58 protein-coding genes, 1 pseudogene, 1 riboswitch and 1 other annotated feature (2 of these 61 running past the window's edge) are annotated in these 57,671 nt (G+C 48.6%); of the genes and pseudogenes, 46 read left to right on the top strand and 13 right to left on the bottom strand.

The features are described 5' to 3' along the window. The 3 genes from KIK04_RS06070 to KIK04_RS06060 all read left to right on the top strand — a co-directional run. Positions 1–875: the 3' portion of a M3 family oligoendopeptidase gene (locus KIK04_RS06070; protein ID WP_232277401.1), read on the top strand. The gene continues 916 nt to the left of window position 1, outside the view; the window shows 875 of its 1,791 coding nt (coding positions 917–1,791); its start codon lies off the left edge, out of view; the stop codon is at positions 873–875. Positions 876–932: 57 nt separating this feature from the next. Beyond that, the gene (locus KIK04_RS06065) at positions 933–2,117 is read left to right on the top strand and encodes an MFS transporter (RefSeq protein WP_232277400.1); all 1,185 of its coding nucleotides are present in this window, start codon (positions 933–935) and stop codon (positions 2,115–2,117) included. Positions 2,118–2,378: 261 nt separating this feature from the next. After that, positions 2,379–2,783 carry an O-methyltransferase gene (locus tag KIK04_RS06060; protein WP_232277399.1) on the top strand — a complete coding sequence of 135 codons (405 nt, stop codon included), beginning with the start codon at positions 2,379–2,381 and terminating at the stop codon, positions 2,781–2,783. A gap of 130 nt (positions 2,784–2,913) precedes the next feature. Here the strand turns inward: KIK04_RS06060 and KIK04_RS06055 are convergent, their stop codons facing one another. Beyond that, complete coding sequence (locus KIK04_RS06055) at positions 2,914–3,147, bottom strand: alpha/beta-type small acid-soluble spore protein (protein ID WP_232277398.1); 234 nt, start codon at positions 3,145–3,147, stop codon at positions 2,914–2,916. A 166-nt stretch (positions 3,148–3,313) separates the two neighbouring features. Continuing rightward, positions 3,314–4,288, bottom strand: coding sequence for an aldose 1-epimerase (locus KIK04_RS06050; RefSeq protein WP_232277397.1), 975 nt, complete (start codon positions 4,286–4,288; stop codon positions 3,314–3,316). A gap of 122 nt (positions 4,289–4,410) precedes the next feature. Beyond that, positions 4,411–4,737, top strand: a binding site (T-box leader). A gap of 21 nt (positions 4,738–4,758) precedes the next feature. Here KIK04_RS06050 and KIK04_RS06045 point away from each other — a divergent pair. Both KIK04_RS06045 and trpS read left to right on the top strand, forming a co-directional pair. Next, complete coding sequence (locus KIK04_RS06045) at positions 4,759–5,094, top strand: hypothetical protein (RefSeq protein ID WP_232277396.1); 336 nt, start codon at positions 4,759–4,761, stop codon at positions 5,092–5,094. Further along, entirely contained in the window at positions 5,042–6,028 is a 987-nt protein-coding gene (gene trpS / locus KIK04_RS06040) for a tryptophan--tRNA ligase (RefSeq protein ID WP_232277395.1), read from the top strand. The genes KIK04_RS06045 and trpS overlap by 53 nt, the downstream gene beginning before the upstream one ends. 160 nt (positions 6,029–6,188) lie before the next feature. On the opposite strand, the gene KIK04_RS06035 is transcribed toward trpS, so the two are convergent. Continuing rightward, the gene (locus KIK04_RS06035; protein WP_332330002.1) at positions 6,189–6,392 is read right to left on the bottom strand and encodes a hypothetical protein; all 204 of its coding nucleotides are present in this window, start codon (positions 6,390–6,392) and stop codon (positions 6,189–6,191) included. Positions 6,393–6,540: 148 nt separating this feature from the next. Between KIK04_RS06035 and KIK04_RS06030 the strand changes: the two genes are divergently transcribed. Together KIK04_RS06030 and KIK04_RS06025 are read left to right on the top strand one after the other, a co-directional pair. Then, positions 6,541–6,762, top strand: coding sequence for an alpha/beta-type small acid-soluble spore protein (locus tag KIK04_RS06030; RefSeq protein ID WP_232277394.1), 222 nt, complete (start codon positions 6,541–6,543; stop codon positions 6,760–6,762). Positions 6,763–6,936: 174 nt separating this feature from the next. After that, entirely contained in the window at positions 6,937–7,440 is a 504-nt protein-coding gene (locus KIK04_RS06025) for a VanZ family protein (RefSeq protein WP_232277393.1), read from the top strand. A gap of 88 nt (positions 7,441–7,528) precedes the next feature. On the opposite strand, the gene KIK04_RS06020 is transcribed toward KIK04_RS06025, so the two are convergent. Beyond that, positions 7,529–8,512, bottom strand: coding sequence for a metal-dependent hydrolase (locus KIK04_RS06020; RefSeq protein ID WP_232277392.1), 984 nt, complete (start codon positions 8,510–8,512; stop codon positions 7,529–7,531). 91 nt (positions 8,513–8,603) lie between these two features. Here KIK04_RS06020 and KIK04_RS06015 point away from each other — a divergent pair, with 91 nt between their 5' ends. The 3 genes from KIK04_RS06015 to KIK04_RS06005 all read left to right on the top strand — a co-directional run bounded on the left by KIK04_RS06015 (position 8,604) and on the right by KIK04_RS06005 (position 10,687). After that, on the top strand, positions 8,604–8,894 hold the full coding sequence (locus KIK04_RS06015; protein WP_232277391.1) for a hypothetical protein: 291 nt from the start codon (positions 8,604–8,606) through the stop codon (positions 8,892–8,894). A 201-nt stretch (positions 8,895–9,095) separates the two neighbouring features. Then, complete coding sequence (gene cyoE / locus KIK04_RS06010) at positions 9,096–10,025, top strand: heme o synthase (RefSeq protein ID WP_232277390.1); 930 nt, start codon at positions 9,096–9,098, stop codon at positions 10,023–10,025. 41 nt (positions 10,026–10,066) lie between these two features. Continuing rightward, a complete protein-coding gene (locus tag KIK04_RS06005; protein WP_232277389.1) occupies positions 10,067–10,687 on the top strand; it encodes an SCO family protein in 621 nt (206 codons plus the stop codon). Between the two features lie 22 nt (positions 10,688–10,709). On the opposite strand, the gene KIK04_RS06000 is transcribed toward KIK04_RS06005, so the two are convergent. The 3 genes from KIK04_RS06000 to KIK04_RS05990 form a co-directional block, all read right to left on the bottom strand. Beyond that, positions 10,710–11,063: a toprim domain-containing protein gene (locus KIK04_RS06000; RefSeq protein ID WP_232277388.1), complete on the bottom strand. Its 354-nt coding sequence runs from the start codon at positions 11,061–11,063 to the stop codon at positions 10,710–10,712. 151 nt (positions 11,064–11,214) lie between these two features. Continuing rightward, positions 11,215–11,376: a sporulation protein YjcZ gene (locus KIK04_RS24390; protein WP_442951160.1), complete on the bottom strand. Its 162-nt coding sequence runs from the start codon at positions 11,374–11,376 to the stop codon at positions 11,215–11,217. Positions 11,377–11,506: 130 nt separating this feature from the next. Continuing rightward, entirely contained in the window at positions 11,507–12,676 is a 1,170-nt protein-coding gene (locus KIK04_RS05990; protein ID WP_232277387.1) for an MFS transporter, read from the bottom strand. Positions 12,677–12,835: 159 nt separating this feature from the next. On the opposite strand from KIK04_RS05990, the gene KIK04_RS05985 reads away from it, so the two are divergent. From KIK04_RS05985 to KIK04_RS05870, 24 genes are all read left to right on the top strand, one after another. Continuing rightward, the gene (locus KIK04_RS05985) at positions 12,836–13,267 is read left to right on the top strand and encodes an ATPase (protein WP_232277386.1); all 432 of its coding nucleotides are present in this window, start codon (positions 12,836–12,838) and stop codon (positions 13,265–13,267) included. Further along, positions 13,264–14,532: a transglutaminase-like domain-containing protein gene (locus KIK04_RS05980; protein ID WP_232277385.1), complete on the top strand. Its 1,269-nt coding sequence runs from the start codon at positions 13,264–13,266 to the stop codon at positions 14,530–14,532. The genes KIK04_RS05985 and KIK04_RS05980 overlap by 4 nt, the downstream gene beginning before the upstream one ends. Positions 14,533–14,635: 103 nt before the next feature. Continuing rightward, positions 14,636–16,861, top strand: coding sequence for a peptidoglycan D,D-transpeptidase FtsI family protein (locus KIK04_RS05975; protein WP_232277384.1), 2,226 nt, complete (start codon positions 14,636–14,638; stop codon positions 16,859–16,861). Positions 16,862–17,102: 241 nt separating this feature from the next. Beyond that, positions 17,103–18,071, top strand: coding sequence for a metal ABC transporter solute-binding protein, Zn/Mn family (locus KIK04_RS05970; RefSeq protein WP_232277383.1), 969 nt, complete (start codon positions 17,103–17,105; stop codon positions 18,069–18,071). A 96-nt stretch (positions 18,072–18,167) separates the two neighbouring features. Further along, on the top strand, positions 18,168–18,953 hold the full coding sequence (locus KIK04_RS05965; protein ID WP_232277382.1) for a metal ABC transporter ATP-binding protein: 786 nt from the start codon (positions 18,168–18,170) through the stop codon (positions 18,951–18,953). 6 nt (positions 18,954–18,959) lie between these two features. Continuing rightward, on the top strand, positions 18,960–19,916 hold the full coding sequence (locus KIK04_RS05960) for a metal ABC transporter permease (protein WP_232277381.1): 957 nt from the start codon (positions 18,960–18,962) through the stop codon (positions 19,914–19,916). After that, positions 19,913–20,794, top strand: coding sequence for a metal ABC transporter permease (locus tag KIK04_RS05955; RefSeq protein WP_232277380.1), 882 nt, complete (start codon positions 19,913–19,915; stop codon positions 20,792–20,794). The genes KIK04_RS05960 and KIK04_RS05955 overlap by 4 nt, the downstream gene beginning before the upstream one ends. 171 nt (positions 20,795–20,965) lie before the next feature. Continuing rightward, positions 20,966–21,703 (top strand): Cof-type HAD-IIB family hydrolase, encoded by a 738-nt coding sequence (locus KIK04_RS05950; RefSeq protein ID WP_232277379.1) that lies wholly within the window; start codon positions 20,966–20,968, stop codon positions 21,701–21,703. 25 nt (positions 21,704–21,728) lie between these two features. Further along, positions 21,729–22,214 carry a DUF456 domain-containing protein gene (locus KIK04_RS05945; RefSeq protein WP_232277378.1) on the top strand — a complete coding sequence of 162 codons (486 nt, stop codon included), beginning with the start codon at positions 21,729–21,731 and terminating at the stop codon, positions 22,212–22,214. Between the two features lie 17 nt (positions 22,215–22,231). Further along, the gene (locus KIK04_RS05940; RefSeq protein ID WP_232277377.1) at positions 22,232–23,890 is read left to right on the top strand and encodes a putative polysaccharide biosynthesis protein; all 1,659 of its coding nucleotides are present in this window, start codon (positions 22,232–22,234) and stop codon (positions 23,888–23,890) included. Between the two features lie 353 nt (positions 23,891–24,243). Beyond that, a complete protein-coding gene (locus tag KIK04_RS05935) occupies positions 24,244–24,414 on the top strand; it encodes a hypothetical protein (RefSeq protein ID WP_232277376.1) in 171 nt (56 codons plus the stop codon). A gap of 77 nt (positions 24,415–24,491) precedes the next feature. After that, on the top strand, positions 24,492–25,676 hold the full coding sequence (locus KIK04_RS05930; protein WP_232277375.1) for an acetyl-CoA C-acetyltransferase: 1,185 nt from the start codon (positions 24,492–24,494) through the stop codon (positions 25,674–25,676). Continuing rightward, positions 25,645–27,525, top strand: a complete 1,881-nt coding sequence (locus tag KIK04_RS05925; RefSeq protein WP_232277374.1) for an AMP-binding protein — start codon at positions 25,645–25,647, stop codon at positions 27,523–27,525. Before KIK04_RS05930 ends, KIK04_RS05925 begins: the two co-directional genes overlap by 32 nt. A gap of 117 nt (positions 27,526–27,642) precedes the next feature. Further along, positions 27,643–30,981, top strand: coding sequence for an ATP-binding protein (locus KIK04_RS05920; protein WP_232277373.1), 3,339 nt, complete (start codon positions 27,643–27,645; stop codon positions 30,979–30,981). A gap of 89 nt (positions 30,982–31,070) precedes the next feature. After that, on the top strand, positions 31,071–32,351 hold the full coding sequence (locus KIK04_RS05915) for a substrate-binding domain-containing protein (RefSeq protein WP_232277372.1): 1,281 nt from the start codon (positions 31,071–31,073) through the stop codon (positions 32,349–32,351). Between the two features lie 14 nt (positions 32,352–32,365). Beyond that, the gene (locus KIK04_RS05910; RefSeq protein WP_232277371.1) at positions 32,366–33,181 is read left to right on the top strand and encodes an ABC transporter ATP-binding protein; all 816 of its coding nucleotides are present in this window, start codon (positions 32,366–32,368) and stop codon (positions 33,179–33,181) included. Continuing rightward, positions 33,150–33,857 (top strand): ABC transporter ATP-binding protein, encoded by a 708-nt coding sequence (locus KIK04_RS05905; protein ID WP_232277370.1) that lies wholly within the window; start codon positions 33,150–33,152, stop codon positions 33,855–33,857. The genes KIK04_RS05910 and KIK04_RS05905 overlap by 32 nt, the downstream gene beginning before the upstream one ends. Before the next feature lie 59 nt (positions 33,858–33,916). Beyond that, positions 33,917–34,777, top strand: coding sequence for a branched-chain amino acid ABC transporter permease (locus tag KIK04_RS05900; protein WP_232277369.1), 861 nt, complete (start codon positions 33,917–33,919; stop codon positions 34,775–34,777). A 129-nt stretch (positions 34,778–34,906) separates the two neighbouring features. Then, positions 34,907–35,881, top strand: a complete 975-nt coding sequence (locus KIK04_RS05895) for a branched-chain amino acid ABC transporter permease (protein WP_232278615.1) — start codon at positions 34,907–34,909, stop codon at positions 35,879–35,881. Beyond that, complete coding sequence (locus tag KIK04_RS05890; protein WP_232277368.1) at positions 35,871–36,119, top strand: hypothetical protein; 249 nt, start codon at positions 35,871–35,873, stop codon at positions 36,117–36,119. The genes KIK04_RS05895 and KIK04_RS05890 overlap by 11 nt, the downstream gene beginning before the upstream one ends. Continuing rightward, positions 36,085–37,251, top strand: coding sequence for a 3-oxoacyl-ACP synthase (locus tag KIK04_RS05885; RefSeq protein ID WP_269670999.1), 1,167 nt, complete (start codon positions 36,085–36,087; stop codon positions 37,249–37,251). Before KIK04_RS05890 ends, KIK04_RS05885 begins: the two co-directional genes overlap by 35 nt. Before the next feature lie 40 nt (positions 37,252–37,291). Next, complete coding sequence (gene phaZ / locus KIK04_RS05880) at positions 37,292–38,200, top strand: intracellular short-chain-length polyhydroxyalkanoate depolymerase (protein ID WP_232277367.1); 909 nt, start codon at positions 37,292–37,294, stop codon at positions 38,198–38,200. Positions 38,201–38,255: 55 nt separating this feature from the next. Beyond that, entirely contained in the window at positions 38,256–39,044 is a 789-nt protein-coding gene (fabG, locus tag KIK04_RS05875; protein ID WP_232277366.1) for a 3-oxoacyl-ACP reductase FabG, read from the top strand. Next, positions 39,041–40,585 (top strand): acyl CoA:acetate/3-ketoacid CoA transferase, encoded by a 1,545-nt coding sequence (locus tag KIK04_RS05870; protein ID WP_232277365.1) that lies wholly within the window; start codon positions 39,041–39,043, stop codon positions 40,583–40,585. Before fabG ends, KIK04_RS05870 begins: the two co-directional genes overlap by 4 nt. Before the next feature lie 189 nt (positions 40,586–40,774). On the opposite strand, the gene KIK04_RS05865 is transcribed toward KIK04_RS05870, so the two are convergent. Continuing rightward, positions 40,775–42,031, bottom strand: coding sequence for a DUF2515 family protein (locus tag KIK04_RS05865; RefSeq protein WP_232277364.1), 1,257 nt, complete (start codon positions 42,029–42,031; stop codon positions 40,775–40,777). A 203-nt stretch (positions 42,032–42,234) separates the two neighbouring features. Between KIK04_RS05865 and KIK04_RS05860 the strand changes: the two genes are divergently transcribed. Further along, the gene (locus tag KIK04_RS05860) at positions 42,235–42,573 is read left to right on the top strand and encodes a thioredoxin family protein (RefSeq protein ID WP_232277363.1); all 339 of its coding nucleotides are present in this window, start codon (positions 42,235–42,237) and stop codon (positions 42,571–42,573) included. Positions 42,574–42,783: 210 nt separating this feature from the next. After that, positions 42,784–43,725 (top strand): COX15/CtaA family protein, encoded by a 942-nt coding sequence (locus tag KIK04_RS05855; RefSeq protein ID WP_332330001.1) that lies wholly within the window; start codon positions 42,784–42,786, stop codon positions 43,723–43,725. Positions 43,726–43,841: 116 nt separating this feature from the next. Here KIK04_RS05855 and KIK04_RS05850 read toward each other — a convergent pair whose 3' ends face one another. Further along, the gene (locus KIK04_RS05850) at positions 43,842–44,030 is read right to left on the bottom strand and encodes a hypothetical protein (RefSeq protein WP_232277362.1); all 189 of its coding nucleotides are present in this window, start codon (positions 44,028–44,030) and stop codon (positions 43,842–43,844) included. Between the two features lie 225 nt (positions 44,031–44,255). On the opposite strand from KIK04_RS05850, the gene KIK04_RS05845 reads away from it, so the two are divergent. Both KIK04_RS05845 and KIK04_RS05840 read left to right on the top strand, forming a co-directional pair. Then, entirely contained in the window at positions 44,256–46,049 is a 1,794-nt protein-coding gene (locus KIK04_RS05845; RefSeq protein WP_232277361.1) for a UbiD family decarboxylase, read from the top strand. 4 nt (positions 46,050–46,053) lie between these two features. Continuing rightward, positions 46,054–46,767 (top strand): Cthe_2314 family HEPN domain-containing protein, encoded by a 714-nt coding sequence (locus KIK04_RS05840; RefSeq protein WP_232277360.1) that lies wholly within the window; start codon positions 46,054–46,056, stop codon positions 46,765–46,767. Between the two features lie 76 nt (positions 46,768–46,843). Further along, positions 46,844–46,997: riboswitch (SAM riboswitch) on the top strand. Here the strand turns inward: KIK04_RS05840 and KIK04_RS05835 are convergent. Beyond that, on the bottom strand, positions 46,959–47,207 hold the full coding sequence (locus tag KIK04_RS05835) for a hypothetical protein (protein ID WP_232277359.1): 249 nt from the start codon (positions 47,205–47,207) through the stop codon (positions 46,959–46,961). Its footprint overlaps the riboswitch before it by 39 nt. A gap of 82 nt (positions 47,208–47,289) precedes the next feature. Here KIK04_RS05835 and KIK04_RS05830 point away from each other — a divergent pair, with 82 nt between their 5' ends. The 7 genes and pseudogenes from KIK04_RS05830 to KIK04_RS05800 all read left to right on the top strand — a co-directional run bounded on the left by KIK04_RS05830 (position 47,290) and on the right by KIK04_RS05800 (position 55,047). Then, positions 47,290–48,321 (top strand): methionine ABC transporter ATP-binding protein, encoded by a 1,032-nt coding sequence (locus KIK04_RS05830; protein WP_232278612.1) that lies wholly within the window; start codon positions 47,290–47,292, stop codon positions 48,319–48,321. Then, entirely contained in the window at positions 48,321–48,992 is a 672-nt protein-coding gene (locus KIK04_RS05825) for a methionine ABC transporter permease (protein ID WP_232277358.1), read from the top strand. The genes KIK04_RS05830 and KIK04_RS05825 overlap by 1 nt, the downstream gene beginning before the upstream one ends. 171 nt (positions 48,993–49,163) lie before the next feature. Beyond that, positions 49,164–50,006, top strand: coding sequence for a MetQ/NlpA family ABC transporter substrate-binding protein (locus KIK04_RS05820; protein WP_232277357.1), 843 nt, complete (start codon positions 49,164–49,166; stop codon positions 50,004–50,006). 153 nt (positions 50,007–50,159) lie between these two features. Then, positions 50,160–50,939 carry an SDR family oxidoreductase gene (locus tag KIK04_RS05815; protein ID WP_232277356.1) on the top strand — a complete coding sequence of 260 codons (780 nt, stop codon included), beginning with the start codon at positions 50,160–50,162 and terminating at the stop codon, positions 50,937–50,939. A gap of 109 nt (positions 50,940–51,048) precedes the next feature. Then, complete coding sequence (locus KIK04_RS05810) at positions 51,049–52,215, top strand: sugar diacid recognition domain-containing protein (protein WP_232277355.1); 1,167 nt, start codon at positions 51,049–51,051, stop codon at positions 52,213–52,215. Positions 52,216–52,402: 187 nt separating this feature from the next. Beyond that, positions 52,403–53,671 (top strand): annotated as a pseudogene (locus tag KIK04_RS05805) (GntP family permease). Positions 53,672–53,847: 176 nt separating this feature from the next. Then, positions 53,848–55,047 carry a glycerate kinase gene (locus KIK04_RS05800; protein ID WP_232278611.1) on the top strand — a complete coding sequence of 400 codons (1,200 nt, stop codon included), beginning with the start codon at positions 53,848–53,850 and terminating at the stop codon, positions 55,045–55,047. 95 nt (positions 55,048–55,142) lie between these two features. Here the strand turns inward: KIK04_RS05800 and KIK04_RS05795 are convergent, their stop codons facing one another. Further along, the gene (locus tag KIK04_RS05795) at positions 55,143–55,388 is read right to left on the bottom strand and encodes a NifU family protein (RefSeq protein WP_232277354.1); all 246 of its coding nucleotides are present in this window, start codon (positions 55,386–55,388) and stop codon (positions 55,143–55,145) included. A 91-nt stretch (positions 55,389–55,479) separates the two neighbouring features. Here KIK04_RS05795 and KIK04_RS05790 point away from each other — a divergent pair, with 91 nt between their 5' ends. Further along, entirely contained in the window at positions 55,480–55,734 is a 255-nt protein-coding gene (locus KIK04_RS05790) for a YuzB family protein (protein ID WP_232277353.1), read from the top strand. A gap of 19 nt (positions 55,735–55,753) precedes the next feature. On the opposite strand, the gene KIK04_RS05785 is transcribed toward KIK04_RS05790, so the two are convergent. Continuing rightward, positions 55,754–56,827, bottom strand: a complete 1,074-nt coding sequence (locus tag KIK04_RS05785; protein ID WP_232277352.1) for an NAD(P)/FAD-dependent oxidoreductase — start codon at positions 56,825–56,827, stop codon at positions 55,754–55,756. A 236-nt stretch (positions 56,828–57,063) separates the two neighbouring features. After that, positions 57,064–57,671 carry the 3' portion of an aminofutalosine synthase MqnE gene (mqnE, locus tag KIK04_RS05780; RefSeq protein ID WP_232277351.1) on the bottom strand. 499 nt of this gene lie beyond the right edge of the window, so only the last 608 of its 1,107 coding nucleotides appear in the window; its start codon lies off the right edge, out of view; the stop codon is at positions 57,064–57,066.

Here is a 57,671-nt window from a genome sequence, read left to right as displayed (position 1 = left end):
TTGGCAGCACACAAGCTACTATTTCTTACGATGAGGGCGCAAGCTTTATCGTCGAGCAATTCCGTAAGTTCAGCTCCAAGCTGGCTGACTATACAGAGCATGCATTTGACAACGATTGGATCGAAGTGGAAGATCGCCCAGGCAAGCGCCCAGGCGGGTTCTGTACGTCGATGCCAGTTAGCGGTCAGTCTCGTATTTTTATGACTTATGCAGGCACGCCTAGCAATGTCTCGACGTTGGCGCATGAACTTGGACACGGATATCATACATATGTAATGGAGGATCTGCCTCCGTTTAGCAAAAAGTATGCGATGAACGTTGCGGAAACCGCTTCTACGTTCGCTGAAATGATCGTGTCTGATTCGGCTGTTAAAGAAGCGAAGGATGAGCAGGAGAAATTGGCGTTGCTTGAAGACAAAATTCAGCGCTCCATCGCATTCTACATGAACATTCATGCACGTTTCTTGTTCGAAACGCGGTTCTATGAGCAGCGTAAATCAGGTCTACTGACAACGGATCAACTGTGTCAGTTGATGGAAGAAGCGCAACAGGAAGCATACTGTGGAGCGCTTGGTTCCGTACACCCGCATTTCTGGGCGTCGAAGCTTCATTTTTATATTACAAATGTTGCGTTCTACAACTTCCCTTACACGTTCGGCTACTTGTTCAGTACAGGCTTATACGCACGTGCGCTTGAAGAGGGCGCATCGTTTGCGGACAAGTATGACGCGCTCTTGCGCGATACGGGCAGCATGACGGTTGAGGATCTGGCGCAGAAGCATCTAGGCGTTGATTTAACGAAGCCAGATTTCTGGCAGAGTGCAATTGATGTTACGTTGCAAGACGTGGATCAGTTCTTAAAAATGACAGAGTAACCATATTCAAATATAGATATAATAAGTTCGGATATGTGAGTAGAGAGGAAGTTTGTTTTGACGTCAAATGGTTTATTGAAATTGTTTACCGCTTTATTTTATTCGACAAATGCGCTGTTAATCCCTTATTTGCCACTGTTACTAAGTGATCGGGGATTTGACTCGCTAGAAGTCGGAACATTACTTATGCTGGGGCCGTTTTTGGCTATGTTCGCGCAGCCGATCGTAGGCGTATGGAGTGATCGAATTAAGGCTACGAAGCCGCTGCTGTACGGCTTGTGGATTGCGAAAGGGCTTGCGGCTGCATGCTTATTCTTGTCCACGGGACGTATGATGGCTGCTGTTAGCTTGCTCGTGCTCTATATTTGCTTCTTGCCAGCAGTAACGCTCTTAGATACGCTATCGGTCAAAACAGCCGCAGCTGCCAACACGTCCTACAGTGATATTCGACTGTGGGGCTCGGTTGGTTTCACGATTACAGCGCTCGTGCTTGGTCAATATTTTGACCTGTGGGGCGGCGTTGACTCGTTAATGTGGATGTACTTGCCGATTTGGGGCGGTCTGCTTATCGGTATGTTCTTACTTAAAGAGCCGAAGGTTGAACCTACAGCCGGAACGGAACCTGCTATAAGCTGGAAAGTTGTTCGTCAAGCACTTAGCATGCCGTCCTTGCTGATCTTCTTCGGTTTGATTTTTCTAGTGGCCATGCCGCACCGGATGAACGACGGTTTGCTGTCGCTTCATTTGAGTGATCTTGGTGCTTCCACTGCCCAAGTATCTTGGGCATGGGCTGTAGCAGGCTTAAGTGAAATTATTGGCTTTGCTGTAATGGGACGTATTATGCGTCGCGATCGGATGTTGGTGATGCTGACCGTCGTATCGTTCTTGTACGTAGGTAGATGGTTGCTATATGCATTCGTAACCGATCCATGGGTCGTTATCGCCTTGCAATTTGCCCATGCATTTACGTATGTGGCACTCTGGGTTGTGGCGATTGAATTCGTGTCGAACGTGTTGCCACAGCAATTGGCAGCAACAGGCCAAGCTTTGCTTGGTATGGTGTTCCTAGGCTTGGCTGGTTTGGCAGGCGGAGCAGCGGGTGGAGCGCTTCAAGAAGCATATGGCGGTACTGCGATGTATTTGTTTGGCGCAGTGTGTGCAGCACTAGGTGCAGTCGGTTTCTTGATATGGCGATTCTTCCGTGAAAAAGCGTCTGAAAAGTTAATGCCTAACGCGAAATAGTTAAGTTTAAGGTATAAGACAAGCGGTCCCATAACGGGGCCGCTTTTTTGCATGTTGCAGGTCATTCGTTAGAGGGCCTGTGGAACAGTAGAACATTTAGAATGATTCATGAAGAATCCTGTCGGATAAACGGAAAAAAATATGATATTTTGAGGGGGATTTTGTAAATTTGTGTTGAATGAAAGTATAAACGATCTTATAATGGGGATATGAGCCATTTAATTCTATTATATGGATTTTGTATTTAGTTGGAGGGATGTTGTGGGTAAAGTTAGTCATTTGCCTTTAGCAAGACAGCTGAGTCTTGTTATGGAAGAGCTGGAGTCAGAGTTAATTGGTCTTTCGGGTGGAACAATTGTCGTATGTATTCGAAATGATGTTATCGGTAAATTCGGAGTCAAGCACGATGCTCTAGAGTGTCGTGATGGAGTTATGAAACCTATTCCAGAGGGCCTGAGCAGACTACATGTTTCGACGCTGCGGCAAATGGCCATTGACGTGTTGAAACGGAAGAAGAAATGGACACACGGCGAGATTTCGTTCGACTTTTCCGTAAAAAAAGGCTCCATGATGGTTCATATTTGGTTTGAATCCAACTACAATTTAGTTCATATGCTTGAAAATGAACAACTTCCAAGTTATCGACAGATGCCTAGAGCAAGCTAAACTCACGCTATTTACATACATATTCAGTCGCCATTGCATAAAAACGAAGAAGCTCGCAGCGTAAATACGTTGGGAGCTTCTTTGCCATTAGCTAATACTAAGTATAGATGGACACGAATAGGTTTGGCGATTAACGACTAGAGCGGCCACCTGCTAATTGCTGCTCTGCAATTTGGACGAGGCGCTTCGTAATGAAACCACCGATAGAACCTGTATCGCGCGTAGTGTAGTTTCCGTAGTATCCGTCTTGCGGAATAGGAATACCTAGCTCTTGCGCAATTTCATATTTCAATTGTTGCAATGCTGCAGTCGCTTGTGGAACAACCAAGTTGTTCGAACGGCTACCACCTTGTTGGTTAGGCATGTTGTTCACCTCCTTGTGATAGTTATTATGGGTCGATAGAGTGGAAATATGCGAGGAAAGGTTAAGGTGAGGTCATGTAAATAATGCCAAGTCGGAATTGGATTCCGCTTGGCATTTTGAATGACGATATGAACATGTGAGTGGATCGTTGCGGGTTGCTGATTAGTTAGTTCTGTTCAGCATGTTGAACGCTTAAGTCCAACACAAGCGTAACCGGCTCGTTAGGTTTCAAATCGATAAGACCGGTCGTTTCATCGTCAAATGGTAAATTTGGTGCGTCAGTCAGCCAAGTGTACGGCTCGATACAAATGATTTCTTCTGCGACACCGCGCGTATACAGCACCCAGTGTTTAAAGTACGGCTCGTTGCCTGAATAGCGGATCGTGTAGCCGTCATCACGCGTTAATAAAGCTTCTGGTTTGTGCTCTCCTTTGCTAAACACCGTATCAAAATCGGTGCCTTTCAAGTTCATACCGTTAATGAGCTGCTCATATTGGCCCAGAGGTGCCGTTGTTCCAGTCGTAATTAGCTCTTCGTCTAGCTCGTAAATACCTGTTACAGGTACCTTAACGGTCCAGCGCTCAGGTTCGCCATCAATTTGCAGCCAAGTGTGCGTGCCGAAGCCGAATGGCGCAGGCTGCTCGCCTTTATTGGTCACTGTTAAAGCTTGTGTTAGCGTACCGTTGGATAAGGTCATCGTCATCGTGAGTTGTAGTGGGGTTGGGTATTGACGCATCCAATCAGCGTCGTCAGCTGTGTTGAACACACAAGTAACGGCACTATGTGTATCTGTCGTTTCGGTTGCTGTTACTGTCCAAGCTTGCGTGCGGTGCAGACCGTGGATGTGGTTGTCATTCGCTGTATTTTGGTCGAATTGATACTGCACACCTGCATACGTAAAACGTCCACGACGAATACGTCCAGGAGGCATTAGCATCGGAATTCCGAAGTGATATGGCTTCGTCATATAGTAATCAAGATCTTGCTCTGCTGGCGTGCGGAGCACTTCACGCTCCGCAATCTTATCCCAGAGGCGAATAACATTATTGCCTAGGCCGGGTAGCACTGTAGCCTCTAATTTTTCGCTATGCAAAATAATCGTTTCGTAGCCGTTCCATTGTCCTTTTGTTACCTGATACATATGGTTTAGCTCCTTTTTTTGCTTTAATGATACCAGAACGATTAAGCTGTGTCATATCGTGCTGCAACAAATATTTGACAAAATGAATGTAGTTCGTTATTCTAATGCCTAACACAAATCGAATGAAAACGATGATAAGGACAAGTAAGCTTCGCTTGATGCTGCAGAGAGCCGATGGATGGTGCGAATCGGTGCGGATACGAAGACTGAATGGACCTTGGAGTGCGAACAGGAACGCAAGCGGTAAGTTTGTTCAGGTTGAACGAGAACGAGCTGTCGATGCAAGTATGGTTAGCCGTATCCCTGCGTTAAAGGGTTAGAGGTTCACAGAATAGGTGTGCATGAATGTTTATTGGGATGCAACCTACTGCACGTACGTATGCATGTACAATGTGTAGAAGTGGTTCTGTGAGCAAATGAGGGTGGTACCACGGTCTTTCGTCCCTTTTGGGAGAGAGGCCTTTTTTGCGTTGTTTTTACGTTGTTTTGGCTTTGCTGGCGTTGCATGTGCAGGTTGTGTGCTCGATGCACAGCGCACAGCGCACAGCGCACAACGCACAGCGCACAACGCACAGCGCACAACGCACAGCGCACAACGCACAGCGCACAACGCACAGCGCACAACGCACAGCGCACAACGCACAGCGCACAACGCACAGCGCACAACGCACAGCGCACAACGCACAGCGCACAACGCACAGCGCACAACGCTGAGGCAAGCACATCATAAATTGTTGAAGGAGTGTTATGAACATGAAAAGAGTATTGTCTGGTATTCAACCAAGTGGACAGCTTACGATTGGTAATTACATTGGAGCGATGCAGAACTTTGTGAAGTTGCAGCACGACCATGAATGCTTTTTTATGATCGTCGACCTTCATGCTATAACCGTGGCGCAAGAGCCGGCAGCTTTGCATGAGCAGTCAGAGCAAGTTGCTGCCCTGTATCTTGCCGCAGGTATTGATCCGAACAAGGCAGCTATCTTTATGCAGTCGCATGTACCACAGCACGCAGAACTCGGCTGGTTGATGACGACGATCAGTTATATGGGCGAGTTGGAGCGCATGACGCAGTTTAAAGATAAGTCAGAGGGCAAAGATTCGGTTGGCGCAGGCTTGTTCGTATATCCGGCACTCATGGCAGCTGATATTTTAATTTATAACGCAGACCTTATTCCGGTTGGCGATGACCAGAAGCAGCACTTGGAATTGACACGCGACTTGGCGAATCGTTTCAATCATCGCTTCGGGGACTTCTTCACGGTTCCGCAGCCATACATTCCAGAAGTAGGCGCGCGCATTATGTCGTTGGACGATGCATCCAAAAAAATGAGCAAGAGCAGCGCGGTTGCCGGCAGCTTGATCGCTTTACTTGATGATCCAGCCGTTATCCGCAAAAAGATTAGCCGTGCGAAGACGGATATGGAAGCTGTCGTTAAGTACGATCCAATTAATAAGCCGGAAATTAGCAACTTGATGAGCATTTATGCACATACTTCCGACTTAAGTATTGCTGAAATCGAAGCTAAATATGATGGCCAAATGTACGGGCCATTTAAAAAGGACTTGGCAGAGCAAGTAGCATCATTCATTGAACCGCTGCAAGCGCGTTATCACGAGGTTCGCAAATCTGGCGAACTGCACGATGTATTGAAAAGTGGCGCGGAGCGTGCCCAAGCGGCTGCGCAACAAACGCTTGATGAAGTGAAGCGTCGCATGGGCTTTGTAATGCCGCGTTAAGCTGCGTGTACGAAGAACTCGCTTAACGAAGCTTATAGATGCAAGACGTAGAGTGAATGTAAGGGTGCAAGTGGTCTGAAAAGGTACCATGCTGCACCCTTACTTTGCGACACGTCGCTCATGAAGTCGGCAAGCACTCCATGTATGTAACCTCATCCTTTTAGGCCTGTTCTTGACTTTGCGCTTGTGCTTCTGCGCGCCTGCGCTGTTTTGCCTTAACGGCAAATCCGAAGCCAGTGTTGCAAAAGGCGAGCACACCGAACAACAACGCAAGCCAGCCATTGTGGCTAATCGTTATCGACAGCGCTGTTAGTAGTACGATTGTCGAGCAAGCAAACCAAAGGGCTAACCCTTTACTCATCATGATCTCTCCTTCACTGCGATTAGGACATTCCCTTACATTTTCTGATGATGGCGTTTTCTTTAGTATAACATGTTGCGAAACGGATAAAATAAGTTTGCAAGCTTGCAGCAACAATTAGAACCGCCATTGTGAAGGGAGATTTTCTTTTATGTCCAATCAATCTCGTTCGAATAACTTGGTTGTTCCACAAGCAACTGCTGCCCTGCAGCAATTGAAGTATGAAATTGCTCAGGAATTGGGTATCCCAATTCCGCAAGATGGCTACTATGGCAACTATACGACTCGTGATACTGGCTCCATCGGAGGCTTTATTACGAAGCGACTTGTCCAAATTGCCGAGCAATCGTTGTCCGGCGGTGCTGGACGCTAATTTTATAGCAAACCACACAAAAAGCTGTTCCTGCGCGCGGAACAGCTTTTTTAATTTCCGAAAATGAGCCTAACGATACGTATGCATACTCATTCATACACTCATAAATTTTCATTTCTTCATTAACAGTGGTAACATAAAGGAATACATAATGTTTAGTTTGGAGAAATGGGGATGTATCAAGTAAGCAATCGTTGGCTGCGCAGGCTATTAGTATCCAGTTTTTTTATTTATCTCGCTATTATCGCTAAATTGCTGTTGTTCCGCGAAGGTGCATCAGTACTGCTCGATTATGAGCAGTGGCTATGGAACGACTTCTCACATATCCGCTCTAATTTAACACCGTTTCGAACAATAGAGAGATACATTTTAGTCCAGAAACAATTTGCCTACAAAAATTTATACGGCAACTTGCTTTTATTTTTCCCGTTTGGTGTATGCTTGCCTTTGTTGTGGAAATGTTGGAATCGCTTTATTGTGTTTGCCTTATTTTTGCTCAGCATCATTATCGGTGTTGAATTTATTCAAGGTTTGTCCCAGATCGGTGTATTTGATATTGATGATATTATTTTGAACAGTATCGGTGGTCTTTGCGGATTTATGCTTGGAAAATGGCTGGCAAATAAGCTCGGCTTACATTCGTCGTCCACCCCTGTTAGCATGCACTCGTCTCAATAATACAAACTTAAATTTAAGCGTATCACACAGGCTTATCACCCTGTTCTGTACACGAATATGTGAAAAAGGGATGGCATGATGCCATCCCTTATTTCATTTCTAATCCATATCGCTGCTGCATTTTTTCATTGCTAATCCAGCCAATATAATAATCGAGCGTGTCGTAACGCTTATTCATCAATACGACGGCGACAAACGGATATTGTTTGCGATGGCGATAACGCACATCGACCCAGCGTACAGCATAGCCGTAATCCGTTTCTTGCACAGTTGCACAAGCGTACCTAGTGAAATAGAGCAGCGCTTGCACACATGAATGCTGTTTAGATGCCTCGACGGCTGGGTGCTGATCGCATTTTGCCGTTTCAAACCATTGCAAATTCCGCTGTTTCAAGTTTCCGATCCGAAATGCGCCGTTATGACAATGTTTAACGATGTTCCAGTTCGTCATGGACACGGTCGGAATTAACGTATACGTCTCACCAGCACGGAATTCCGCATCCAACGTGGGTAGCTTGCGCAATAAATGGCGATGTGCGAGCGTCCGCCATACGTAATAAACGGCAAGTAACAGGTACAACGTCGGAAAAATAATGCGCGGTGCCGCTAGTCCGAACACCCACAGTGCAACCGCAGTTACATGGGTTACAAAAATAAACGGGTCGAATATGGAGATAATGTTCCACGAAATCCAGCGCTCTGAAAAAGGGCGAGCAGCTTGTGTGCCGTATGTGTTGAACATATCCATAAATACGTGCAAACAGACGGCTAGCCCCGTCCAGCCCGCTACATGGAGAAAGGATGAGCCTGCAAACGCCCATGTTAGTACGCCAGCGATGAGCAATGTCCATACGAACAGCATCGGAATGGAGTGTGAGAAGCCACGATGGTGTCTAACATAGAGCGTGTTGCTTTTTAAACGGAGCGCCGTATCAAAGTCCGGAGCTTGCGAGCCTAGTATGACGCCCAGAAATACAGCCCCAGCCGTGGCGGAATGTGTAGCCACAACAGGGTCGATTTGCGATAAACCCGCCAGACCGAGACCGACGACAAAATGGGTTCCGGTGTCCACCTTTACAACACCTCCTACATAGTGTATTGTGAGCGATATTGTTCCAAATTATGACGGGGGTTAAATAAATAAAGAGAGGAAGACATAGAGGATGAGTCGAATCGTGTTTGTTGAATATCGGATCAATCCGGAGCAACGAGAGTCGTATTTGAGCATCATGAAACAGTTGCTTCAATATAAGCAAGATGTTCTATGGTATGAAGGAACGGATCAGCCGAACGTCTTTGTCGAACAATGGCTGAATACGACCTCTGAGGATTACATACGTATAAAAACATTAAGATTAGAAGAAACGAGCGAGTGGGATCAGGTGACTGCCTGCATTCCAGGTGGGAAGTCCAAGCTACATATTTGGGAGTTCCAGCAGCTCAACAGCATATAAGATCGACATTATTTTTTTAAAAATGTCAGATGTGTGAACAAAACGGCATCAATTCGTATGCAATCGGTTGTCAAATTGATGAACGATTTGCGGGGTCATTGTCACGCGTTGGGCATTTTTGCTATGATTAAAAATACAGCAGGACAATCGGAGTGGATTTTCTGCATGTTTTTTTGAACACAACAAGGAGGAACGGGTCACGTGGAAAAACAGATCAGCTATCGGGCTCCTTCAGATTCCGTTATAGTTTCACCGGAACCGATGCGGTCCGGATTATTGAGGGAGCTTATTCTGTTAACGAAGCCTGGAATTATACGCTCCAACTTAATGGCAGCGTTTGCGGGCTTCTGGGTGGCAGCCAAATGGGACATTCCTTGGATGACCTTGCTGTGGATGCTTATCGGCACCACACTTACAATGGCATCCTCGACTGTTTTTAATAACTATCTCGATCGCGACTTCGACTTGAAAATGGAACGGACACGTAATCGTGCGTTACCTTCAGGACGATTACAGCCTTATGTTGTTCTGATGTACGCAATCGCGCTAGGGATCGTAGGGCTTGCTGTCCTATTTTTACTTGTTAATCCGCTTGCAGGTTTGTTCGGAGTAGTTGGTGTATTCGTTTATGTCGTTATTTACACATTGTGGTTAAAGCGCTCCTCAACATGGAGTACCTCAGTAGGCGCTATCTCGGGCTCAATGCCGCCTGTGATCGGTTACGTTGCAGTAAGTAATCAGGTCGATATTGGAGCCGTATTATGTTTTGCTCTAATATTTTTCTGGCAGCCGCCGCATTTCTGGGCTTTGGGGATTTGGCGAGTGGAGGAATACCGTGCCGCTAGCTATCCATTGCTGCCCGTAGTGAAAGGGATTAGACGTACGCAGTGGCAGATGCTTCCTTATGTTGCGTGTTTGTTGCCCTTGTCGTGGCTGTTTTATGGTTACGGGTATGTCGGCATCATTTATGCGATTGCAGGAACTGTGATTAATTTGTACTGGCTGTACCATATTACGACTGGTTTTAAGGCGGAGGATACGACAGCGTGGGCGAAAAAGAACTTCTTGGTGTCCATCACGGTGCTGTTGCTGCAACTTGCTATTTTAATTTTAGATACGACAGGTAAGTAATAAAAATAATAAACGGTTAGCGAAAAATGGGGGACTATAAGATGGCACAATTCGCAAAACGTTATCCATTACCTATTTTTTTAATGACACTAGTTGTCATTTTTGCAGCAGTGGCAGCCTATTTGTATTGGCCTCGCACACCGGAGTTACCGGTCATTAAGAAAGCTGCTGACTTCTCGATGCAAAATGTAGATGGAAAGACGGTTACACTGCAAGACATGAACGGCAAAGCGAAATTGTTCTATTATTATTTTGCAAGCTGTCCGGACGTCTGCCCACCAACAACGTTTATGTTGTCTCAAGTGCAAGACATGCTGAAGGAAAAGGGCGTTTTTGGCACGGATGTCAACATCGTCTCCATTACATTTGATCCGAAGCGCGATTCGCTCGAAAGGTTGCAAGAGTGGTCGCAAAAGAACAAAGCTGACTTATCTGGCTGGTACTTCTTGCGCGGCGACGAAGCTGCAACGGCGAACATGATGGACGAGAACGGAAGTAAAGTGATTAAGGACAAGGACGGAAACTTTACGCATACCAACTACGTGACGCTCGTGGATCAGGACGGTCGAATTCGTAAGTTGATTAATGCTAACGATGTGAGCATTACGCCAACACAGATGGCGGAGAGCATTGTAAAAGATGTTATGAGCATTATCAAATAATGGTTACAACCACAAGCTGCAATTAGGCAAGAGGCGGGGTTAGATCGGGGTATATCACATACTCCTCTAGCCCTGCCTTTTCTAACATTTGCACAAGGTACTCGTCTGGAGTGCCTTCTACACCTGCATATCCTCGTCTCGTATATATATGCTCCGCGTCAGGAAACGCGTCTCTTAGCACTCCGCGAATTTTTTTGCCAGAAGCATCGTTATCCATAAATAAATAGACAGGCAGGCTACCTACTTCTCGAAGTAGCGATTCTGTTCGATCTGTACTTAAAGTACCGTACGTACAAACGATGTATACGTGCTCATTAACGAGTCGCCGCAAGCGACTGCGGTCATTTTTGCCTTCAACAATAATAACTATGTCCATGTGATTCACCATCCTGAGTATGAAGTAGGCTATGTGGGTAGTGTACCACAAATGTAACGGAACGTTGCGCACGATGCAATGGCAAGGCTCGTAATCAAACAAAGAGCGGCTTGCTAATAGCAAGCCGCATAAGGAGAGAGCGAGATGAGACTTAGTACTTACCGCAAGCGCATATAATGATTACGAGCAAAATGAAGAGTACGAGAATGAAGCTGAAGCCTCCCCAGCCACCACCACCGTAACCGCTAACTCCACCAACATAAGGTGTAGGAACTGGACCTCCGCCGCCACATGGGTTAAAACATTGTCCCACTAGGTTCACCACGCTTTCGTGAATAGTCGTTTGACACAATGTATACTATGACGGGGGGGTGATGTTGCGCTGTGCATTTACCTATATTGCTGTAAGATGGTTGATCGCCCGGGTAAATGTAAATGCCATACTAGGTGCTGCGATGCGATGGTTTCAACGGCTGTGGTTGAAAAGGTACCCGTGCTGGCAACAGTGTAATGGCGCTCATCAGAACGAGAAAGGCGATAAAGTAGGGTGAGATCACGGTTCGAAGCTGCCCCGCGATTACCGGACCTAAAAATGAACCGATCGAAAAGGCGATGGATAGGATGGAAAAAATACGACCATAGCGCTGACCGCCGCTTAATTGCAATAAATGTGCGGATAAAGCGGGCAATATAATGCCTTTTGTCATCCCGATCATAAACAAAGTCACCAGCAGAGGGACAGGCCATTGAATGGCTAAGCAGAAAAATAACAAAGACAGCACAAAGGCTCCTGACCAAGTCCGGAAATAAGCCGGATAATGATTTAGAAAGAGAAGACTAAGGGTGAGTAGAGCACCTAAGCTAATGGCAGAGAACAACATCCCTGTCTTCATAATGGATTGTAAGGCATCGCCTACTAGTGGCAGCTCAAAAAATAAAATGCCTTGCGAGCAAGCGATAGCCAGCGGCAGCAAGTAAAAGCGCCACGGTACGGACGTAGCGAGCGCTGCTTCAGCGCTTTTGTCAGCTGCCGCCGCTGATTCTGCGGGGGTTGCTTGTGCAACTGGCGCTGGCTCTGGAATCATATAAATGGCGAGGGCGCCAATGACGACGAGGCCCCAGCCTAAAGCTTGGAACGCCATCGCGAACCCGACTTTGGCGACAAGATAAGCACCCACAGCGGGTGATACGACCGATGCTAGTGTATGAATAAGCCCGTTGCCAGCCATGAGCTTGCTTTGATGGACTTGGTCGCGAGCGTAACGTGCAAGCAAGGCTAAGCACGCCGGTGATAAAAAGGCGAGAACAAAGCCGCTGACTGAGCGCAGCGCCAGCAGCTGCCAAGGGTTCGTTACATAGGATTGCAGGATCATAATGACACCAGCACCCATTAAGCTCGTTACGATGAAGATGCGGCTGCCAAATCGATCAACACCGTAGCCTGCCATAATGTTTCCAGGCAGATGGGTAAACGAATATATGCCCATCATGAGCCCGATAAAGGACGGTGCAGCCCCAATCGAAATCGCGAATGGTGTTAGGATTGGATATTGTGCGTGTAAATCAAAGAAAGCAACAAACAAAAATAAGTACAGCCACAGCACAGAGCGCAAGCAAGGTCACCTCCAATATTGCTATGGTATACTTGTACGTTGTAAGGGACGAACTTAGTACTTTAACTATGACACTGTGCTTCTATCCGGTGTGAAATGTGGGAATGCTATGGATGATGTTGTATACTATTTTTTAAGAAAGGGTAGTAGGTGATAGAGATGGAAATGTGGTTTGAATACTTAAAGGAAAATTGGCTGTTCTTCTTAATTGCTCTTATTGTGCTCTTTGTAGTCGTTAGCTTCGTGAAGACGATGATTAAATGGGCGTTGGTCGTCGTTATCATTGCAGCAGTTGCTGTATATGGCGGCTTTACGTGGGATGATGTGAATCAAGTTGTCACTACGGTTAAAGACGAAACCGTGCAGAAGTTAAAAGAGCAAGCGATTCAGGCTATGGTTGAAGAAGCTGAAAAAGCTAAATTTACCGCAAATGAGAATGGCACATATACGATTTCAACGTCTAGCTTGGAGTTGACGGGAAAACCGAACAGCGGCAAAGTGGGAGTAACGTTCGGTGGCGTGTCACTCGGTGAATGGGAACTGAATGAGGCCGTACGCGAGTTTATTCAGACGGCGAAGCAGAACAAATGACAGCATGGATAGAACGTGTGGATAACATAAATGTGGTGACGATAGGTTTAGCTGCCATCGTCCTTGTATCCGTGCTGCGAGGAGGGAAGAGGGGCGCTGCGAGCTCGATGCGGCACCTCTTCTTTTTTGTTATCGAGTCTGTTGTAACGTTATTGTCATTGTTTATTTCGTTTAAGGTGGCTGCGTGGTTGTCCCCAATCGTCCAGCGTTGGCTTGTACAACGGCAAATCGAGCTGCCTGGTAGCCAATTATCTTGGCTTGAGCAGACCTACTACACGATCGTACTGAGCTTACGTGATTTAGCGTTGTGGCGTGTCGCCCTGCTGTTTGTGCTTGTATATGTTCTTGTACGTTTGCTGTTCATCTGGCTGATGGACTTTGTTCTTCATCGGGTGCCGCTGTTTATGCAGACGAACCCGCATTCAGTTAGCGGGACTCGTGTAAAGGGTGTGGCTGGTGCAGGGACAGGAAGCGGAACGGGAGCAGGGACAGGGTCAGCGGCATACCGTCAGCGTGAAGGCCGTTTCTTTACACGTGCGATCAGCCGATTCATCGGGGCTATACTGGGCGGGATGCTCGGAATGGTTCGTGCGCTTATTGTCATCACGGTGCTGCTGGCATACGTGACGCTTCAGCCTCATTCAGCAGCAAGCGAGATGATTCAAGCCTCTAAGCCTTACCGTGCTGGTGCAGAGCAAGTGGTTGAACCGCTGATCGGATCGTATTTAACACAGCGGTTGCCGATGTTCACTCATGAGGCAGAGCGTGAGCTTAGTGCGCTGATGCAGCGCAAATATGAAGTGATCGATAATCAGATTCCGTCGCATATTGAAGGTGCAGCCGTACAAATCACGAAAAATGCGCGTACGGATGAGCAGCGAGCGAAGCTGCTCTATGATTGGGTCGGCTCACGCGTAAGCTATGACTGGGACAAGGTGCGCCAATATGAGTCGAAGCGTATATGGAAGGAGCAAACGCCGCAGGACACATTTGCTACGCGCGAAGGCGTCTGCATTGATTATGCGCGACTCTACGCTGTCATGGCGCGTGCCGTCGGTCTAGACGTGCGTGTGATCACGGGATTGGGATATGACGGCAAAGGTGGGTACGGCCCGCATGCGTGGAACGAAGTATGGCTAGGTGAACTAGGCAAATGGGTGCCGCTTGATGCAACTTGGGCGAGTACGGGCAACTGGTTTAACCCGCCGCGTTTTGCGGATACGCACATCCCGAACAAGCTGCTGCCGGAGGCGAATCTAGACTGAGAACATAAACATGAAAAAGCATCTGTTCATGCTTTGAAGATCGGTCTTCATCTATGGTAAACTATTTTAGTTGAACAATACTTGTAGGGAGGGATGATAGGCGTTGAGTCATCCACATGATAACGATCCGCAGAAACGTGAAGTCATCAATCGCCGAAACTTTTCGTTTCGGTTGAACTTATTTTTTTTCATAACTTTTCTTGTATTTACGGTACTCATTGTTCGTTTAGCTATTTTACAGTTCGTAGAAGGCCCTAAGTTGAAAGAGCAAGAGGCTAATTTGGCCTATCAGACTACAGCGATTCCACCGCATCGCGGTTCTATTATTGATGCTTCTGGCAAGCCGATCGCCTATTCGACTTCGACGCAATCTCTCTATTTCAACATCGAGAAGAAGTATCATAAAAATGAGAAAAATACAGCTGAGGCGAGAGAGCTCGCGAAGCAATTAGCTGAATTATTTAAAAAGTTTGGCGACCCAGCGCAAAAGCCGCTGACTGCCGAGGAAATTTTCAAGAAAATGGACTTGAACGGTGCGCACAGTTATACGTATGTGCCTCGATTACTCAAAACAGGCCTGACCAAGAAAGAAATTGCTTATTTCTTGGAGCATAAGCCGGAGTATCCAGGTGTCGAAATTGTAGAGGACAGTGTGCGTAACTACGATGAGAATTCGATCGCGGTCCAGCTCGTCGGCTATACGAAAAAATTTAGAGGCGTACGTACGACTGATAAATATTATGAAAGCCTTTATAAGAATCGGGCCGAGTTGCCTGAAGAGTTAAGGTATTTGGAGCATGAAACTGTCGGCTACGACGGAATCGAGCGTATGTACCAAGAGGAACTACGTGGTAAGAATGGCGTGAAAAAGTTCCCTGTCAACGTAGCGGGCAGCATTATCGGTGAAATGGAAATGACGAAGCCTGAACGAGGCCACAATGTGCATATGACGATGCATCGTGATATTCAGCTGCGTGCAGAAGAGGCGATGACGACGCATTTAAAGAAAATTCGTAACTCTTCGAATCGCTCTGAACGTGCGCCTTATGCGCGTACAGGATACGCGGTGGCGATGGAAGTCAAGACGGGCAATGTTGTTGCCATGGTAAGTAGTCCTGACTATGATCCGAAAGTATGGCGTAATGGTCAGATTAGTAGCGACGATTATGAAGATATTAAGTTCTATATGAACAATGGTGCCATTCGAGATGTGCCATCGCCTTATGAGGACAGCAAGGATCGCAACAGACATCCGGGCTCGTTAGTTCCGCTCGGTTCCACGGTCAAGCCATTATCGGTACTGATTGGCTTGCAAGAGAACTTGTTTGGCTTGAATGAATATTATTATGACCGTGGTTATGCGTCGATTGGTCGTACAGGTTACGAGAGACAAATTAAGAACTCCGGCGGAAAAGTGCATGGCTCGATTGAAGCAGCCGAAGCACTAAGAGTGTCCTCTAATGCCTTTATGATCGATATGATTGGTCAACGGCTATTAGGACGTCAAGCGAAAGATGGTCTGGAAATATGGGATCAATATATGGAAGCGTTTGGCTTAGGTGTGAGTACTGGCAGTGGATTGCCTGGCGAGCAAAAGGGTATCAAGGACTATATGGCTGAGGCGGAGAAAAATTCGAAGCAATCTGCACTTGCCTTTGCTTCGTTTGGTCAAGGTGCTAAGTATACAACGCTCCAGCTTGCGCAATTCACGACGACGTTAGCTACTCATGGCAAGCGATTGAAGCCGCAATTTGTAAGCAAAATTGTCGATGCGAATGGTAAAGCGGTTAAAGAGTTCACGCCGGAAGTGCTGGATGAAATCAAGATTGAGGAGCGCTATTGGAATAAGGTCGAGCAAGGGATGAAGAGTGTATCCCACGGCTTTGACGGCTTCAAGTATGATTATCTTCGTAAGACAGGTACGTCGGAGACTCCGGTTCCAGGAGGCGGCAAAGTGGACAACGCTGTATTTATCGCGTATGCGCCAGCGAAAGATCCGGTGCTGGCCGTGGCTATTGTTATTCCAGAGGGCGGCTTCGGTTCCTTCGGTGCTGCGCCGATCGCGCGTCAAATTTTTGACGCTTATGATGATGTGTACGGCTTGGACGGTGTGCCGAAGAAGCCAAAGACGGATCAGTCGGGTACTACAGGTACGACTGGCACTGGTACAGGAGCAAGCGGCAATGGCACGGGCACGAATGGTAATGCATCTGGGAACTCTACGGGGAACGGAACTGGAAGTACAACTGGTGGTGCAGCAGGATCAGGTGCCAATACGCGAGGCGGCACAGGCGAAAGCACAGGAAACACCACACGTCGCGGTGACTAATACGTATCTCAACATATAAGCTTAAACCACATAAAACTTTGTTGTATCAAGGCGGAACGGCACCAAGTCACGTGCATCTGCATACGATACAGCAAAGTTTTTCCTTTTTTTTACCGAAAAAGTTGCATCAATGAAACTTTTTTGTGTATTATAAACAAAGAGGATGTTAACCAACAGTCTTGTGTAAAGTAAAAATATAATATATTTAATCATAATTACATTTAATGGGAGAGTGTTGGGCATGAAGGGGAAACCGGTAAAGTGGAATTCGGCACTAAAGCGATTTATGATGACGATTTTATTTTTGAGTATGGTATTTGCATTAGCTGCCTGCGCGGACAGTAAGGCCGAAGGGGATAGCGGCGCTGATGGTAAGCTGAAAGTTACGGCTACGATCGGGATGATTGCTGACGTTGCCCAGAACATCGGCGGCGAGCATGTGGTCGTGGAGAGTTTGATGGGGCCGGGTGTAGACCCGCACTATTACAAAGCATCGCAGGGTGACATCAAGAAGCTGGATCAAGCAGATATTGTCTTTTATAACGGATTGCTGCTAGAAGGAAAAATGGTAGACGTATTTGAGAAGCTAAGTAGAAATAAGACGACAGTCGCGGTAGCTAAAGATGTACCTGTAGCGAAGTTGCTGGCTGATCCGGCAGCTGGCGTAGATTCCCATGATCCTCACATTTGGTTTAATGTGCAGCATTGGATGAAAGCGACGGAAGTGATTCGCGATACGCTCATCGAGAAGGATGCCAAAAATGCGGACGACTATAAGCGTAAAGCGGATGCGTATTTAAAGGAGTTACAAGAGCTTGATACGTACGCTCGCGAACAAATCGCGCTTATTCCAGACAAGAGTCGTGTACTTGTAACGGCTCATGATGCATTCGGTTATTTTGGGGATGCGTACGGCATTAAAGTAGTCGGGCTGCAAGGGATGAGTACAGCATCCGAGTATGGCAGCAAAGACGTATCGGAGCTGCGTAACTTTTTGGTAGACAACCAGATCAAAGCGGTATTTGTGGAAAGTAGCGTCTCGACGAAAGGAATTGAAGCAGTAATTGAAGGAGCTAAGCAAAAAGGACATGCCGTAAAAATCGGCGGTGAAATTTTTTCCGATGCGATGGGCCCAGCAGGAACGAAAGAGGGCACATATATCGGAATGGTTCGTCATAATGTGGATACGATAGTTAACGCTTTGAAATAAACACGACATCATACAACTTAAACGTATAGAGGAAGATGGAACGAACAGCAACGATATGTTGGCTGTTCGCTCCTATCGCAGGGAGGAGAAGGTCATATGACACAATATAATCATTCACAACAATCACAGTCTCCATTGCGTGTGCAAGGGTTGACCGTTGCTTATCAGAAAAAACCCGTATTGCGCAACGTTTCGTTTGAAATTCCCGAAGGAAAATTGATCGGTATTATCGGCCCCAATGGAGCGGGTAAATCGACCTTAATTAAATCGGTGTTAGGTCTGATCCCGAAAGTTAGCGGCGATGTCGAGATTTATGGCAAGCCTTATGCGGATACGCGCAAGCGAGTCGGCTATGTGCCGCAGCGTGAATCGGTCGATTGGGATTTCCCGACCAACGCGTTGGATGTCGTGATGATGGGACGTTACGGGCATCTCGGCTGGTTTAAGCGCCCTGGAGCAAAGGAGAAAGAGATTGCGATGGATTGCCTGTCCAAAGTTGGCATGGCTGACTTTGCACAGCGTCAAATTAGCCAATTGTCCGGTGGGCAGCAGCAGCGTGTCTTTCTTGCACGCGCGCTGGCGCAAAATGCGGATTTGTACTTTATGGATGAGCCCTTTGTCGGTGTTGATGCGATGACCGAGAAGGCGATTATCAACTTGTTGAATGAATTGAAGCAGCAAGGGAAGACGGTGCTCGTCGTCCATCACGATTTGGCAACCGTTAAGGAATATTTCGATTGGGTCATGCTCTTAAATGTCGATATGATCGACTACGGACCGACCGAGGACGTATTTACTACAGAGACGTTGCAGCAAACGTACGGGGGCCGCTTAACGGTAATCGGTCCACAGGATGGCGCTGTCATTGTAGGATCGAGGTGATAAGCAATGTTGGACTGGCTGATGAGTGTATTATTGGATCCGAACACGCAGTGGATCTTGATTGGTTGTACGCTGCTCGGGCTAATGAGTGGTATTGTGGGTAGTTTCGCCTATTTGCGTAAGCAAAGTCTCGTGGGCGATACGCTGGCGCACGCAGCTCTACCGGGCATTTGTATCGCGTTTATGCTTACAGGCGTGAAGTCGTTACCGCTCTTTTTTCTCGGAGCATTCCTTTCGGGGATGTTGGCAACAGCAAGTATGAGCGTGATCACGCGTTATACGCGGATTAAAGCAGATGCAGCGATGGGCATTATATTATCGGTCTTTTTTGGAGTTGGAATCGTATTATTAACGCAAATTCAACATTCGAGCAACGGAAACCAAAGTGGCTTGGATAAATTTTTGTTCGGGCAAGCAGCCTCGATGATGAAGAGCGATGTTTACATGATGATAGGTGTATCGCTGCTTATCGTGCTTGCTTCGATGCTCTTGTTCAAAGAGTTTAAGTTGCTTAGCTTTGATCCTGGCTTTGCGAGAGGGCTTGGCTTCCCAGTAGCTGTACTGGAACAATTGCTTATGTTGTTCACCGTTATTGCAGTCGTTGTCGGTATTCAGGCTGTCGGTATCGTACTGATGGCAGCGCTGCTCATCACACCTGCGGTGTCCGCACGTTATTGGACGGATAAGCTTGGTGTCATGGTAACGTTGAGCGGAATTTTTGGAGCGATCAGTGGGATTATCGGCACGCTCGTCAGTGCTACGGTAAGCAACTTGCCGACGGGTCCGGTTAGCGTGTTAGCGGCAACGTTTGTGTTTGTTGTATCAGTGCTGCTTGCACCGCGCCGCGGTCTACTGGCGCGTTGGCTGCACCGGATCAACAATGATCGGGCAATTATATTGGAGAACGAGCGTGTTCGTAACGCGGAGCAGCAGACGCATGTGCAGAAGGGGGCTTCGCTATGACAGACTTTTGGATTATACTTACTGGCGCGCTCGTGGCGATTACATGCGGTATTTTAGGCTGCTTCCTCGTGCTGCGCAAAATGTCTATGATCGGTGATGCGATTAGCCACTCGGTATTGCCAGGCATCGTGATTGCCTTTATGATGAGCGGAACACGTGACTCATTTGCGATGCTGCTAGGTGCTTCTGTACTCGGCTTAGTCACGGTGTTTCTGATCCAAATGTTTCAGAACAGCGGTGTGCAGGCAGATGCCTCGATCGGGGTCGTATTTACCGCCCTATTCGCAGTTGGCGTTGTGCTCGTCAGCTTGAATGCACGTCAAGTGGATTTGGACTTGGATTGTGTGTTGTTCGGAGAGATCGCTTATGTACATTGGAATACGATCAGTGTATTTGGCATCGATACAGTTCCAAAAGCGGTCTGGATACTAGGTGTAACCTTACTTGCTATCCTCCTGCTAGTAGGTCTATTTTATAAGCAATTTAAAATATGTGCGTTCGATCCTGCCATGGCGCTTGCATGTGGCATTCCGGTAGCGTTGTTCCATTACATGCTAATGGGTCTCGTCTCAATGACGACGGTTGCTTCCTTTGAAAGCGTAGGTGCAATTCTTGTAGTCGGTATGCTTATTGTGCCAGCAGCTACAGCCTATCTGCTGACAGAGCGCTTGTCTGTCATGATCGCGTACAGTGTCGCTATTGGCGTTGTGTGTGCGGTTGTCGGCTATTATGCAGCTGCATGGTTGGACGCTTCCATTGCAGGCATGATGGTCTCGGTGGCAGGCGTGTTGTTCGTGATTGCCCTTATTTTCTCGCCGTCACACGGCTTGTTAATGCGGGCGTTGAAACGTCGTCGGCTTGTGGATCAGACGGTATAATCGAACCGTGTTTGAGCATAGAAGGGTTTTGTTGTTGCTTTGGCAATGACAAAACCCTTTTTTAACTTTGTTGCGCTTAGGGCGTTATGATACAATGGCGTTATGCAAATTTGCTGTAAATCATGAAATGCATGCTCGTATGACAGCGAAAAGAATGGTGTGGTGACAAACATGAGTAAATATAAATTACTGGCTCTAGATATGGATGGAACCGTTCTCGATGACGACCACAATATTAGCAGCGAAACAGTAGCAGCGATTCAAGATGCACGAGCTGCGGGTGTGACGGTTATGTTCTCTACGGGACGAGCTCTTCAAAATGCGATGTCTTACATTGAGCAGCTCCAGTTGGATGCCCCTGTCGTTACGGTCAACGGTAGTGAGGTATGGAGAAATCCGCACGAACTGCATGTGCGTCACTTGCTAGAACGCGATGCGATGAAAAAGATGGTTCAACTATCTGAGACGTATGATTCTTGGTTCTGGGCGTATTCTACCGAGCGGTTGTATAATCGTGAAAATTGGAATGCGGACATTGATAGCGAACAATGGCTGAAGTTCGGTTATTTTACCGAAGATGAGCAAAAGCTTCAACATATTTTAACGGAACTACGTGCAATGGGTGGTTTGGAACTAACTAATTCTTCTTTGCAAAATATTGAGATTAACCCGCGTGGCATTAGCAAGGCTTCCGGCATTCGGTCGGTGTGTGAATTGCTAGGTCTTGATATGTCTCAAGTCGTTGCGGTTGGTGACAGTTTGAATGATCTGGCTGTTATTCAGCAAGCAGGACTCGGTGTAGCGATGGGAAATGCTCAAGATGAAGTAAAGGAAGCGGCTGATGTCGTCGTAAGTACAAACAATGAGCACGGCGTTGCCCAAGTCATTCGCCAACACATTTTAACATAAACAATTGAATAGGAGTGGGGTTTGAATGGAAATCCTCGGTTGGATTAGCGTTATCGCACTGTTTGTCGTAGGTATGGCAGGGGCTATTTACCCGATTTTACCTGGGGCATTAGCGATATACGCAGCCTTTTTTGCGTATGGATTTTTCTTCTCCTTTGAGCCATTCGGCTGGTTTTTCTGGACGATACAGACACTAATTGTCGCTGTGCTGTTCTTGGCCGATTATGCCGTTAGCGCTTGGGGTGTGAAACGGTTTGGCGGTTCAAAGGCATCTATAATAGGTAGTACGATCGGAGTTATCGTTGGACCGTTCGTCATTCCTGCCTTTGGTATCATTTTAGGGCCTTTGTTAGGTGCAATTATTGGAGAACTCATTATAGGCTCGGAAATGAATAGAGCACTTAAATCATCAGTTGGTGCTGTGGTGGGCTTGTTTACGAGTATCGTCGTTAAATTTATTTTACAGTTCGCCATGATTATTCTATTTATTTTGTGGGTGTTTGTATTTTAAACGAATAATTGTACTTGATGGTTTGGGCTAGCATAGGGAAAGAAGGGAAACGCTTGGCGAAGGATTCGTTTATAAAGGGGACGCTCATTATTGCCGCAGCAACATTAGTTGCGCGGGTGCTCGGTTTGTTTCAGCGTGTACCGCTAGAGCATATGCTTGGCTCGGTAGGTAACGCTGCGTTTGCGGCATCGCAAACGGTATATTTAGTCATACTTGCCATAGCAACGGCAGGTATTCCAAGTACGCTAAGTAAGATGGTATCTGAGCGCTATGCGCTTAATAAAGCAGCAGAAGCTGAGCGTGTATATTATGCTTCCCTGCTATTTGGATTAATTTCCGGCGTCGTGATGACGACGCTGCTTATTGTGCTCGCGCCAATGTACGCGAACCTGATTCAATTGCCGGAAGCAGCGCCTGCTATTCGCGCCTTGGCTCCGGCATTGTTATTGTTCCCTGTACTCGCCATGATGCGCGGATACACGCAAGGCCGCAACATGATGCAGGCGAGCGGTGTTTCGCAAATTGTAGAGCAAATTTTGCGTGTGTTTACGGCCATTGGCCTAGCTTATATTTTGATGCAGAGTGATGCATCCCAAGCGTGGACAGCGGCAGGGGCTTCATTTGGTGGCGTGTTGGGCAGCATCGGCGCATTTGCCGTTATGGTGTATTACTTGCGCAAGCTGCGTGCCGCAGACCGTATGGCTGGGCTACAGGCCCGTCGTGCAGGAGCGAAGCATCTGCCACTGAAGACCATTTTTAAATCGATATTTGCCATGTCGATTCCTATTGTTATCGCTTCGTTGGCTGTACCAGCAGTTAACTTTATCGATACATCGATTACGATTCCGCTGCTTTCACGCGAAATTGATGTCGAAACAGCGAAGCATATGTACGGTATTCTTGGACAGCGTGCACAGTCGATCGCAGGTATTCCGCCCATTTTGGCAATTGCACTAAGCACGTCGTTAATCCCGGTTATATCGGCAGCTTACGCCAAGCGGGACATGAACCATTTGCAGCGGCAGACGACGTTGGCCATGCGGATTTCCGTCTTGAGCGGCATGCCGATTGTACTTGCACTTGTAGTAGCCGCATATTCGATTAACGGCTTGCTGTTCAGTACGATAGACGGGTCAGCCATTATTGCGATGCTGACGCTGGGTACCATTTTCCAAATTACGATGATGACGTCTAGCTCGATCTTAATTGGTCTGGGCAAACCATACATCGCGATGATAAGCGTTACATTCGGAATTATTATTAAGCTCATTATGAGCTTTGTGCTCGTTAACTGGTTTGGCATTTATGGTATTATTGCTGGAACGATGGTCAGCTTCCTCATTATTACGTGGCTTAATCTGCGCGTGATGAAAAAGGTAGTGCCATTCGCTGTTCTTGGCACGCGCTGGATTGGCTTCTTGATGGCAGTCGTGCTAGCGGGTGCTGTTGGGTACAGCGTGGAGTGGCTCGGCGAACAAACGGTTGCCTTTATCCCGGCTAAGTTAGCTTACTTCTTAACGGCAGGTGTAGTTGGCGTTGTTGTGGTCGCGTTATTCATTGTTGGTCTTGTCTTGTTCCGCGTGGTGCGGCAGGACGAGCTTGGCTCGTACCCACGAATGGTGCAGAAGGCACTGCGTCCGTTAATGCGATTGCAGGGCAGCGTAGCTAGAGGCTAGAGGTTAATAAGTAAGATAGTATACGCAACAAAATGAATCAGTAGTTAGATCGATTAGAGTTGATTAGAATCGGTATTTAAAATAGCAACCTCTTTACATGAACGCGTGCAGCGAGCACGTGGTGTGAAGGGGTTGTTTTTTTGTGGTTTATATTTTGTATGCCACTTAATTGTGAAATAATTGCATCGCATCATATCACATTACGTCACGTAAAGTCACGCAACGTCACTTCATTTCATATTTATGTCCACTATATAAGGAATTGTAAGCTGATCTGTCTTTCAAATAGGAGACACCTTTTCTTGCGAACGATACGTATCTCTGTCTGTTCCAACTCCCACATCTAGTCTAAAATGCGTGATTTCATGCTGCATATGGTTATTTTGTATGGCAAGTTGGCCGCTGTCTGCTATATGGTGTGTGTCCACCTTTTAAAAGACATTATCGCCGTCTATCCATTGCTGATGGACTCGCTCATCTTGAGCTCCTACTATGCAACTGAATTGCAACTGCTTTCTTGTTAACTAATAGACAGAGTTGAATTTGCTGTGGAGTTTGATATGGAATCAAATGAGTAAGTTGATAGCAGGGGGCGATTGATTTGAAAGATATTTTAATAGCTAGTGCGGTGCGTACACCCATTGGTACGTTTCAGGGCGGGCTAAAAGATGTGACAGCAGCCCAATTAGGGGCAACGGTTATAAGAGAATCGGCACTGCGTGCAGGCGTGCCGATTACGTGTGCGGAACACGTCTGGATGGGGCAAGTATTGCAAGCCGGAGGGGGACAAAATCCGGCACGCCAAGCCGCTTTAACAGCAGGAGTGCCCGTACATGCTCCGGCGGCTAGCGTGAATTTGGTGTGCGGGTCAGGGCTGCAATCCGTTATCCTTGGCGGGCAAAGCATCCGCACCGCCGAAGCGAGCGTTGTTATTGCAGGTGGAATGGAGAGCATGTCGCAAGCACCTTATATGCTTACACAAGCGCGAGGTGGATATCGCTACGGCCATGGCGTGCTGCTGGATTCCGTGCAGCGAGATGGACTGACCTGTGCGCTACTTGAACAACCGATGGGCATCACGGCAGAACGCATTGTAACGCGATACGGCATTAGCCGCGAGGCGCAGGATCAGTTCGCCGCGCAAAGTCAGGCGCGGGCGGAGGCTGCTATTGCCGCCGGACGGTTTCAGGCGGAACTGGTCGCGGTTCGTGTGCCGGAGCGGAAAGGTGGCACACGCTTGGTGGAGCGCGACGAGCATCCGCGTGCTGGCACGACGGCCGAGTCGTTGGCCAAGCTTAAGCCCGCGTTTGTGCCGACAGGGTCTGTGACCGCAGGCAACTCGTCGGGCATTAACGATGGGGCTGCCGCGCTGATGCTATGCGCGCCTGAGCAGTTAGCTGCTTATGAAGCAGCGGCGCCACTAGGCCTCATCCGTGGCTGGGCGGTAGTCGGTTTGGAGCCAGAATGGATGGGACTTGGTCCAGTGCCTGCTATTCAGGCAGCGCTGAAGCGTGCAGGGTTGGCGCTTCAGCAAATGGATTTGTTTGAAATTAATGAAGCGTTTGCTGCGCAAGCCTTGGCTGTTATTCACGAGCTAGAGTTGGACGTCGAGCGCGTGAATGTAAACGGAGGTGCGATCGCACTCGGCCATCCGATTGGGGCGAGCGGTGCTCGTGTACTCGTGACGCTGTTACACGAATTGAAACGGCGCCAAGCTCGATACGGCGTAGCGGCACTGTGTGTGGGAGGAGGGCATGGCATTGCCGTTGTCGTCGAATCAGTCTAATTGCGCAGAGGATCACGGAAGAGCACACGGCACTCGGTTGAGCGTTCATTCGTTAGGTTCGACATGGTTTTCTCACCGCTGCCGCATATCGCAACATCGAACTGCCGTCGTGGACGGTGCTACTGGCGAGAGCTGGTCGTATGGTGAGTTAGGACAACGGGCGTCTCAACTTGCGCATTGGCTCGTTGAACAAGGCGTTCAACGAGGTGATCGGGTAGCGATGCTGGCGCCTAATCATTTTTCAGTGTTAGCGGTGCTGTTCGCTTGTGGACAGATTGGAGCGATCTTTGTACCGCTTAATTGGAGACTAAATGCACAGGAGTTAAATGAAATCGTGGTCGATTGCACACCTAGCTTACTGCTCGTTGAAGCGTGTGGAATGGAGCAAATTGTTCAGTTGGTTGAGACGTTGGTCTTGCCGTCAGGTCTCTGTCTTACGGCTGTTCCTGACTTAGCTGACTTAGATACGTCGGGAGATGCAGCTGAGGGAACTAAGCGAGAGTGGGTAATTGAGAGTGCTGAAGGGGCTAAACGGGCAGAAGCAATTGAGCGAAGTGAGGGAACTACGCGAGCAGGGGGGGCTGAGAGAACTGAAGCAACGCAGCGGGCAGAAGCAATTGAGCGAAGTAAGGGAACTACGCGAGCAGGGGTAGCTGAGAGAACTACGGCTACGAAGCGAGCGGAGGCAGTTGATAGTGCTGTAGCAACGAAGGAATCAGAAGCCGTTGAGGCCGCTAGGACAGCTGGCCTTGAACGCAATGACAATGAAGCGGCTGCAAACGATGAGCATGCTGAGCAACCATGGATCATGATTTACACAGGTGGCACGACAGGCAAAGCGAAGGGAGTCGTGCTCAGTCATCGCGCTGTCTTGTGCAATGCGACGAATACAATTGTGAGCTGGCAGTTATCGGAGCAGGATGTGACGGTAACGGTGCTGCCCATGTTCCATACGGGCGGATTAAATGCGCTGACCTTGCCGATTCTCGTCAGCGGTGGAACGGTTGTACTAGAGCGCTCTTTTGAGGCGGAGCGTACAGCCGAGCTGCTAGAGCGCATGGGTACGACCATCGTGCTTATGGTTCCGACGATGTATCATATGCTCGTGTCGTCTAACGCATTTGCGGCCGCATCGTATGCTAAGATGCGTACATTTTTATCTGGCGGTGCGCCATGCCCAGCCTCGGTGTATGAAGCCTTTGCGCAGAGGCAGCTATCCTTTAAAGAAGGCTATGGGGCAACCGAATCAGGGCCAAATAACTTTGTGATTGATCCGGTGATCGCCCAACAAAAAAGGGGCTCAATAGGTGTTCCTATGCTGTTTAACGAAGCTAGAATTATAAGTGGCGAGGGAGATAGCGTAGGTGATGTACAGGAGGCATATCAAGTTGGAGAGCTTGCTTTACGCGGCGGTCATCTGTTCAGTTATTACTGGAATAATGCTATAGAGACGAACAAGTCCGTTCGCAATGGCTGGTTTATGACAGGGGATTTGGCGCTGCGTGATGAAGAGGGATACTATTACATTGTTGGCCGACAAAAAGAGTTAATCATTACGGGCGGTGAAAATGTGTATCCGCTTGAAGTCGAGCGACTGCTGCTCCAGCATCCACATGTGCTGGAAGCTGCTGTTATCGGCTTAAACGATAATAAGTGGGGGGAAGTTGTAGCTGCCGTCATTGTCGCGACCAGAGATTCGGCGCTGACACCAGACCTTTTAGTCGAACATTGTTCCTTACAGATTGGCAAGTACAAAGTTCCGAAGCGCTACGTATTTGTGAATGAAATGCCGAAGACATCCGTTGGAAAGCTTGATAAACAGCAGATGCGTTCTTTATTTAAGAGGTAACAGATCGAACAGTGGTTAGTCTGCGGACGAGCTGCTGTTTTTTATTTGAAATATGAATGTAAGCCCTTCCAATTGTGATAAAATAACAGAAGGATAATGTTGGAAGGAAGGGCGCGGATGAATAAAGAGCACATACTTAAATTGAAAATGACACCGCCACCCGTAAAAAAACAATTGCTGCACCGCCCTCATTTGACCAAACGGCTTAATCAGCTTACGGGGACGCCCATTACATTGTTGACTTCGGGTCCAGGCTACGGAAAAACGACGGCGTTAGCCTCCTATGTACGTTCGTCAGATATGCAATGCGTCTGGTATGGCGTATCCGCACAGGACAACGATCTCCACCCCTTTTTACAACATTTAGTCTCTGCGCTGCGGCAAATCGTGCCCCAGTTCGGAGAAGCGCTATTGCTTGAACTGCGCAAAGGTGGCAGTGGTGCGATTGAAGACGATGCAGGAGCATTGGCTGAAATTTTCTTGAACGAGCTTATTCATCTGCCACAGCATACGTTGCTCATCATTGACGATTATCACCTCGTTGAGCACCATTTTGCAATTGATCGGTGGATGCAGACGGTCATTTCCTTTTTGCCGGAAGGAGACACGCTGCGACTCGTTCTTTCATCACGTCGCAGACCGAGTTGGGAGCAGCTGACGGTACTGCGATTGCGGGGGCATTTGCTGGAGCTTACCACAAATGATTTAGCATTTACGGAAGAAGAGATAGATGTTCTGTTCCATGATTATTATCAATATCCGTTGTCTAAGGAACGGATCCGTCTTATTTATACCAAAACGGAAGGCTGGATTATTGCGATACAGCTCATTTGGCAGCAGTTGCTGAATGCTAAAGGGCAGCTAGAACTTGAGCAAATATTGAATGCGCCTCGGGAGTCGATGCATGACTTGTTTCAATTTTTAGCGTTGGAGCTGTTTCAGAAGCAAATGTCGTTGATGCGTACTTTTATGTTAGAAACGAGCATTTTGGATGAGCTTACAGGCGAATGGTGCGACGCCATTGGGGGACGAAAAGGGTCTTACGAGCTGCTTGTGCAGCTGTGTGGGGATGGATTTTTGACCGCGATTGGCGAGGATCAATTCAGATACCACGCGTTGTTCCGCGAGTTTCTGCGTGATCAGTTACGGCGGCAGCCTGAGCGGCATGCCGCGCTGCATCGACAAGCGATGCATGTGTTCGTAGGCCGAGGACGATATGACATGGCTTTATCGCATGCGCTTGAGCTGGCAGATGTAGACGAGACCGCACAACTGTTGCAGCAAGTAGGGGTGGAGCTGATCAGAGGTGGTCATCTGGAGCTTGTCCATAATGGCTTGCGGCACGTGCCGGAGCGGGTGCAGACACGATATCCCTTTTTACGGGTGCTGATGGGTGATATTTATCGTTATCGCTGCCAATATGACACGGCCGAGGAACATTACCGCTTGGCGGAACAAGAGGCATCCTTAATGGGGGACATGCGTGGACGGCTTGCGGCCCTAGAAGGTCAGGCGATGCTATTCCTTGACACGATTCAGCCTGGCAAAGCAGGGCCGCTGCTCGAAGAGGCGGTATCGCTTGCCTCATCGCTGCCAGAAGGGGTGGCGGTTGGAAGGAGCGGTCAGCCGTTTGAACGTCCCTTGCAAGTTAAGCGACAAGTGCCGTGTGAACGACAGGAGCAATTGGCAAGGCTGAACGGGCTAATGGCTGAAAATATGTTGAATGCAGGTCGTGGCACTGAAGCGCAGGCATGGTATGAGCGCAGTCTGCAGCTGCTGCCTCATCGAAATGATCTTATTTTTGAAGCGAGATTATGCTTGCGTACAGGCAAGTTGCGCGAAGCCAAAGCACGACTAGAGCGCGCGCAACAATTAGAGGCAGAGGCAGGGGAGCTTTATCGGAGCGCGAGCTTTCATGGCAAAACATTGTCGCGCTCGCATCGCGAAGTTGATTTGCTGCTGTCGCTTATTCATAGCCTAGCAGGCCAGCCTGAACAAGCGAAGGAGCAGGCAGAGAAAGCGATGATGCATGGCATCCGCCTGCGTGCTCCTTTTGTGGAAGCTTGTGGTTGGATGCGCATGGGGCATGCGGCTCCATTAATGGGCGTGTACGAATTGAATGTGGCTTCCGAGTGCTATCAAGCAGCGTCCACGATTATGGATCGGCTCGACGTCAGACGCGGCAGTGCTGAACCGTTGATGGGACTATGTTTATTGTACGGCCGTGCTCGTTCAACGGAAACGGCTTTGCGATATGGACAACGAGGTCTGGATGAGGCAGAGCAGGCACAAGACGGATGGCTAGCGGGGCTTATCAGCTTAAGTATAGGGATCGCGCTGTTTTACGGTGATCGGTTAGCAGAAGCGGAGCGGCAGTTCCGTGAATGTGTGGATCGATTTGAAGTGTGTGGCGACCATTATGGAACGACGGTGTCGCTTATGTGGCTGGCGATTGTCACTTACCGCATGGAGGAGGAACCAGCGTTTGCGCTCGTGATGGAGCGATTTTTGGCGCAGGCCGATCAACGAGGCTACCGCTTTTTGTTCGTACAGCGAACGATGTTCGGACCTGCTGATACGCAGCAGTTGATTCCGCTGCTCATAGAAGCTGTTAAGCAAAATATTCAAGCAGGGTACGCTTCCTCACTGCTAAGTGAATGGGGACTTGATCGGCTTGGATACCATCCAGGGTACACTTTGCGCATCGAAACGCTAGGACTATTTCGAGTCCGACTAGGCGATCTACAGTTAGAGGATAAGGATTGGCAGCGTGGGAAGGCGAAGGAGCTGTTTCAACTGCTCGTTACGAAGCGACATCAACCGCTCACTAAAGAAGAGTTGCTTATTCTGTTGTTCCCCCACGCGCCAGAAAAGGCGGCCAACCGTGACTTTAAGGTGGCGCTTAACGCGCTCCAGACGGCATTGGAACCGCATCGCCGCGCACGAGCGCAGTCTTATTTTATCGTGCGGCAAGGATCTGCCTACCAGCTTAACGAAGCTGCGGGGTGGGTACTTGATACGGTTCAATTCGAACGTGACGTACGTAAGGGACTAGAAGCAGAGAGCTTGAGCGCTGCTGTCCAAGCGCTAGAGCAAGGGCTAATGTTATATCGTGGCGATTATATGCCCGACCGCCGCTATGAAGATTGGTGCATCGAGGAGCGCGAGCGACTGCAAGTGCTGTATATGCGGGGAGCGGAGCGGTTAGCCCAGTGCTACACCGAGATGAAGGCCTACGATAAAGCGATTGGCTGGGCAGAACAGATGCTGGCGAAAGATCGTTGCTGGGAAGAGGCGTATCGCCTGCTGATCCAATGCCATTTTCAAAAAAACAATCGAAATCAAGCTGTGAAATGGTATCACAAATGCCAAAAAGTATTGTTGGAGGAGCTAGGTGTGCAGCCGATGCCGGCCATTTTAGATTTAGTGACCCTCCATATTGACCTAGATTGTTAGGCACTGTAGGTACTTTGTTTCTGTGCAACTGATTTGTAACCGATCCCCCTTATGATGAGCTAGAACGGAGTCATAAGGGGGTTTTTGTGATGGAACAACAACGGCGAATGAGGAACAGAGCCATGCTGCTCTTGCTCGGACTAATGGTATTGTTCGTATCTGCATGCGGAACGGGTGGGTCAGGCGGATCAAGTGGTGCAGACAATGGTGGAACGAAGACGGAAGCGGGTCAAAATGGAACGGCAGGATCAACGGGGGCAGCCCCATTGCGCATTGGCGTACTCGCTTCTTTGACGGGGGCTTTGGAGAGTTATGGCAAGCAGACCGTGCAAGGATTCGAACTAGGCCTTGACTATGCTACAGGCGGAACGAAGACGGTCGCGGGCCGCAAGGTCGAATTTATTGTGGAAGATACAGAGACAAAGCCGGATGTTGCGGTGAAAAAGGCGACCAAGCTACTCGAAACTGATAAAGTTGATTTCTTGGTTGGAGCTTCTAGTTCGGGGGATACGTTAGCGGTACTGCCTTTGGCCGAAGAGTATGAAAAAATTATGATCGTTGAGCCAGCAGTAGCCGACAGCATTACGGGTGAACTGTGGAACAAATACGTATTCCGCACGGCGCGCAATTCATCGCAGGATGCGGTTGCCGGAGCGGCGGCCATTGCCAAGCAAGGTGTGAAAATTGCAACGTTTGCGCCAGATGGTGCTTTTGGACGTGACGGCGTCGCTGCTTTTAAGGATGCGGCTGTCAAGCTGGGCGCGGACATTGTGGCTGAACAGTATGCAGATGCGACATCGACCGATTTTACGGCTCATATTCAAAAAATAGTAAGTGCGAAGCCGGACTATTTATTCGTCGTCTGGGCAGGTGCAAATACACCTTGGAAGCAGTTGGAGGATATGAAGGTGCGAGACCAAGGTATCAAAATTTCGACCGGCGCACCTGATATTGCCGCGCTGCGAACGATGAAAGAGCTGAATGGAATGGAAGGCTTCTCGGTTTACTATCATTCGCTGCCAGCGAATGACGTGAATAGTTGGCTCGTAGCTGAGCACAAAAAACGTTTTAACGGCGAAGTGCCGGATCTGTTTACGCCAGGCGGCATGTCAGCTGCGATCGCGATCGTAGAAGCGATCAAAAAGACGAACGGCGCTACCGATGTAGAGCAGCTTATTACGACGATGGAGGGAATGTCGTTCGACACGCCAAAAGGAAAAATGACGTTCCGGCCAGAGGACCATCAAGCGTTGCAGACGTTGTACGCGGTGAAGCTAGAAAGTCGACCGGAATTCGACTATCCGGTTCCGATATTCGTACGCGAGCTGACACCAGAGGAGACGGCACCGCCTGTGCGGAATCAGCGTTAGGAGGTTGAACACGGATGACCACAATGAAGCATGGATCGGAACCTAAAGGGGAGACGATTTTGGAGACGAGTCAATTGACGGTTGCGTTTGGCGGACATACGGCCGTCAATCAGGTCAATTTGCACGTAGCGAAGCGACAATTTAAATCGATTATCGGCCCAAATGGAGCCGGCAAGACGACGTTATTCAACTTGCTAAGCGGTCAAATTCAACCGAGCGCAGGCACGGTTCGATTCAAGGGAACGGATGTGACGTCGTTCCCACCTTTTAAACGGACCCGACTTGGGATGGGAAGATCGTTTCAGATTACGAACGTATTTCCCCAATTGTCGGTGCTCGAAAATGTGCGACTAGCTGTCCAATCGCAAGCAGGCGTGCGTTTTAATTGGTATTCTTCGGCGCGTAAATATCGCCACTTTGAGGAGGTTGCGGTGCAACTGCTGGAGCTTGTGCTGTTGCAGGGGCGCGAACTGACGACTGCGGCACATTTAGCGCATGGGGAGAAGCGCAAGCTGGAGATGGCGATGCTGCTTGCCTTGCAGTCCGACTTACTGCTGCTGGACGAACCGACTGCCGGCATTTCGGTGGAAGAAGTGCCAGCCATCTTAGAAGTGATTCGCCGGATTAAGCAGGAAGGCGACCGAACGATTTTGCTTATTGAGCACAAAATGGACATGGTGCTCGATCTGTCGGATACGATCGCCGTCTTGTTCAATGGACAACTGATCGCGGACGGGCAACCTGATGACATTATGAAAAATGAGACCGTGCAAGCGGCTTATTTAGGAGGGCTGTACGATGTCGGCACTGCTGCAAGTGGAAGCCATTGAGACACATATCGGTCAGTATCACATTTTACAAGGCGTCACTTTTGAGGTGCAAACGGGCCATATTACAGTGTTGTTAGGCAGAAACGGTGCTGGTAAGACGACAACGCTGCGCTCGATTATGGGGCTGTCTCCGGTGACAACAGGCACGATTACGTTAAGTGGCGAAAGATTGGAAGCGCTACCAACTCATCTTGTTGCGCGAAAAGGGATCGGTTACGTACCGGAGGATCAAGGGGTTTTTTATGATTTAACGGTAAGTGAGACGCTACGTGTTGCGATGCGTTCCCAAGATGAGGCTTCACAGGAGCGGCTGGAATGGGCGCTTGAATTATTTCCGGATTTATCTAAACTGTGGAACCGGAAAAGTGGTCTGCTAAGTGGTGGCCAGAAGCAGATGTTGGCTATTGTCAGGGCCTATGTAAACGACAATCGGCTGCTACTGATCGACGAGCCAAGTAAAGGCTTAGCTCCGATCATGGTCGAGAAGCTGATGGAAGCGCTGATGCAGATGAAGGAAAAGACGACCGTACTGCTCGTGGAGCAGAACTTTATGATGGCCAGTCAAATTGGCGAGCGCTATTACATGATGGATGAGGGGCGTGTCGTGCGCGGCGGCTCGATGGTGGAGCTGCGGGACGATGAGGAGGCACGGCGTAAATATCTAGGTATTGCTTAATTGCTTAGTGCTTAAGTTGAACAACTAATGAGGCGGAAGTGTTGAGAGGGGGAGTGCAGTTGAACAGTATCGTCAATTTATTCGTAAACGGATTGGCGACAGGCATGCTTATCTTTTTGCTCGCATCCGGTTTAACACTTATTTTTGGCTTAATGAGCGTGCTTAACTTTGCACATGGTGGTCTGTTCGCGTGGGGGGCTTACAGCGGAGTGTGGCTGTACGCTGCGACAGGATCGTTCATCGTGGCAATCGTTGGAGCGGTATTAACAGGGGTATTGCTCGGATTTGTGATGGAGCGGCTCGTTATTCGGCCCGTATACAACAATCATATTTCGCAAATTTTAGTCACTTTAGGGGTCATGCTCGTCTTAAGTGAGTCTTTAAAAGTCGTATTCGGCCCCAATCCGCTCAAAGCCGATACTCCACCGCTGTTGAGCGGAAGTTGGGAGCTGGGTGGGATCATTTTTATTAAGTATCGCTTATTCATTATCGTAGCTGGCTTGTTCGTATTCGCGTGCTTACTATTCGTGCTTAAGCGGACGAAGCTTGGACTCATCGTTCGGGCAGGGGTCATGAATCCGGAGATGGTGCAGGCGTTAGGCATTAATATTCGCTTCGTATTTACAGTCGTATTTATGGCGGGCGCAGGTTTGGCTGCTTTTGGTGGAGCATTATTGGCTCCGTATTCGGGTGTTATTTTTGCAGAGATGGGTATGCAGTTTGCAATCTTGGCGTTTATTGTGGTCGTCATCGGGGGCATGGGCAGCGTTCAAGGCTCGCTGTTCGCGGCTGTGCTTGTCGGCTTGGCGGGGGCGTTTATGTCTTACTATGTGCCCGATTTGTCGCTGGCGGTTAATATGCTACTTATGGTTCTCGTATTGTTAATCAAGCCGTCGGGGCTATTCGGGGCGAGGGGGTAAATCGACATGGGATCTAGTAATCGTGAAGCGGGTTTACAAGATTTACAACCACACTCTGGCTCTAAACGCTTATTGCCGTTACATGCGCAAAGTCGCTGGTCAGGGTCGGCACTCCCGTTAGGCATACTTATGCTCATCCTTATTGCGCTGCCCTTTGTACACGATTCACGGAGCTTTCTCATTTTAATGACGCAAATTTTTGTTATGGCTGTGTTTGCGATGAGCTACGATATTTTGCTCGGCTATACAGGTATCGTGTCGTTCGGACATTGTATGTTTTTCGGGGTCGGGGCTTATACGACAGGGGTGTTTATGGATATGGCTGGGGCCAGCATGGGGATGCTCGTCCTGTCCGTAGTTGTAGGCATCGTGCTGGCAGCACTGCTTAGTTATGTAGTAGGTATGCTGTCGCTGCGGCTAAAAAGCCATTTTTATGCGATGCTTACGCTTGCTTTTTCAGGCTTGTTCCTCGTGTTGGCAGAGAAGTGGCGCACAGTGACAAGAGGGAATGACGGGTTCACGTTTCCGATTCCGGCGGTGTTAAAAGATCGTGCGGTATTGTATTTTACAGCGTTGGCTGTCATGGTGCTGGTGTATGTATTATTGCGCAGATTTACGAAATCTCCGGTCGGAAAGGTGCTGCAAGCGATTCGGGAAAATGAGCAGCGTGCAGAGTCGCTCGGCTATGAGATTGTACATTACAAAGTCATTGCTAGCATTGTGGCAGGTGCTGCGGCCAGCATTAGTGGCTCGTTGTACGTGGTGGCGCTTCGCTTCGTGAACACAACCGTATTTTCGATGGATATGACGTTAAATGCGCTGCTGATGACGATTATTGGTGGTGTCGGCACCTTATTTGGTGCCATTTTGGGAGCTTCTTTCATCCAGTGGGCGCATTTTGGTCTAACGGAGTTAGCGAAATTTCACCCGATATTTGAGCGCTGGATTATTTTTTTCGGATTATTGTATATCGTTGTCGTCTTAGTATTCCCAGCGGGTATTGTAGGCACGTTGCGTAACTGGTGGAACCTACGACGCGCCAAAAAGCAACAAGGGATGCTGCTGGATACATCCACAAAGGAGGCGACACGGGGTGACGGGTGAAGGCATGAATAAGGAGTTAGCGCCTGCTGTGTGTTCATTCGTGCTCCGTTGCCACCCACTGGTGGGGTCGGATGAATGGCGTATTCGTGTGACGTATGTGCAAGGGGAAGAAGAAACGATCGTATGTTCATTGACGGAGGCCGTTCGGTATATGGAACAAATGATGGGGCGGGGACAGTTGTCGGAAGGAAGGGGGAGCCGCTATGGAGCAGGGGCAGAAGCAGAAGCAGAAGGCTGAGGAGCTGCCGCTTACGGGGAGCGTATTGGAGCGGGATCAAGATAAAGTTGAAGATGAAGATCGAGATGAGACTGTCCACCTGCTCGGCATTGGGGTGTTTTTACCGGATGGCAGGATGACGAGCGAGGAGATTGCACAGGGTACGGGTATTCCCGTACAAGTTGTGCGGGAGAAGCTTGGTATTGTTGAAAAAACGGTGCCTGGCCCCGATGATCATCCCTGCGAGATGGGCGTCAAAGCGGCACGCAAAGCGATAGCTCAAGCTGGAATTCGAGCGGAAGAAATTGATCTCGTCATCTACATCGGAGAAGAGCACAAAGAATATCCGGTGTGGACGGCTGCATTAAAGCTGCAACAAGATATCGGAGCAGTGAACGCATGGGGGTTTGACGTTGCCCTCCGTTGCTGCACGACGATTATGGCCGTCAAGGTTGCCAAAAGTATGATGCGTGGAGATAAGAACATTCGGACGGTGCTGCTGGCAGGTGGATACCGAAATGGCGACCTTATTGATATGAATGATCCACACACGCGCTTTATGATTAATTTAGGTGCAGGTGGCGGGGCGATGGTGCTGCGACGAGGAGCGGGTAGAGCGGGTAGTGCAGACCATGCAGATCATGCGGATCATACTTATCCCGAAGTGCTTGAAGCTGTCGTAGTGACAGACGGTTCATTTGCAGAGGATGTTATCGTGTGTGCAGGCGGTACGAAGCAGCCGTTGACGCCGCAATTGTTAGCGGATGGAGGCCCGCGCTTTCGTGTACCTGATCCTGAGCAAATGAAGCGGCGGCTGGACGAGGTGTCGCTCCAGCGGTTTATTGATGTCATTCGGCAGTCTGCGGAACAGAGCGGCTATGCGATTCGTGACATCGATGTACTCGGTTTGCTTCATATGAAGCGATCCGCGCATCAGGCCGTGCTTGAAGAATTGGAGCTGCCGCAAGAAAAAGCGGTCTATTTGGAGCGATATGGTCATATCGGCCAGTTTGATGCCATGTTGAACTTGGAACTAAGTGTTAAGGCTGGATTGATTGGCCCTGGCAGCGTTGTTGTATTGGCTGCCGCCGGAATTGGCTATGCATGGGGGGCATTAACGCTTAGATGGGGGACGGGTACGTCCATTCAATAAGTTAGGGTGCATATCTCGCCCGAATAAGGAGGCCTTGACCATGCAGGCAAAAATACATTTGAAATCGGTGCAGCTGCCAAATGGAGAAATGCTCGGATACCGTGAACGGGATGGGGGCGACGAGCTAGTTCTTCTTATACATGGCAATATGAATTCCTCCTGCCATTGGGACTTGGTGTTTGAACAACTGGACCCACGCTATAAGCTGATCGCGGTTGATTTGCGTGGTTTTGGCATCTCGACTTATCATCAACCGATTCGCTCCTTGCATGAATTTGCAGAGGACGTTAAGCAGTTCACAGATGCGCTCCACATGCAGCGCTATGCGGTAGTTGGTTGGTCGACGGGAGGAGGCGTTGCCATGCATTTGGCAGCTGACTATCCTGAACAAGTGGAGAAGCTTATTTTGCTAGCACCTGTGTCAACGCGCGGCTACCCGTTCTACGAGGATGGCAGCGATGGGCTGCCTGATGTCACGAAGCGGGTAACAACGTTTGAACAGATTGCCAGTCTCAAGCGCAATCAAGCGATCGCAGAAGCAAATCTTCGCGCTGATGGTGCTTATATGCGGCAGATTTATAACGCTGTTATTTATACGCATAAGAAGCCAGCAGCAGCCCGCTACGAAAAATACATTAACGACATCTTAACGCAGCGCAATTTGCTGGATGTGTACACTGCGTTGAACACGTTTAATATAAGCGAGGTTCATAACGAAGCGGCTAAGGGCAGTGCAGCGGTGCAGCGTATTACGGCACCTGTGCTTCTCTTGCGTGGTGACCGCGACCTTGTCATCTCGGAACAGATGATGAACGATACGAGAGCTGATTTTGAAGGCAGAGCGAATTACGTGATTTTGCAAAATTGCGGGCATTCCCCGCTCGTAGACGATTTACGACAATTGCTGGCGGTGATGGAATCATTTTTGTCCGAGCCAAGCTCAAGCTGACAAACTCACAAACTGAGAGGCTGATAGGCTGACAAACTGGAAGGAGAGGTTGAACATGTCGTTGCAAAGCCCAATCAATGAACAAGGAAGCGGAATGAAAGGGAAGGCGGTTGTCATTACAGGTGGCGCGAGTGGGATTGGCTATGCTGCTGCCAAGCGTTTTGCGCAAGAGGGTGCATGTGTCGTCATTGCTGATTATAACGTGGAGGCAGGTCGACTCGCGGTGGAGCGGATTCAGACAGAACTAGGATTACAGTTGGAAGGTAAAGTGATTTTTGTGCAAACCGACGTCTCCGTAGAAGAAAGTGTCAGCGCTTTAATGGAGGCGGCGATGACGCAGTTTGGCGCGATTGATGTACTCATTAACAATGCGGGTATTACACGCGACGCAATGCTGTTAAAAATGTCAACGGAGCAGTGGCAAGATGTCATTAACATTAATCTGAACGGCGTATACTATTGCACTCGTTATGCGGCTCCTCATATGGCTGCGCGTGGCAAAGGGAAAATTATTAACACTTCGTCCATCGTAGGGTTGCAAGGGAATATCGGGCAGACGAACTATGCGGCTGCAAAGGCAGGTTTAATTGGGATGACTCGAACGTGGTCGCGTGAACTTGGTTATAAAGGCATTAGTGTGAATGCCGTGGCTCCGGGGTTTATTGAGACCGAAATGGTCGCAAAAATGCCGGGAAAAGTGCTCGAAGGCATGCGTGCAAAAGTACCGCTGCGCCGTCTGGGAACACCCGCGGACGTGGCGGAAACGTATCTGTTCCTTGCTTCTGATGCGGCCGATTATATTAACGGTGCCGTTATTGAAGTGAACGGAGGTCTGTCCATTTGAGCGGCCTCCGATTGCGCAGCGGTCCAGCGTTTATGACCGCTGAGGAAGCAGTTCAACTCGTCACCGATGGTGCTGCCGTCGGTGTCGGTGGCTTTGTGGGATGTGCTCATCCTGAAGCACTGACCGCTGCCTTGGAGCGGCGCTTTGTGCAGGAGTCCGCTCCGCGCAGTTTAACGGTCGTCTATGCAGCGGGACAAGGAGACGGTGAGTCCCGCGGTGTTAATCATTTGGCGCACGAAGGGCTTGTGCGCCGTGCCATAGGTGGACATTGGGGACTAGCTCCCCGCTTGGGCGCTTTAGCGCAAGCGAACAAAATAGAGGCGTACAATTTTCCGCAAGGTGTTATTGTGCAGTTGTATCGGGATATTGCGGCAGGTCGGATAGGGGCGTTAACTCATGTCGGGCTGCATACATTTGTTGACCCTCGACTTGGTGGTGGGAAGCTTAATGAGCTGACACAGGAAGACTTAGTTGAACTTGTTCAGCTAGGTGATCAGGAACAGCTATTGTATCGTGCCTTCCCGATCCATGTTGCATTTATTCGCGGCACAACCGCTGATGAGCGGGGTAACATCTCGATGGAGCGCGAGGCCGTCACGTTGGAAATGCTGGCGCTTGCGCAAGCGGTCCATAATAGCGGCGGCATTGTGATGGCCCAAGTAGAACGTACGGTTCGGGCTGGACAATTGCATCCGAAGCAAGTTGTTATTCCGGGCATCGTTGTTGATGTGGTCGTCGTGGCTGAGGAAGCAGCACATGCAATGACGTTCGCGGAGAGCTACAATCCGGCGTACAGCGGGGAGGTGCGCTTGCCTGCCGCTGAGCTGCCAAGGATGCACAAAGACGAGCGGCTTGTAATTGCACGCCGCGCCTTGCAGGAGATTCCGGCCCATAGCGTGGTCAATCTTGGCATCGGGCTGCCGGAAGGTGTGGGCTATGCAGCTTTAGAAGCAGGCCGCAGCGATTTAACGCTGCTGCTTGAATCGGGACCGATCGGAGGCATACCTGCACGTGGGCTTAGCTTCGGTGCGGCTTCGAACGCAGAAGCGATTATTGATCAGCCAGCCATGTTTGATTACATGGATGGGGGCGGTATTGATGTCGCTTGTCTCGGCATGGCCGAGGCGGATGGCAGCGGTAATGTGAACGTCAGCTGGTATGGAGACAAGCTAACAGGCTGCGGTGGCTTTATTAATATTAGCCAAAATGCGAGCAAGGTCGTTTTCTGCTCCACATTTACAGCAGGCGGATTGCAAGTCAAGCTCCACAAAGACGGTCTGCACATTATACGTGAAGGTAGGCATCGCAAATTCGTGCATCAAGTGGAGCATTTGACCTTTAGTGCCGCTTATGCGGCATCACGGGGTATTGAGATCGTATACGTCACGGAGCGAGCTGTATTTCACTTGCGTGATGGTGCGCTTGAACTTGTAGAAATAGCTCCTGGTATTAGCTTGGAAGAGGATGTGTTGATGCATATGACTACCCCTCCTAACGTAAGTCCTGGATTAAAACAGATGAGTTTAGCCTTGTTTGAGTAGCCAACGAAGTGCAGCCGCAACGCAATCGCAACGCGGTCACTACGTAATCGCAACGCGGTCACTACGTAATCGCACTCATTGCACAGACGGAACGCAGTCACTACATAATCGTACTCATTACGCAGACGCAACGCAATCGCTACGCAGCCGCAGTGTAGTCGCACCGCAGACGCTGCGTAATCGCAGCCGCTACGTAGCACTACTAAATTCAACAGCTTCCTCCAACTCAGCCCAGTATCTCGCATGCTGCTCCGTCATATCCGTATCAAGCGGGCAAGTAGCCGGAGTCAAATGTTTCAGCATCCGATCATCAATGAACCAATCCCCTTGTTCCAGCGGCGGATGGAGCTGATCCTCCCATACATCTTGCAACTTCGGACTATACACTTGTCCAGAACGAGTTGTAGCGGAGGGGGTTCCATCCACCGTAAATTGGGCTGGCCAATAGTCAGCTCTGGAACCTGAATGTGGAACCGTCTGAATGAAACGAAGCACCCCTGCATGTATGTCAGGTGTACAGAACAACAAAGCGTAAAGGCTTTTGCCGAGCTCGATTCGCTCATCTATATTTTTGAAATTTTCCAGAGTTAATCCCGATAAGCCAATTTTGTGCGCCCTATGTTCATGCAAGGTGTTCTCCTGCGACAATTCCAACGGGAACAAGATTTGATTCATTTGCAATTGGCCTCGCAGTGCAAAATCAACGCGATCAAGCACATGCTCGCGATACTGCTCGTTCTGGATCACTCGTCCCTCGATAACGTTCTGCTCATTCATAATTAAAGCAACAGTTAGCAGAGCGGATTCCTGCTGTACCCAGAATGAATGCCAGAACGGAGTCATAAAGCTCGATACGCCAAAATGCGGCAGCAAATGGAACATGCTTTTTCCTAATTTACGGCTTTCCGAGTACAGCAGCAATTGGGAATATGCATCATGAAAAATAAGGGCATTGGCTCGTTCCAACATTCGAAATATCCATAGTCGATGTTCAGCGCTTAACAGTTGTGGCAGCCATTTTCCTTGCAAATCGGTCATATTCCATCCCCCATTTCGGGACACAACGTGAGCCAACAGCGCCCAATGAATTTCTGGGAAGGCTAAATAGATTTCGCGATAAGCATCAGTACGTGTGATGTTGTTACGGTTGTTCTTGCGCACAGCGTGATGAATACGGCGAATAAGCGCAAGCTCGTCCGTCGTTAGCGTAAGCGAAGGCAAGGTATGATGGGTGGCTCGATGCCGTTCTTGTAATATTCGGCACACATCCTGCTCGACTCGCTTTGCAGTCGCATCGTTCCATTTCAGTTGATGCTGATCACTCGGATGAAGCCACTTGCCCGTCATTTGCCCCCAAGCCGATTGTACAGCACGCAAGGTTGTTTCAAGTGCAGTCTGCACAAAGTTGAGGGCATGACGCCAACGTTTAAAAGGCTGTGAATCCATATGTAAACCTTCTTTCTAACCATACAAATAGCCTCAAATAGCCCACATCTGCTTCCCTTAAGGAATCAGGTGAATCAATTTTATAGCTCATCATTAGTATGTCCATAATAGCGCTTTCGAAAAAGTTCATTTTAAATAGACGTTTGACTCGGGTACAATTGTGTTATATGTTGATTTGAATACCATTTAGGAGTGATATGATTATGGAAAAAGTACAGACGGTAGCACGATTCCAGGAAGTTATCGCTCAGTCTACGACAGTTGTTACGGTATTTAAGACAAGCTGGTGTCCAGATTGTCACTTTATTGATCCGTTCATGCCAGAGCTGGAGGCGCATTACGCAGGTACAGCTACTTTTTACGAGATTGATGCCGAGAGCCTTGTAGATGTTGCACAGGAATATAACGTCATGGGCATTCCTAGCTTTGTAGCTTTTCACAATGGAAAAGAAACGATTCGCTTCGTGAATAAGTTACGTAAGACGCGCCCAGAAATTGAGCAGTTCGTTGACCGCGCGATTGCGGTATCCGACGCATTGTAAGCTATTCGCTTCATCATCGTTAACTCATGCTCGCTATATCATCCGTCCCATTGGGGCGGATTTTGTCTCTTTATGAGTTAGACAGGCTGGCAATGCGTAATATTTGTCACAAATTAGTCGTACATTCGCCCCTAAATTCCGGTATAATGGTTACGGATTAGAACACTATTTTTCCCAATTGTACGGGATTTAAAATGAATAACGGGTCAGGTGAAACTTGTGAATCTGAACATCTACCGCCGCTTAAAACAGCTTGCATACGTAACGTCCATCGGCATGTTCACGGTAGTCGTGAATGGCGCTTTAGTGACGAAGACGGAATCCGGCATGGGATGCGGTACGGATTGGCCTCTGTGCAACGGGAAATTTGTTCCCGCTTACACAATTGAATCAATGATTGAATATTCGCATCGGGCCGTGACAGGAGTTGTTGGCCTACTTGTACTGCTTGCCTTCCTGATGGTATATCGATATGCTCGGGACAAGCGAGATGCGGTTACTTATGCGGGCTCAACGCTACTCTTCACTGTTGTGCAAGCGATTATGGGAGCAATGGCTGTTATGTACCCGCAGTCGCCACCAGTTATGGCGCTGCACTTCGGCTTTTCGATGCTAGCATTTGCCTCATCCTTTTTACTTTGTGTTGCATTACGGCGCTATGTGCTAGGACATGATCAGTCAGATAGCCCAAGTCAAGGCTACGTAAGCGCTAAGTTTCGCTATGGGGTATGGTTTACGCTGTTCTATACATATGTTGTCATCTACATTGGAGCTTTTGTACGGCATACGGAGTCATCTGGCGGCTGTATGGGGTGGCCATTGTGCAATGGCGAGTTTATACCGGATTTGGCCGGGGGAACGTTAATTGCGTTTGTACATCGTGTAGCGGCAGGACTATTGTTTATAGCTGTAGCGACTATGGCACATTTTGCGTATCGCAATCATAAACATAATCGAGAGATTCAGCTATATGGAATTTGGACATTGGTGCTCTGTTTGGGTCAGGTGTTAAGTGGAGCGCTAGTCGTGTTTACGATTGCTGATTATAACAGTTATGTATTTACGGGTCTTATTCATGCGACGTTTATTTGCGGAATGTTCAGTGTACTTTGTTATATGGCCATCCGTGTGTGGCAGTTGCGACAGAAATAAAGCATATCCAGCATTAAAAAAAGCAGATGATTTCGTCTTCGTTTCATGTAAACGTAGCGAGATCATCTGCTTTTTGTGTATGGCGGGTATTTTTTAGTGGTACCTAACATGTTTAATTATGCTCCTTCAATAATGATTTGCACCTCTTGCGAGAGCGGGCCGAGCAGCATAATCGAAACAACTGCTTTGGCAGCGGCAACCCAGCGGTTATTGCTTGGAGCGTGTGCTCTAGTCATTGCTTGTGTCACGATACCCGATGCAGCGCCGTTGCTTACGATTTCATGGTTCATTGTGTTGTTTGTCATCGTGGTGTTCCCCCTTGTTAAGTCTCGTTGTTGTTGTCTTTCATGTGTTTATCTTATCTCACACGCAGCACGTGATCCATTGAACGAGCTTACGTCTGTCTTACAATGTCGTCACTCAGAAATAAGGATTGTGGGCGGGGTTGGTAATTTTTATGAAAAGGATTATACTTGAATCGAAGAGAGAAACTTAAGGCGGATGACGCTTCATTTCGAGGAGGGCTCACGTTGTCATTTTCTAATTTACGTCAATTTATAGACAACTTGAAACGGGAAAACGATATTGCCATTATTGAGGAGCCAGTCGACCCGTATTTAGAAATTGCAGAAATACACCGCCGAGTGATTGAAAATGGCGGGCCCGCCTTGTTTTTTGCTCGTGTAAAAGGGAGTCCGTTTCCGGTCGTGACGAATTTATTCGGTACGACACGACGAGTTGATTTAGCGTTCGGAACACGTCCGGAACAGCTTGCGCAAAAATGTGTGGATGCGATTCCGAGACTACTGCCACCTTCCCCTAAAAATCTGTGGGAAGAGCGTGGGCTTGTGAAGGATCTGCTCAGCCTGACGAAAGTTGGGGTGCGCGAGGTGTCTCCGACACAAGCACCGATTATGGATGTGAAACGTGTTCACAATCCGCTGGAAGGCTTGCCCGCGCTTACAAGCTGGCAGCTGGATGGCGGGCCATTTATTACGCTCCCGCTCGTCTATACCGAGCATCCGCAACATCGAAGCAGCGACAATCACTTAGGCATGTATCGCATGCACATTTATGACCACGAAACGACAGGCATGCATTGGAAAATTCAAAAAGGTGGCGGCTTTCATCACGTTGAAGCCGAACTGCGGAATGAATCTTTGCCGGTATCCGCTATTGTTGGTGGCCCGCCTGCGCTAATCGCTGCGGCAATCGCACCATTGCCAGAGAAGCTGCCAGAGTTATTGTTGGCTTCGTTTGTTATGGGCGAGCGTTTGCCTGTGGTGGACAGTGGGTTTGCCGGTCATCGGATTCCAGCAGAGGCTGAATTCGTCATCCAAGGGCTAGTGCCGCCGCACGTCCGTCGGCCGGAAGGTCCTTTTGGCGATCATTACGGCTACTATTCGTTGGCGCATGATTTCCCTGTGCTGAACGTGAAGCATATGTATCATCGGAGAGATGCGATTTACCCAGCGACTGTCGTCGGTAAACCACGCCAAGAAGACTATTATCTAGGCGAATATTTAGTAAGGTTGTTGTCGCCTGTGTTCCCGCTCGTAATGCCGAGCGTACGCAAGGTGCATCCTTACCCCGAAACAGGTGCTCACTCGATGGCGGCAGCGGTCGTTCGCGAAAGCTATTCGCGTGAGGGGCTGATGTCAGGCTTCCGTCTATTAGGAGAAGGGCAGCTAAGTTTAACAAAGTTCCTCTTCCTGACGGATCAAGTGGTCGATTTAGAGAACTTTGCGCAGTTGCTGGAGGCGGTATTGGAGCGTTTCGATCCGTCATCTGATCTATATATAATTAACAATACGTCACATGATACGCTTGATTATACCGGACATAAACTGAATCACGGCAGTAAAGCGATTATGCTCGGGGTCGGCGATCCTATTCGCGATCTCCCGCATGAATATACCGAGGGAGTCGTGGACGAAATACACGACGTTGCCATCTATTGCCGCGGCTGCTTAACGATGGCGGGCGCCTCTTATGAGGCGGAGCCGCAGTTGGCGGAGCGCCTTATGCAACGACTGGCGAATAAAGGTACGGACTGGCCGCTTATTTTTTTAGTAGACGATGCACAAGTGGCCAATTCCCAGCTACCGTTTCTATGGTCGGTGTTCACGCGCTTTAACCCAGCATCGGATATGTATGCTGCGGCGGAAGTTCGCCAGCATCACTTGGCTTATAAGCTTCCGATCGTCATTGACGCCCGAATGAAGCCTGGCTATCCCGACGAATTGACCCCACGTGAAGATATCGTGCAACTTGTAGACCAACGTTGGAAACAATACTTTCCGAATGGTCTAAGACGGGGGTGAGTCGATGCTACGTGTTTTATTCGGAGAAATTCCCCGTCAAGATGAGGGTGAGCTGAAGCAGGCAATGTCAGCGATGAATGGTTACTTGGACGAACTTCGTTCACGTATCGCTCAAGATGGCGACCCGAAGCATATCCGGCGTAAAGCCGAGATTATGACAGTCGGCCTCAAGACATCGTTAGATGAACTGGAGCAAAGTGTGTACGCATCCGGCAAGTATGCGGATGGGGTACACAAGCAATATGAAGTGGAAATGAATGAGGCAGAGTCGGACGATTATTATCGTCATGTTTACTATTACAAGAACGGTTTTATTCGTGTCTTCGCGGTGCTGGATAAGCTGGGCACATTATTGAATGATATATTGATGCTTGAAACGGAAAAGGTGAAGCACCATTTCTCTTATTTCACCGTGCTGCGGCAAATGCGCACGTTAGGTCAACAAGAGGCCTTGTACCAACAACTATCGGTCTTAAAAGAGCAGTATAGTACGCAATTGCAGCATTTGCGCAAGCGGCGCAACACCGAAGTGCACCACTTAAATGCGGAGATGCAGGATGATCTGTGGCAGCGTCATCGCAGCTTAACGGACAAAATTAAGCTGGAGGACATCCGAGCCAACGTACAAGATTTACGGGATGCGCTTACGATGGTATGCGCATCCATCGTTCTTGTGTTTGAACATTTGTTGCACGTGTCGCGGCCGTTTCATAAATAATCCAAATTTTGTTTTTTGAAAAATGATTGATTATTTCAGAAATAACGTTTATAATCACCTTAATTTCATATCGATTTTCTTATCGAGAGTGGCGGAGGGACAGGCCCTGTGAAGCCCGGCAACCGATTTTGCAAGTCCGGTAGTACAACGAATGCTGTTGTATACTTGCAAAATGTCAGGTGCTAAATCCTTCAGAACAGCAACGGTGTTGGTGTTCTGGCAGATAAGAAAGGGATAGTAACGAGCAACTGGTCATTCATAAACGAAACCGTGAAGTCGTCGCCCCCTTTTGGCATCTGCCATAAGGGGGCTTTTTGTATATTCGTTTTGTATATTCGTTTTCCATCATAACCGAAACTAATAACGTACACCGTGTACTCTAGATCACGCACAACAAGCAATATAAGCGTCACATGCGTGACAAGCAACAGAAGCAACACAACAGAAGAAACACAACAGAAGTAAAACACCATCAACATGAATCGCAACGAGATTAGAAGAGCAAGGAAGGTGACGAATCAATTGATTCGATTAGAGCATATTAGCAAATCCTATCAGGGTAAAGGCAAGGGAAAAGATGGCGGCTTGCTTGCCCTAAATGAAGTCAGCTTGCACGTAGAGCAGGGTGAAATTTACGGCATTATTGGACATTCGGGAGCAGGTAAAAGTACACTGCTACGCAGCATTAACTTATTGGAGACACCCACATCAGGCACGGTCCATGTAGATGGAGTTGAGTTAACGAAGCTAGGCAAGAATGAGCTTCAGCAGCAGCGTCGCAAGATCGGGATGATCTTTCAGCACTTTAATTTGTTGTCATCGGCAACGGTGTTTGACAATATTGCATTCCCGCTGCGTCTACAGCAGAACTCGTCCGAGCAAGTTAAGGCCAAGGTGGAGGACTTATTACGCCTCGTTGGTTTAGAGGATCACCGTGATAAATATCCGTCGCAACTGTCCGGCGGTCAAAAACAGCGCGTCGGCATCGCACGTGCATTGGCGAACGACCCGAAGGTGCTGCTCTGCGACGAAGCGACGTCAGCGCTTGATCCGCAGACGACGAATTCGATTTTGGAGCTGCTGCTCGACATTAATCGCAAATTTGGCATTACGATCGTGCTTATCACGCACGAAATGCACGTAATTCAAGCAATTTGCGACCGTGTCGGCGTTATCCACGGAGGTAAGATTGTGGAGCAAGGCAAAGTGGTGGATGTGTTCTTGAAACCACAGCATCCTGTAACGCGTGAGTTCATTATGGAGGAGCGTCATGATGCAGAATTGCAGCCATGGGCATCCTTTAAAGCTCAAGCTTCTGCGCATGCACGTGTCGTCAAAATCGACTATTTGGGTGATGTGACATACGAACCTGTGCTGCACCAAGTGCTAACCGCAGCGGGTATCACCTTTACCATTTTGCAAGGTACGATTTCACGAATGAAGGAAGTACCGTATGGCCAGCTCGTCGTGCGACTTGACGGCGAAGAAGCTTCGATGGTTGCGGCAATGAAGTCGCTCCAAGCGAAAGGCCTTGAAGTGGAGGTGCTGGCATAATGTTTTTCGGACTCGATTTTAGTTTAGTTCATTGGGATGAAGTGTTTGAGGCAACAGTAGATACGATGTCTATGCTCGGATTTTCAATGTTGTTCACAGTCATTATTGGTTTGCCACTCGGTGTTATTTTGTTTTTGGCGAGCAAGGGAAATGGAGCGACTTCCACAATTGGATACAGCATGTTATCGCTGATTGTCAATGTGCTGCGCTCTGTCCCGTTTGTCATTTTGATGATTGCAATTATTCCACTCACACGGATGCTCGTTGGTACTTCTGTCGGGGTTGAAGGAACGATTCCGCCGCTCGTGTTAGCGGCAGCGCCATTTTTTGCGCGACTTGTGGAAACGTCCTTGCGTGAAGTTGATCGTGGTGTCATCGAAGCGGCCCAAGCGATGGGTGCGACAACGTGGCAAATTGTACGTAAGGTGCTACTCCCAGAAGCGATGCCAGGTCTCATTGCAGGTACGACGATTACAGCTGTTACACTAGTGTCGTATACGGCAATGTCCGGCCTTATTGGTGGCGGTGGCCTAGGTGACTTAGCTATTCGTTACGGTTATCACCGCTATGAGTTCGAAGTTATGGTCGTGTCCATTATCGTACTTGTGCTGATGGTTCAAGTGCTGCAATGGATCGGGGACGCATTTGTACGTAAGTATACGCGTAAGTAAGCGTCGTTTAATACGGAAGCTAGCTCTTAGGAGCTTCAAATAGCACAAAAGGCACAAATAGTTCAAATAGCTCAATTACTTCATTACTTCATTTAGTTCGTGTCATACGAAATTGCAGGTACCATATGCACAAATCATGATTCGCTATATTCGAAAGGGGTAGGAATTAACATGAAAAAATGGACTTTTGTATTGACGCTCGTCACTTTGATCGGACTGCTTGCAGCTTGTGGCAGTAAACCTGAAGCAGGAACAGAGCCTGGCAAAGACGCGGCTTCCGGTTCCGCAGGTGCAACAACGAAGCTTGTCGTTGGCGCTTCACCTATTCCACATGCTGAAATTTTGAAGCATATTGCTCCTAAATTGAAGGAGCAGGGCGTGGAATTGGAAGTTAAAGAATATACGGACTATGTGATGCCGAACGTCCAATTGCATGAGAAGCAGCTTGACGCGAACTTTTTCCAACACAAGCCTTATATGGACGACCAAGTTGCCAAAAACAAGTACGATCTAGTCGCAGTTGCTAACATTCACGTAGAGCCATTTGGTGCTTATTCGAAAAAGATTACGAAAGTGGATGAGCTGCAAGACGGCGCAACCGTTGCGATTCCAAGTGACGCAACGAACGGTGGCCGTGCCTTGCTCCTGTTGCAAAAGCAAGGTTTGATTAAATTGAAAGACGGCGTTACGCTGAATGCAACGGTTCGCGATATCGCGGAGAACAAGAAGAACTTGAACTTTAAAGAGCTTGAAGCAGCAATGTTGCCACGAGCTGTAGACGATTTTGATTTGGCACTCATTAACACGAACTATGCTTTGCAGGCACAATTAGACCCGAAAAAAGCGTTGTTTATTGAAGAGAGCCTCAACTCTCCATATTCGAACATCATTACGACTCGTTCTGACAACAAAGATAGCGATGCGATCAAGAAGTTGCTTGCTGCCTTGCAATCCGAGGACGTAAAAACATTTATTAACGATAAGTATAACGGTGCGATTACGACTGCATTTTAATCGCAATCGTTCTAGTATGCTGAAGCTGCTGACCTCTTGGGTCAGCAGCTTTTTTTGCGGAGAGGGCCAGCTTGTTGTTCTAGGTTGACAAATCTTTTATACTGGATCGTAAAGTTAGTTTCTACTTGCAGCGCTCGAAGGAGGTTAAATGACGTGGAACAGCAGAGAAGAACAGCCCTTATAACTGGGAGCGCCAAGGGTCTAGGCAAGATGACCGCACTTATGCTTGCAGAAGATGGCTACAACATCGTATTGAATTATGTAAACAGTGAAAAAGAAGCATTTGCGTTGCAGCGCGAAATTGAACAGTTAGGTGTTCGTTGCATTGCTGTGCAAGCAGACGTATCACGTCCAGAGCAAATTAAACAATTAGTGCAAACGATTGAAGAGCAGCTCGGCAGCGCAGATATTGTAATAAACAATGCAGGTCCGTTCATTCGTGAGCGCCGCTTATTTGTTGATTATACAGAAGAAGAAATCATGTATATGCTTCATGGTAATCTGACAGGTGTTATGCTCCTTGATCATCTCGTACTACCTAGTATGCGAAAAAAAGGGTGGGGGCGCATTATTCATTTTGGTTTCGGTCACGCTTCAGAAGGACGAGCTTGGCCGCATCGAGCTGTATACGCAGCCGCTAAGGTCGGACTTGTGTCGTTCACGAAGACGCTCGCCGTGGAGGAAGCTTCCCACGGGGTAACCGTAAATATGGTGTGTCCGGGTGATATTCGTGGCGAACACAAGGAGCTGATGATTGAGGATGTGTCCGATCTTCATGATCCAGAATCGCCGCGTGGCCGGCCTGGATCGGGTGAAGATATTGCCCGTGTCATTCAGTTTTTGTGCGACCGGAAATCAGACTTTGTTACCGGCAATACGATCAATGTGTCTGGTGGACTCGATCCGATTCGGACGATGATTTCCAAGACATAATACATAAAAAGCGCTTCGGCACTCGGTCAGCTTGCTGCATTGGGTATGATTGAGGCGCTTTTTTCTGAACGGATGAGCAATTCACGATGGGCGATGGGAGGCGATACATATGAGTCGACTGACGAAGCAGTTAGCCCAAGAAATGGTTCGTCGTACGATGCGAGTCATTGGCTACAATGTGAATGTGATGGATCGGGATGGACGAATTATCGGGTCGGGCGATGTTGCACGGCTGCATCGTATTCACGAAGGCGCACTGCTGGCGATTCAGCGGCAAGGGCGCTTTGAAATTGATGTAGAAAGTGCGGCAAAGCTGCAAGGGGTGCAGCCAGGCACTAATCTTGTCATCGAATTTCAAGATGAAATCGTGGGCGTTATTGGTATCACTGGCGATCCTAACGAGGTAACAAAGTATGGAGAGCTAGTGAAAATGACCGCTGAAATGTATATGGAGCAAACGTATTTGCTGGAACAGGCACAGTGGGATAAGCGAATGAAAGAAGACTTTTTATTGTCGATCATTCATGCGAATGAGAAAGATGTGCTTAGTTTGCGAACACAGGCGCAGCGGATCGGCTTTCAACCGAACAAGGTGCGTGTGGCATGCATAATGGAATTGAGAGCGATGGATGATTCGAGTTCGCTTGATACGTTGAAAAAAGTAGTTAATTTGCTGGAAGGACGCTCGGCAATCGACTTGATTGCCATTCGTAATTCGCAGCAGGTGGTTCTATTTAAGCAGCATGTTCATGAGCGTCAGCCGCATTCCGACATTTGCGATGGAATACGCCAAATTCGAAAATGGCTGGAGGATAAAGAGATTGCCCCGCTTCGCATCGCTGTTGGCAAGCCGTACGGGGGCATCGAAGGCTTGATTGCAGCGTATCAATCCGCCCAAGATACGATACGGGTCGGAAAAGCTGTGTATCCGCAGCAACATGTGTACTATAGCGATGATCTGCCCAATGAGTCGTTAGTTGCGAACGTGAACGAATCTTGGATTACGAAGCAGTTCGTTGAGCTGTGGGCCAAGTTCGAAGCCGAAGATCGAAGTGGGGAGCTGCGTCAGACGTTAGCTCTTTATTTTGAAGAGAGTGGTGAGCAGCATCGGGTGGCGGACAAGCTAGCCATTCATCGCAATACGTTGCGTTATCGCTTGCAGCGGATTCATGAACTAACAGGCAAAGACCCGCGCAATTTTGCGGAGTTGTTTACATTGATGAGTGCCTGCTGGGCGTTTGCGTTACAGAAGCGAAGTGGTGCAGAATCGACATAGAATAATGTAAGGGCTTTCTATTTGTTCATTTGCACAAGAAGTGTAGGCTGAACGAACAGAAAGTTCATTTTTTTGCCCAATGAAGCGCTTTCAAAATCGCGGTACATTATAGGTGTAACTTTTTTATAACTGAAGAAGAGTTAAACTTAAATGAACACGATAGATTGGCGATAAAGGGGGAGAAGTCATGACGGTTACGGTAAGCGTTCTGGGGGCGCTCACGGCGCTGGTCGTTGCGATTGTACTGATTTTGCGCAAAGTACCACCTGCATACGGGATGATGATTGGGGCACTTGCGGGCGGCCTTGTAGGCGGCGTTGGGATGGTCGATTCGATCAACTTGATGATGGAAGGAGCCAAAGGAATTATTCCAGCGGTGCTGCGTATTTTGGCGGCAGGTATATTAGCGGGCGTGCTCATCGAGTCTGGTGGAGCAAAGACGATTGCGGAAACGCTTGTAAAAAAAGTTGGCGAGGCGCGTGCGTTGTTCGCATTAGCATTTGCCACGATGGTACTGACAGCGGTAGGGGTGTTTATTGACGTAGCCGTTATTACGGTCGCGCCGATTGCGCTGGCGATTGCGCAGCGAGCGCATATCTCGAAGCTGGCTATTTTGCTGGCGATGATAGGTGGGGGTAAGGCGGGCAATATTATGTCCCCGAATCCCAATGCGATTTCCGCAGCTGATGCGTTTAACGTACCATTGACTTCGGTCATGGCAGCTGGCATTATCCCAGCGTTGTTCGGCTTGGCGGTTACGTACTTCATCGCAAAACGATTGAGCAACAAAGGTAGCATGGTTACGGCTAGCGAGTCGGAAGACAACTAGCATGAACAATTGCCGAGCTTTATGGCGGCGATGATTGCTCCGCTGACTGCAATTGCATTGTTAGCTTTGCGCCCAATTGCGGGTATCGTGATTGATCCGATTGTAGCGTTGCCATTTGGCGGATTTGTCGGTGCGCTATGCATGGGGAAAATCAAACATTTGAACCATTACGCAGTGTCTGGACTGAATAAAATGGTAGGTGTGGCAGTTATGTTACTTGGAACGGGCACACTTGCAGGCATTATATCGAATTCGCAGCTCAAGGATGTTATTATTCAGGGACTGACGACTTCGGGCTTGCCACCCTTCTTGCTGGCACCGATTAGCGGCGCTTTCATGTCCTTGGCGACAGCGTCCACAACAGCGGGCACAGCAGTTGCCAGCTCGGTCTTCGGTGGAACGATTATGGAGCTTGGTATCGCATCGTTAGGTGCAGCGGCGATGATTCATGCTGGTGCTACGGTGTTTGACCATATGCCGCACGGAAGCTTCTTCCATGCTACAGGCGGCAGTGTGAATATGGCGATGAAAGAGCGTTTGAAGCTTATTCCTTATGAAACAGCTATCGGTTTAGTGCTGGCAATCGTTTCGACGCTTGTGTTCGGTGTATTCGGATGGTTTCTATAAATAGACATATATAAAATGGCCTGGACGGTAGGTCGCATAGCGCTTATAGGATGCACAATGCTCATAGTGCTAATAGTGCTCATTGGGCGATACGTGGATGGACTGAGATGGCCATGACCTTGGACAAAGGGATTGTGGCTATGGAAGTAGAGACAGAGGAGAAGGAGTGGAGTGGAATGAACATTGTTGTAGCTCCCGATTCATTTAAAGAGAGCTTGTCGGCATTGGAAGCATGTGAAGCTATTGAACGTGGATTACGGACTGTGTTCCCGAATGCCGCTATTACTAAGGTGCCGATGGCAGATGGCGGTGAAGGCACCGTACAGTCGCTCGTAGACGCGACTGGCGGGCATATCGTCACCTGTGAGGTGACGGGGCCCTTAGGTACGCCGGTGCAAGCCTTCTATGGCTTGCTGGGCGACGGACAGACAGCCGTCATCGAAATGGCTGCGGCTTCTGGCTTAGCGCTCGTTCCGCCAGAGGAGCGTAATCCGCTCCTCACGACGACACGCGGCACAGGCCAGCTTATTAAGGCCGCTCTGGATGCAGGCGTCCGCAAAATCATTCTCGGTCTTGGCGGCAGCGCGACGAACGACGGCGGAGTAGGCATGGCGCAGGCGCTTGGCTTCCGCTTCCTGCGAGCGGACGGAAGCGAAATCAGCGCAGGCGGCGCTGCTCTAGGCAGCATTGAGCGCATCGTAAGCGATGATGCGGACTCACGTCTAGCGGACACGGTCTTTGTGGCCGCTTGTGATGTAGATAACCCGCTTACAGGTGAGCGCGGGGCATCAGCCGTCTTTGGCCCGCAAAAAGGGGCGACCCCAGAGATGGTGCGGCAGCTGGACTTTAATTTAGTCCATCTTGCACTCAAAATCATGGAGTGCATCGGCAAGGAAGTTGCCCATTTGCCAGGTGCAGGCGCTGCGGGAGGCCTGGGCGCAGGTGTGATGGCATTCCTTAACGCTGAGCTGAAGCGCGGAGTCGGCATCGTCATTGAAGCGACGCAATTGCAAGGGTACATGCAGACTGCGGATATCGTCATTACAGGCGAAGGCCGCATTGATGGGCAAACGATTTACGGCAAGACGCCAATCGGCGTCGCCAAGACAGCCAAAATGTACGGCTTGCCTGTTATCGGCATTGCAGGCTCGATTTCCAGCGATAGTGCCGTTGTGCATGAGCACGGTATTGATATGCTGTTCACAATTGTGCCAGGGGTGTGCACGTTGAACGATGCGTTGGCAGCTGCTGCTGACAATATGGAGCGTACAGCACGTAACATTGCTCAAGTTATCGCATGCGGAATGAAGCTGAACAATGCCAAGAAGGCTCAAGCGCAATGGACACACAATGAAAGCTCACTGAAAATTCATTAAAGCTCATTAAGTCTCATTAAATGCTCCCATAAAAAAAGAAAGAGTCTTGCTTCGCATGATGCGAAGTAAGACTCTTTCTTTGATAATGAATCGAATTAGAATACTTGTACGACTTCGATTACGCCTTCAACTTCTTCTACCAAAGCGCGCTCGATGCCCGCTTTAAGCGTAATTGTGGAGCTTGGGCAGCTGCCGCAAGCACCCATAAGACGCAACTTAACGATGCCGTCCTCGATTTCAACCAATTCAACATCGCCGCCGTCACGTTGCAAGAACGGACGCAGTTTATCCAACACTTCCAGCACCTCATCATACATCGGAGCTTGTGTATTTTCGCTCATTTATGCCAACTCCTTTCATCCATGCTACTTTTATTATATTATAAACCTATGCGTTTTCAAAGGCATAAGAACAGGGTGGAGGATTTGGAAAATGCGTCCAATGGTTGAATTTTGCGTAAACAACATGCATCACGGTACAGATGAAGTTCTAAAACAGTTGGAGCAGAATCCAGATGTCGATGTATTGGAATATGGTTGCTTAGGAAATTGCGGTGAATGTTATATGTTCCCGTTTGCTTATGTGAATGGGGATATGTTAACTGCGCAATCATCAGATGAACTCATGACTAAAATTATGGAAAAAATAGATGAGATAAAAGCATGGGAGCAGTTAGACATCGATTGATGTCGCTGCTCCCTTTGCATTAACCTTTATGTCGTTTGGACATCCAAAGCACGCCGCTCTTAATGACACGCGGAATATAGCCGAACATGGCACGAGTTCCTACCATGCCGAAGCCCGACTTTTTGCCAAGGGAACCGAGTATACCTTTTAGCTTGATACGGCCAAGGTTAGGAGTTTCACCTTTCCACAAAGCACGCATCACATCGGCGATCTGTTCGCCTTGAGCTCCCGCTGCCTGCGCACTTGGCGCGAACGGCAAGCTAGCGCAGTCACCCACAACATACACGTTAGGATAGTCTGGTATTTGATGATATTCGTTGAGTAGCACGCGACCTGACGGATCTTTAGGCACCTGAAGAGCCTGTACGACTGCCACAGGCTGGATGCCTGCCGTCCACACCGTTACGTCCGATACCATTTCTTCCTCGCCGCTTTGTTGACGGTTATAGATAACACCTTGTTCTAAGCGGCTCACATTGATATGTGAACGCAACTCGATTTGGTGTTCTTGGAACCAATCCGCCACTTGGCGTGACACCTTTGCTGGAAACGGAGACAGCACGCGTTCTCCGCGGTCCATAAGGCGGATGTTCAAATCCGAACGGCTCTCCCGTAGTTCAGCAGCAATTTCCACGCCGCTGAGCCCACCGCCAACGATTGTGACTTGACCGTAAGGCTTCAAGTCGTTAAGCAGCTGGAATGTCTGGCGTGTACTAGACAACGTTTGAATACTGTTTCCATATACATCAGCACCTGGGATGCCGTGAAAACGGTCTGTACAGCCGAGACCGATAACTAAGCTGTCATAAGGAAGCGGGTCGTCATTGTCAAAGTGAACGAGCTTCGCTTCCAAGTCAATGCTTGCAATCGTCCCATAATGAATATGTAGACGCGGGTCGTTCGGAAAGCTGACCCGCACGTCTACATCAGACACTGTTCCAGCGGCCAGTGCGTAATATTCGGTCTTTAAACCTGAATAAGGCATACGATCTACAAGAATAAGTTGAACGTCGGAAGGCAATTCTTCTTCCAGCAAGCGATGTATAATGGCCAAACCGCCGTAGCCGCCACCTAAGATGACGTGTCGTTTCATCTAACTTCCCCCTAAGATGCGGAATAATGATGATGCACAAGATGTTGCCGCGAAAGGCGGCGCTAGCGTTGATGGCTCTCCACACCTATCAGATTGTTACATGATGCTGTGGTTGATATACTGTTTTCTCTGTCTATATGGCTCTTGGTTGGAAGTCGTCATCTTACATAAACAGGGTAAATCATGCTGCTTTAGTTCTGTCTTCATTCTTACATGTAAATCATCGTTAATTCATTCTAATCGTAAACTTTGATCTCGTTATAGAACGTATCGCGCTCGATTGGAGTGCGACCAGCACCTTTAACGAGCCAGATTAACTCATCGCGCGTCAAGCCCTCTGGCGTTAGAGCGCCCGCGGCATGGCTAATGCGTTCTTTAACGATTGTACCGTGCACATCAGACGCGCCAAATGTGAGCGCCACTTGTGTCAATTGGGTACCAATGTTAATGAAATACGCTTTAATATGCTGAATGTTATCGAGCATCAAGCGGCTAATCGCAATCGTCTTCAAGTCCTCATAAGCAGGGTTGCGACGCTTAATACCAGCTGTCGGGCTTTTTGGCTGCATCGACAGCGGAATAAAGACGAGGAAGCCGTTCGTCTCGTCTTGCAGCTCACGCACACTAATTAAGTGGCGCACGCGATCCTCATGCGACTCAATGGAGCCGTATAGCATCGTCGTATGCGTCTTCATCCCGAGCCTGTGCGCGGTACGGTGCACTTCGAGATAACGCTCTACGCCTGCTTTTTCAACGCGCATCTTTTTCCGATATTCATCGGACAAAATTTCCGCGCCGCCGCCTGTGAGTGACTTCAAGCCTGCGTCCATCAGCGTGCGCAGCA

Origin of the sequence: Paenibacillus sp. 481, from assembly GCF_021223605.1 — a bacterium.
Classification (GTDB): Bacteria; Bacillota; Bacilli; order Paenibacillales; family Paenibacillaceae; genus Paenibacillus_B.
This window is presented reverse-complemented; position numbering and strand designations above follow the sequence as displayed.

Excerpts from the sequence above, each read along its gene's own strand:
- KIK04_RS06055 (WP_232277398.1), bottom strand. The coding sequence starts at position 3,147 with ATGCCTAACCAACAAGGTGGTAGCCGTTCGAACAACTTGGTTGTTCCA.
- KIK04_RS06050 (WP_232277397.1), bottom strand. The coding sequence starts at position 4,288 with ATGTATCAGGTAACAAAAGGACAATGGAACGGCTACGAAACGATTATT.
- trpS (WP_232277395.1), top strand. The coding sequence starts at position 5,042 with ATGAAAAGAGTATTGTCTGGTATTCAACCAAGTGGACAGCTTACGATT.
- KIK04_RS06035 (WP_332330002.1), bottom strand. The coding sequence starts at position 6,392 with ATGATGAGTAAAGGGTTAGCCCTTTGGTTTGCTTGCTCGACAATCGTA.
- KIK04_RS06030 (WP_232277394.1), top strand. The coding sequence starts at position 6,541 with ATGTCCAATCAATCTCGTTCGAATAACTTGGTTGTTCCACAAGCAACT.
- KIK04_RS06025 (WP_232277393.1), top strand. The coding sequence starts at position 6,937 with ATGTATCAAGTAAGCAATCGTTGGCTGCGCAGGCTATTAGTATCCAGT.
- KIK04_RS06015 (WP_232277391.1), top strand. The coding sequence starts at position 8,604 with ATGAGTCGAATCGTGTTTGTTGAATATCGGATCAATCCGGAGCAACGA.
- KIK04_RS06005 (WP_232277389.1), top strand. The coding sequence starts at position 10,067 with ATGGCACAATTCGCAAAACGTTATCCATTACCTATTTTTTTAATGACA.
- KIK04_RS06000 (WP_232277388.1), bottom strand. The coding sequence starts at position 11,063 with ATGGACATAGTTATTATTGTTGAAGGCAAAAATGACCGCAGTCGCTTG.
- KIK04_RS05985 (WP_232277386.1), top strand. The coding sequence starts at position 12,836 with ATGGAAATGTGGTTTGAATACTTAAAGGAAAATTGGCTGTTCTTCTTA.
- KIK04_RS05980 (WP_232277385.1), top strand. The coding sequence starts at position 13,264 with ATGACAGCATGGATAGAACGTGTGGATAACATAAATGTGGTGACGATA.
- KIK04_RS05970 (WP_232277383.1), top strand. The coding sequence starts at position 17,103 with ATGAAGGGGAAACCGGTAAAGTGGAATTCGGCACTAAAGCGATTTATG.
- KIK04_RS05965 (WP_232277382.1), top strand. The coding sequence starts at position 18,168 with ATGACACAATATAATCATTCACAACAATCACAGTCTCCATTGCGTGTG.
- KIK04_RS05960 (WP_232277381.1), top strand. The coding sequence starts at position 18,960 with ATGTTGGACTGGCTGATGAGTGTATTATTGGATCCGAACACGCAGTGG.
- KIK04_RS05955 (WP_232277380.1), top strand. The coding sequence starts at position 19,913 with ATGACAGACTTTTGGATTATACTTACTGGCGCGCTCGTGGCGATTACA.
- KIK04_RS05950 (WP_232277379.1), top strand. The coding sequence starts at position 20,966 with ATGAGTAAATATAAATTACTGGCTCTAGATATGGATGGAACCGTTCTC.
- KIK04_RS05945 (WP_232277378.1), top strand. The coding sequence starts at position 21,729 with ATGGAAATCCTCGGTTGGATTAGCGTTATCGCACTGTTTGTCGTAGGT.
- KIK04_RS05940 (WP_232277377.1), top strand. The coding sequence starts at position 22,232 with ATGGTTTGGGCTAGCATAGGGAAAGAAGGGAAACGCTTGGCGAAGGAT.
- KIK04_RS05935 (WP_232277376.1), top strand. The coding sequence starts at position 24,244 with ATGCGTGATTTCATGCTGCATATGGTTATTTTGTATGGCAAGTTGGCC.
- KIK04_RS05925 (WP_232277374.1), top strand. The coding sequence starts at position 25,645 with ATGGCATTGCCGTTGTCGTCGAATCAGTCTAATTGCGCAGAGGATCAC.
- KIK04_RS05920 (WP_232277373.1), top strand. The coding sequence starts at position 27,643 with ATGAATAAAGAGCACATACTTAAATTGAAAATGACACCGCCACCCGTA.
- KIK04_RS05915 (WP_232277372.1), top strand. The coding sequence starts at position 31,071 with ATGGAACAACAACGGCGAATGAGGAACAGAGCCATGCTGCTCTTGCTC.
- KIK04_RS05910 (WP_232277371.1), top strand. The coding sequence starts at position 32,366 with ATGACCACAATGAAGCATGGATCGGAACCTAAAGGGGAGACGATTTTG.
- KIK04_RS05905 (WP_232277370.1), top strand. The coding sequence starts at position 33,150 with ATGTCGGCACTGCTGCAAGTGGAAGCCATTGAGACACATATCGGTCAG.
- KIK04_RS05895 (WP_232278615.1), top strand. The coding sequence starts at position 34,907 with ATGCTCATCCTTATTGCGCTGCCCTTTGTACACGATTCACGGAGCTTT.
- KIK04_RS05885 (WP_269670999.1), top strand. The coding sequence starts at position 36,085 with ATGGAGCAGGGGCAGAAGCAGAAGCAGAAGGCTGAGGAGCTGCCGCTT.
- phaZ (WP_232277367.1), top strand. The coding sequence starts at position 37,292 with ATGCAGGCAAAAATACATTTGAAATCGGTGCAGCTGCCAAATGGAGAA.
- fabG (WP_232277366.1), top strand. The coding sequence starts at position 38,256 with ATGTCGTTGCAAAGCCCAATCAATGAACAAGGAAGCGGAATGAAAGGG.
- KIK04_RS05865 (WP_232277364.1), bottom strand. The coding sequence starts at position 42,031 with ATGGATTCACAGCCTTTTAAACGTTGGCGTCATGCCCTCAACTTTGTG.
- KIK04_RS05860 (WP_232277363.1), top strand. The coding sequence starts at position 42,235 with ATGGAAAAAGTACAGACGGTAGCACGATTCCAGGAAGTTATCGCTCAG.
- KIK04_RS05850 (WP_232277362.1), bottom strand. The coding sequence starts at position 44,030 with ATGACAAACAACACAATGAACCATGAAATCGTAAGCAACGGCGCTGCA.
- KIK04_RS05840 (WP_232277360.1), top strand. The coding sequence starts at position 46,054 with ATGCTACGTGTTTTATTCGGAGAAATTCCCCGTCAAGATGAGGGTGAG.
- KIK04_RS05825 (WP_232277358.1), top strand. The coding sequence starts at position 48,321 with ATGTTTTTCGGACTCGATTTTAGTTTAGTTCATTGGGATGAAGTGTTT.
- KIK04_RS05820 (WP_232277357.1), top strand. The coding sequence starts at position 49,164 with ATGAAAAAATGGACTTTTGTATTGACGCTCGTCACTTTGATCGGACTG.
- KIK04_RS05810 (WP_232277355.1), top strand. The coding sequence starts at position 51,049 with ATGAGTCGACTGACGAAGCAGTTAGCCCAAGAAATGGTTCGTCGTACG.
- KIK04_RS05800 (WP_232278611.1), top strand. The coding sequence starts at position 53,848 with ATGAACATTGTTGTAGCTCCCGATTCATTTAAAGAGAGCTTGTCGGCA.
- KIK04_RS05795 (WP_232277354.1), bottom strand. The coding sequence starts at position 55,388 with ATGAGCGAAAATACACAAGCTCCGATGTATGATGAGGTGCTGGAAGTG.
- KIK04_RS05790 (WP_232277353.1), top strand. The coding sequence starts at position 55,480 with ATGCGTCCAATGGTTGAATTTTGCGTAAACAACATGCATCACGGTACA.
- KIK04_RS05785 (WP_232277352.1), bottom strand. The coding sequence starts at position 56,827 with ATGAAACGACACGTCATCTTAGGTGGCGGCTACGGCGGTTTGGCCATT.